At 73.9% G+C, this 42,237-nt stretch carries 29 protein-coding genes and 3 pseudogenes; 23 read left to right on the top strand and 9 right to left on the bottom strand.

Annotated elements, in window-relative coordinates:
* Positions 1-272 (bottom strand): annotated as a pseudogene (locus ABTZ17_RS18735) (hypothetical protein); the annotation flags it as partial.
* A gap of 163 nt (positions 273-435) precedes the next feature.
* Between ABTZ17_RS18735 and rimP the strand changes: the two are divergent.
* The 9 genes from rimP (at position 436) to ABTZ17_RS18685 (ending at position 14,155) form a co-directional block, all read left to right on the top strand.
* A complete protein-coding gene (rimP, locus tag ABTZ17_RS18730; RefSeq protein ID WP_352196747.1) occupies positions 436-936 on the top strand; it encodes a ribosome maturation factor RimP in 501 nt (166 codons plus the stop codon).
* Positions 937-938: 2 nt separating this feature from the next.
* A complete protein-coding gene (gene nusA, locus ABTZ17_RS18725) occupies positions 939-1,934 on the top strand; it encodes a transcription termination factor NusA (RefSeq protein WP_352196746.1) in 996 nt (331 codons plus the stop codon).
* 150 nt (positions 1,935-2,084) lie between these two features.
* Positions 2,085-2,360, top strand: a complete 276-nt coding sequence (locus ABTZ17_RS18720) for a YlxR family protein (protein WP_352196745.1) — start codon at positions 2,085-2,087, stop codon at positions 2,358-2,360.
* Positions 2,361-2,508: 148 nt separating this feature from the next.
* Positions 2,509-5,616: a translation initiation factor IF-2 gene (gene infB, locus ABTZ17_RS18715; protein WP_352196744.1), complete on the top strand. Its 3,108-nt coding sequence runs from the start codon at positions 2,509-2,511 to the stop codon at positions 5,614-5,616.
* Between the two features lie 150 nt (positions 5,617-5,766).
* Entirely contained in the window at positions 5,767-6,060 is a 294-nt protein-coding gene (locus tag ABTZ17_RS18710) for a DUF503 domain-containing protein (protein ID WP_030651158.1), read from the top strand.
* 27 nt (positions 6,061-6,087) lie between these two features.
* The gene (gene rbfA / locus ABTZ17_RS18705) at positions 6,088-6,528 is read left to right on the top strand and encodes a 30S ribosome-binding factor RbfA (protein WP_352196743.1); all 441 of its coding nucleotides are present in this window, start codon (positions 6,088-6,090) and stop codon (positions 6,526-6,528) included.
* On the top strand, positions 6,525-7,430 hold the full coding sequence (truB, locus tag ABTZ17_RS18700) for a tRNA pseudouridine(55) synthase TruB (RefSeq protein ID WP_352196742.1): 906 nt from the start codon (positions 6,525-6,527) through the stop codon (positions 7,428-7,430). Before rbfA ends, truB begins: the two co-directional genes overlap by 4 nt.
* A gap of 4,313 nt (positions 7,431-11,743) precedes the next feature.
* Positions 11,744-13,069, top strand: a complete 1,326-nt coding sequence (locus tag ABTZ17_RS18690; protein WP_352196752.1) for a hypothetical protein — start codon at positions 11,744-11,746, stop codon at positions 13,067-13,069.
* A 129-nt stretch (positions 13,070-13,198) separates the two neighbouring features.
* Entirely contained in the window at positions 13,199-14,155 is a 957-nt protein-coding gene (locus tag ABTZ17_RS18685) for a bifunctional riboflavin kinase/FAD synthetase (RefSeq protein WP_352196741.1), read from the top strand.
* Between the two features lie 132 nt (positions 14,156-14,287).
* Here the strand turns inward: ABTZ17_RS18685 and ABTZ17_RS18680 are convergent.
* A pseudogene (locus tag ABTZ17_RS18680) lies at positions 14,288-16,261 on the bottom strand (MinD/ParA family ATP-binding protein); the annotation flags it as partial.
* Between the two features lie 1,044 nt (positions 16,262-17,305).
* Positions 17,306-17,458, bottom strand: a pseudogene (locus ABTZ17_RS18675) (SCO5717 family growth-regulating ATPase); the annotation flags it as partial.
* A 229-nt stretch (positions 17,459-17,687) separates the two neighbouring features.
* Between ABTZ17_RS18675 and ABTZ17_RS18670 the strand changes: the two are divergent.
* Positions 17,688-18,257 (top strand): dihydrofolate reductase family protein, encoded by a 570-nt coding sequence (locus ABTZ17_RS18670; protein WP_352196740.1) that lies wholly within the window; start codon positions 17,688-17,690, stop codon positions 18,255-18,257.
* A 112-nt stretch (positions 18,258-18,369) separates the two neighbouring features.
* On the opposite strand, the gene ABTZ17_RS18665 is transcribed toward ABTZ17_RS18670, so the two are convergent.
* Together ABTZ17_RS18665 and eccE are read right to left on the bottom strand one after the other, a co-directional pair.
* Complete coding sequence (locus ABTZ17_RS18665) at positions 18,370-19,020, bottom strand: hypothetical protein (protein WP_502994732.1); 651 nt, start codon at positions 19,018-19,020, stop codon at positions 18,370-18,372.
* Positions 19,021-19,100: 80 nt separating this feature from the next.
* Complete coding sequence (gene eccE, locus ABTZ17_RS18660; protein WP_352196739.1) at positions 19,101-20,261, bottom strand: type VII secretion protein EccE; 1,161 nt, start codon at positions 20,259-20,261, stop codon at positions 19,101-19,103.
* 799 nt (positions 20,262-21,060) lie between these two features.
* On the opposite strand from eccE, the gene ABTZ17_RS18655 reads away from it, so the two are divergent.
* The 4 genes from ABTZ17_RS18655 to ABTZ17_RS18640 all read left to right on the top strand — a co-directional run bounded on the left by ABTZ17_RS18655 (position 21,061) and on the right by ABTZ17_RS18640 (position 24,961).
* On the top strand, positions 21,061-22,869 hold the full coding sequence (locus ABTZ17_RS18655) for a type VII secretion protein EccB (RefSeq protein WP_352196738.1): 1,809 nt from the start codon (positions 21,061-21,063) through the stop codon (positions 22,867-22,869).
* Positions 22,870-22,882: 13 nt separating this feature from the next.
* Positions 22,883-24,187, top strand: coding sequence for a type VII secretion-associated serine protease mycosin (gene mycP / locus ABTZ17_RS18650; protein ID WP_502994731.1), 1,305 nt, complete (start codon positions 22,883-22,885; stop codon positions 24,185-24,187).
* Positions 24,178-24,537, top strand: a complete 360-nt coding sequence (locus ABTZ17_RS18645) for a WXG100 family type VII secretion target (protein WP_352196737.1) — start codon at positions 24,178-24,180, stop codon at positions 24,535-24,537. The genes mycP and ABTZ17_RS18645 overlap by 10 nt, the downstream gene beginning before the upstream one ends.
* 136 nt (positions 24,538-24,673) lie before the next feature.
* Positions 24,674-24,961: a WXG100 family type VII secretion target gene (locus tag ABTZ17_RS18640; RefSeq protein ID WP_352196736.1), complete on the top strand. Its 288-nt coding sequence runs from the start codon at positions 24,674-24,676 to the stop codon at positions 24,959-24,961.
* 212 nt (positions 24,962-25,173) lie between these two features.
* Here the strand turns inward: ABTZ17_RS18640 and ABTZ17_RS18635 are convergent, their stop codons facing one another.
* A complete protein-coding gene (locus tag ABTZ17_RS18635) occupies positions 25,174-25,407 on the bottom strand; it encodes a DUF397 domain-containing protein (RefSeq protein ID WP_352196735.1) in 234 nt (77 codons plus the stop codon).
* A gap of 114 nt (positions 25,408-25,521) precedes the next feature.
* A complete protein-coding gene (gene eccCb / locus ABTZ17_RS18630; protein WP_352196734.1) occupies positions 25,522-29,763 on the bottom strand; it encodes a type VII secretion protein EccCb in 4,242 nt (1,413 codons plus the stop codon).
* A 322-nt stretch (positions 29,764-30,085) separates the two neighbouring features.
* On the opposite strand from eccCb, the gene eccD reads away from it, so the two are divergent.
* From eccD to ABTZ17_RS18600, 6 genes are all read left to right on the top strand, one after another.
* Entirely contained in the window at positions 30,086-31,480 is a 1,395-nt protein-coding gene (gene eccD / locus ABTZ17_RS18625; RefSeq protein WP_352196733.1) for a type VII secretion integral membrane protein EccD, read from the top strand.
* Positions 31,481-31,648: 168 nt separating this feature from the next.
* A complete protein-coding gene (rpsO, locus tag ABTZ17_RS18620; protein WP_150207049.1) occupies positions 31,649-31,936 on the top strand; it encodes a 30S ribosomal protein S15 in 288 nt (95 codons plus the stop codon).
* 301 nt (positions 31,937-32,237) lie between these two features.
* On the top strand, positions 32,238-34,460 hold the full coding sequence (locus ABTZ17_RS18615; protein ID WP_352196748.1) for a polyribonucleotide nucleotidyltransferase: 2,223 nt from the start codon (positions 32,238-32,240) through the stop codon (positions 34,458-34,460).
* On the top strand, positions 34,457-35,836 hold the full coding sequence (locus tag ABTZ17_RS18610; protein ID WP_352196732.1) for a M16 family metallopeptidase: 1,380 nt from the start codon (positions 34,457-34,459) through the stop codon (positions 35,834-35,836). Before ABTZ17_RS18615 ends, ABTZ17_RS18610 begins: the two co-directional genes overlap by 4 nt.
* A 35-nt stretch (positions 35,837-35,871) precedes the next feature.
* Positions 35,872-36,624, top strand: coding sequence for a 4-hydroxy-tetrahydrodipicolinate reductase (dapB, locus tag ABTZ17_RS18605; protein ID WP_352196731.1), 753 nt, complete (start codon positions 35,872-35,874; stop codon positions 36,622-36,624).
* Between the two features lie 17 nt (positions 36,625-36,641).
* Positions 36,642-37,100 carry a tetratricopeptide repeat protein gene (locus ABTZ17_RS18600; protein ID WP_352196730.1) on the top strand — a complete coding sequence of 153 codons (459 nt, stop codon included), beginning with the start codon at positions 36,642-36,644 and terminating at the stop codon, positions 37,098-37,100.
* A 43-nt stretch (positions 37,101-37,143) separates the two neighbouring features.
* On the opposite strand, the gene ABTZ17_RS18595 is transcribed toward ABTZ17_RS18600, so the two are convergent.
* Positions 37,144-37,716, bottom strand: coding sequence for an SCO5741 family PH domain-containing membrane protein (locus ABTZ17_RS18595; RefSeq protein ID WP_352196729.1), 573 nt, complete (start codon positions 37,714-37,716; stop codon positions 37,144-37,146).
* Between the two features lie 96 nt (positions 37,717-37,812).
* Positions 37,813-38,055 (bottom strand): hypothetical protein, encoded by a 243-nt coding sequence (locus ABTZ17_RS18590; protein ID WP_352196728.1) that lies wholly within the window; start codon positions 38,053-38,055, stop codon positions 37,813-37,815.
* Between the two features lie 201 nt (positions 38,056-38,256).
* Here ABTZ17_RS18590 and thyX point away from each other — a divergent pair, with 201 nt between their 5' ends.
* The 3 genes from thyX to ABTZ17_RS18575 all read left to right on the top strand — a co-directional run bounded on the left by thyX (position 38,257) and on the right by ABTZ17_RS18575 (position 41,889).
* Positions 38,257-38,997, top strand: a complete 741-nt coding sequence (thyX, locus tag ABTZ17_RS18585; protein WP_352196727.1) for an FAD-dependent thymidylate synthase — start codon at positions 38,257-38,259, stop codon at positions 38,995-38,997.
* Between the two features lie 182 nt (positions 38,998-39,179).
* On the top strand, positions 39,180-40,079 hold the full coding sequence (gene dapA / locus ABTZ17_RS18580) for a 4-hydroxy-tetrahydrodipicolinate synthase (protein ID WP_352196726.1): 900 nt from the start codon (positions 39,180-39,182) through the stop codon (positions 40,077-40,079).
* Positions 40,080-40,203: 124 nt separating this feature from the next.
* The gene (locus tag ABTZ17_RS18575; protein ID WP_352196725.1) at positions 40,204-41,889 is read left to right on the top strand and encodes a ribonuclease J; all 1,686 of its coding nucleotides are present in this window, start codon (positions 40,204-40,206) and stop codon (positions 41,887-41,889) included.
* Positions 41,890-42,237 lie beyond the last annotated feature (348 nt).

Here is a 42,237-nt window from a genome sequence, read left to right as displayed (position 1 = left end):
GGGGCGAGCGCCGCCGCGTGCGCCGCGACCGCCGCCCGCAGCGGGGCCAGCCGGGGGGCGAGGGCCGGGTGGGCCGCGAGGGTGGCCTCGTACCGGGCCAGGAGGGCGGAGCTGCGGGCGGCCGCCGCGAGGCGCATCCGTCGTTCGAGCGACTCGACCCGCCGTACGGCGGCGCTGTCGCCGTCCCCGGAGCACCCCGTGAGCAGGGCGGCGCCCGCCGCGCCCGCGGCGCCGGTGAGCAGGCTTCTTCGCGAGGGCAGGGCGAGCGGCACGGACGGTCCTCCGGGGCGGTGGGGCGGCGGGGGCGGGACAGGTGATCACCGTACCGGGGTCGACCGCCACGAGGGCGGACGGCAACACCCTCCGGGACCGGATACCCTTTGACCTGACACGCGACGAAACCACAACAGCACACGCGGCCGAGGAGTCACCCGGATGAGCACGACCCAGAGCGACAGGCTGCGCGAACTGCTGGAACCGCTGGCCGCCGCCAAGGGCCTGGACCTCGAAGAGATCGAGACGTCCCGGGCGGGCAAGCGCCGCATGCTGCGGATCATCGTGGACTCCGACGAGGGCGTGGAGCTGGACACCTGCGCCGAGCTGAGCCGTGAGATCTCCGACCTGCTCGACGAGACCGACGTGATGGGCGAGGACGAGTACGTCCTGGAGGTCGGTTCCCCCGGGGCCGACCGACCGCTCACCGAGCACCGCCACTACGTGCGCGCCACCGGCCGCCTGGTGAAGTTCCTGTCGAACGAGGGCGGCGAGCTGACGGCCCGCATCCTGGGCGTCGACGAGGAGGGCCTGGACCTGGAGGTCCCCGGCCTGAAGGGTCGCAAGCCCACGCAGCGCCGCATCGCCTTCTCGGAGATCGCCAAGGCGCGTGTCGAGATCGAGTTCAACCGCAAGAGCGACAAGAAGGAAGAGGAGGCGTAGCCGTGGACATCGACATGAGCGCCCTTCGGGGTCTGGTCCGGGAGAAGGAGATCTCCTTCGACCTGCTGGTCGAGGCGATCGAGTCGGCCCTCCTCATCGCGTACCACCGCACCGAGGGAAGCCGCCGCCGCGCCCGCGTGGAGCTGGACCGCACCAACGGCCACGTGACCGTGTGGGCGAAGGAGGACCCCCAGGACCTGGAGGAGGGGCAGGAGGCCAAGGAGTTCGACGACACGCCGTCGGGCTTCGGCCGGATCGCCGCCACCACCGCCAAGCAGGTCATCCTGCAGCGTCTGCGCGACGCCGAGGACGACCTGACCTTCGGCGAGTTCGCGGGCCGCGAGGGCGACGTCATCACGGGCGTCGTGCAGCAGGGCAAGGACCCCAAGAACGTCCTGGTCGACATCGGCAAGCTGGAGGCCATCCTGCCGGTGCAGGAGCAGGTCCCCGGCGAGGAGTACACGCACGGGCTGCGCCTGCGCACGTACGTGGTCCGCGTGGCCAAGGGCGTCCGGGGTCCCTCCGTGACCCTGTCCCGCACCCACCCGAACCTGGTCAAGAAGCTGTTCGCGCTGGAGGTCCCGGAGATCGCCGACGGCAGCGTCGAGATCGCCGCGATCGCCCGCGAGGCCGGTCACCGCACCAAGATCGCGGTCCGTTCCACCCGTTCGGGTCTGAACCCCAAGGGCGCCTGCATCGGCCCGATGGGCGGCCGGGTCCGCAACGTCATGGCGGAACTGCACGGCGAGAAGATCGACATCGTCGACTGGTCGGACGACCCGGCGGAGATGGTGGCCAACGCGCTGTCCCCCGCCCGGGTGAGCCGGGTCGAGATCGTGGACCTCGGTCAGCGGTCCGCCCGGGTGACCGTGCCCGACTACCAGCTGTCGCTGGCCATCGGCAAGGAGGGCCAGAACGCCCGCCTCGCCGCGCGGCTCACCGGCTGGCGCATCGACATCCGGCCCGACACCGAGCAGGCGGAGCCCGCCGGCGAGTGACCGGACGGCCCGGGCGGAGCACCGTCCCGCCCGGGCCCGGAATAATTCGCTACCGCCCGGAGGTTCCCGGGCGGTAGAGATGGATCGCGACGACATCCGTTCGATTTTTCGCCCGGAGGGGTGAGGTCGGTGCGGGGAGGTAGACTTAACGTGTCTGGCCGGACGCAAGCCCCGGTACGCCCTGAGCGCACCTGCGTGGGATGTCGGGAGCGATCGGCCAAGAGCGACCTGCTGCGCATCGTGGCGGCCGGAGACGCATGCGTCCCGGATCCGCGCGGTACGCTGCCCGGCCGGGGTGCCTACGTGCACCCCGCCTTGGTCTGCCTCGACCAGGCGGTCCGCCGCCGGGCGTTCCCCCGGGCCCTCCGGGTCCAGGGAACGCTCGACACCGCGGCTCTGCGCACGGTGATCGAGGCGACACCGTAAGAAGAAGTACGGCACGGGTCTCCCGTGCGGTCAGGTACCTCGCGAGTTGGAAGTAGGTCGAGATTGCGATGAGCACTCGATGAGTACGCGATGAGTACGCCCATGAAGTAGCGACGGTCCGGCGGTAACCGGACCTAAAAGGAGCGAAGTGGCTAAGGTCCGGGTATACGAACTCGCCAAGGAGTTCGGGGTTGAGAGCAAGGTCGTCATGGCCAAGCTCCAAGAACTCGGTGAATTCGTCCGTTCGGCGTCCTCGACGATCGAGGCGCCGGTCGTACGCAAGTTGACTGACGCGCTGCAGGGGCCCGGCACCGCCGGCAAGCCCGCAGCCAAGCCTGGCGCGCCCCGCAAGGCCGCCCCCGCGCCCGCCGCGCCCGCGGCAGGCGCCCCCAAGCCTTCTCCGGCCGGTCCGCGCCCCGGCGCGCCGAAGCCCGGTGCCCCGGCGCCGAAGCCGGCCGCCGCGGCTCCGTCCGCCGGTGCCCCGGTGACCCCGGCCGCCTCCGGCCCGCGTCCCGGCCCGAAGGCTCCCGCCCCGAAGCCCGCTCCGGCGGCTCCGGCTCCGGCGGTTCCCGAGTTCACCGCGCCGCCGTCGGCTCCGGCCGCCCCGGCGCGTCCGGCGGCCGCTGCCCCGGGTCCGCGTCCCGCGGCCCAGCAGCGTCCGGCCGCCCCGGGCCAGCAGGCCCCGCGTCCGGGTGCCCCGCGTCCGGCCGGCCAGCAGTCGGCCCGTCCGGGCCAGCCCGGTCAGCAGGCCCCGCGTCCGGGTGCCCGTCCGGCCGGTCCCCGTCCGGGCAACAACCCCTTCACCTCCGGCGGTTCCACCGGCATGGCGCGCCCGCAGGCGCCCCGTCCCGGCGGCGCGCCGCGCCCCGGCGCCCCCGGCGCCGGTCAGGGCGGCCCGCGTCCGCAGGGTGCCGGTCAGGGCGGTCCCCGTCCGCAGGGTCCCGGTCAGGGCGGTCCCCGTCCTTCGCCCGCGGGCATGCCCCGTCCGCAGGGCGGTGCCCCGCGTCCCGGCGGCGCCCCCGGCGGCAACCGTCCGAACCCGGGCATGATGCCGCAGCGTCCCGCTGCCGGCCCGCGTCCCGGTCCCGGTGGCGGCGGTCGTCCCGGCGGTGCTCCGGGTCGTCCCGGCGGCGGTGCCGGTCGTCCCGGCGGCGGCGGCTTCGCCGGCCGTCCGGCCGGTCCCGGTGGCGGCGGTCGTCCCGGTGGCGGCGGTGGCTTCGGCGGCCCGCGTCCCGGTGGTGGCGGCGGCTTCGGCGGCGGCCCCGGTGGTGGCGGCGGCGGTCGTCCCGGCTTCGGTGGTCGTCCCGGCGGTCCCGGTGCCCGTGGTGGCACGCAGGGTGCCTTCGGTCGCCCCGGCGGTCCGGCCCGTCGTGGTCGCAAGTCGAAGCGTCAGCGGCGCCAGGAGTACGAGGCCATGCAGGCCCCGTCCGTGGGCGGCGTGATGCTGCCCCGCGGTGGCGGCGAGACCGTTCGCCTGTCGCGCGGTGCCTCCCTGACCGACTTCGCGGAGAAGATCAACGCCAACCCGGCGTCGCTGGTCGCGGTCATGATGAACCTCGGCGAGATGGTCACTGCCACGCAGTCCGTCTCCGACGAGACCCTCCAGCTCCTCGCGGGCGAGATGAACTACCAGGTTCAGATCGTCAGCCCGGAGGAGGAGGACCGCGAGCTGCTCGAGTCCTTCGACATCGAGTTCGGCGAGGACGAGGGCGGCGAGGAGTTCCTCGTCGCGCGTCCGCCGGTCGTGACCGTCATGGGTCACGTCGACCACGGTAAGACCCGACTCCTCGACGCGATCCGCAAGACCAACGTGGTCGCGGGCGAGGCCGGTGGCATCACCCAGCACATCGGTGCCTACCAGGTCTCCACCCAGGTCAACGACGAAGACCGGAAGATCACCTTCATCGACACCCCGGGTCACGAGGCGTTCACCGCCATGCGTGCCCGTGGTGCCAAGTCGACCGACATCGCGATCCTCGTGGTGGCGGCCAACGACGGTGTCATGCCGCAGACGATCGAGGCGCTGAACCACGCCAAGGCGGCCGACGTGCCGATCGTGGTCGCGGTCAACAAGATCGACGTCGAGGGCGCCGACCCGGTCAAGGTGCGCGGTCAGCTGACCGAGTACGGCCTGGTGGCCGAGGAGTACGGCGGCGACACCATGTTCGTCGACATCTCCGCCAAGCAGGGTCTGCACATCGACTCCCTGCTGGAGGCCGTCGTCCTCACCGCCGACGCCTCGCTCGACCTGCGGGCCAACCCGGAGCAGGACGCGCAGGGCATCGCGATCGAGTCCCACCTCGACCGCGGCCGTGGTGCCGTCTCCACCGTCCTGGTCCAGCGCGGCACCCTGCGCATCGGCGACACCATGGTCGTCGGCGACGCGTACGGCCGTGTCCGGGCGATGCTCGACGACAAGGGCAACAACGTCGACGAGGCGGGTCCCTCGACCCCCGTCCTGGTCCTGGGTCTCACCAACGTCCCCGGCGCCGGCGACAACTTCCTCGTCGTCGACGAGGACCGCACGGCCCGCCAGATCGCCGAGAAGCGGGCGGCGCGCGAGCGCAACGCCAACTTCGCCAAGCGCACCCGCCGGGTGTCCCTCGAGGACCTCGACAAGGTGCTCAAGGCCGGTCTGGTCCAGGAACTCAACCTCATCATCAAGGGCGACGCGTCCGGTGCGGTCGAGGCCCTGGAGTCGTCCCTGCTCCAGCTGGACGTCGGCGAAGAGGTCGACATCCGCGTCCTGCACCGCGGCGTCGGTGCGGTCACGGAGTCCGACATCGACCTGGCGATGGGCTCCGACGCCATCGTCATCGGCTACAACGTCCGTGCGGCCGGTCGTGCCGCGCAGATGGCGGAGCGCGAGGGCGTCGACGTCCGGTACTACTCGGTGATCTACCAGGCCATCGAGGAGATCGAGGCGGCCCTGAAGGGCATGCTGAAGCCGGAGTACGAAGAGGTCGAGCTCGGTACGGCGGAGATCCGCGAGGTCTTCCGCTCGTCCAAGCTGGGCAACATCGCCGGTGTCCTCATCCGCTCGGGCGAGGTCAAGCGCAACACCAAGGCGCGCCTCATCCGCGACGGCAAGGTCATCGCCGAGAGCCTCAACATCGTGGGCCTGCGGCGCTTCAAGGACGACGTCACCGAGATCCGCGAAGGCTTCGAGGGTGGTATCAACCTCGGAAACTTCAACGACATCAAGATCGACGACGTCATCGCGACCTACGAGATGCGGGAGAAGCCCCGCGCCTGACGCGAGGCACACGCGACCGTGTCGTGACCGGGGCCGGTCGGCGGAATTTCCGTCGATCGGCCCCGGCCGTTGCGTGTACGGTTCTGGTGTCCCTGCCGAGCGACGGCCGGCAGGTCACCGAACCCGAACCGGCGGGACATCCGGATCTGCATGTACGTGGGGACTCTGTCCTTCGATCTGCTCCTCGGCGACGTCCACTCGCTGAAGGAGAAACGCTCCGTCGTCCGGCCCATCGTGGCCGAGCTCCAGCGCAAGTTCTCCGTGAGCGCGGCGGAGGTGGGCGACCAGGACCTCCACCGCAGGGCCCGCATCGGGGTGGCCCTGGTGTCGGGGGACGCGGGGTTCCTCTCGGACGTGCTCGACCGCTGTGAGCGGCTGGTCGCGGCCCGTCCGGAGGTGGAGCTGCTGTCGGTGCGACGCAGGCTCCACGGTGATGAAGACTGAAAGCAAGGAAAAGAAGGAGACGGACCAGTGGCCGACAACGCGCGGGCGAAGAAACTGGCGGACCTCATCCGGGAGGTGGTCGCCCAGAAGCTGCAGCGCGGTATCAAGGACCCGCGCCTCGGTACGCACGTGACGATCACCGACACCCGGGTCACCGGCGACCTGCGGGAGGCCACGGTCTTCTACACGGTCTACGGTGACGAGGAAGAGCGGGAAGCCGCGGCGAAGGGCCTGGAGAGCGCCAAGGGCATGCTGCGCTCGGCGGTCGGCCAGGCGGCGGGCATCAAGTTCACGCCGACGCTGACCTTCGTGGCGGACGCCCTCCCGGAGACCGCCAAGAACATCGAGGACCTCCTCGACCAGGTGCGCGCCTCCGACGAGCAGGTGCGCCAGTCCTCCTCCGGTGCCAGCTACGCGGGTGAAGCCGACCCGTACAAGAAGCAGGACGAGGACGACGCCGCGGAATGAGCACCAACCAGCAGAGGACCCCGGACGGCCTGGTCATCGTCGACAAGCCGGCCGGGTTCACCTCGCACGACGTCGTGGCCAAGATGCGGGGCATCGCCAAGACCCGCCGCGTCGGCCACGCCGGCACCCTCGACCCCATGGCGACCGGGGTCCTCGTCCTCGGCGTCGAGAAGGCCACCAAGCTCCTCGGCCACCTCGCGCTGACCGAGAAGGAGTACCTCGGCACCATCCGGCTCGGCCAGAACACGCTGACCGACGACGCCGAGGGCGACATCACCTCCGCCACCGACGCCTCCGCGGTCACCCGTGAGGCCGTGGACGCGGGGATCGCCGAGCTGACCGGCGCGATCATGCAGGTCCCGTCCAAGGTCAGCGCCATCAAGATCGACGGCGTCCGCTCGTACAAGCGGGCCCGCGACGGCGAGGAATTCGAGATCCCGGCCCGACCGGTCACGATCTCCTCGTTCCAGGTCTACGACATGCGCGAGGCGGAGGCCGAGGACGGCACCAAGGTCGTCGACCTCGTGGTCTCCGTGGTCTGCTCCAGCGGCACGTACATCCGCGCCCTGGCCCGCGACCTCGGTGCCGGTCTCGGCGTCGGCGGACACCTCACGGCGCTGCGACGCACCCGCGTCGGCCCGTACAAGATCGACCGCGCGCGGACCCTGGACCAGCTCCAGGAGGAGCTGACCGTCATGCCGATAGGCGAGGCGGCGGCCGCGGCCTACCCGCGCTGGGACCTCGACGAGAAGCGGGCCCGCCTGCTGGGCAACGGGGTCCGGCTGGAGATGCCGGAGGCGTACGGCTCGGGCACGGTCGCGGTCTTCGGTCCCGACGGCAAGCTGCTGGCCCTGGTCGAGAGCAAGGGCGGCAAGGCGAAGTCGCTCGCCGTGTTCGTCTGAGGGTCGAGGGCGGACGGTCGAGGGCTGCGGTCCGATGTCTGAGGTTTGAGGTCCGACGGCTGAGTTCTGAAAGCTGAGAGCTGAGGACTGACGGTCCTCGGGATGGCTCGTGCTCCGTGTGCGCTCCGGTTTCGGCCGGGGCGCACCGGCGTTTCCGGAGTGTCGCGGCCGAGGTGCCGGCTCCGTGCGCGGCCGGTGTTCCTCCCCGGGGCGATCGTGTTCCGCCCTCGTGTTCCGCCCGTGCGTCGACGTGTTCCGCCCGTGGAGCGGTGGGCGCTCCCCCTCCGACCGCCCACCGCTCCAGGACCCCCCTCGCACCCCCCCGGACGGTCTCTATCCATTCGACACCCGCTATTCACCCGTCCGAGCAGGCGCTCGGAGTGAAGAGAGGGAGCGCAAGGGGGCGCATTCGGCCATGGCGCCATATCGCTGATCCTTTCTGAGCAGCCTTCCGCTCTACGGGAGCGCGGGAGGTCGGGATGGCGGGGCTGGTCGGGCGGGGCGGTACGAACGGACCGGCCGGGCCGGACCGGCTCGGTGACGGGCGCGACCGCCCGGGGGAGGACGGCGTCCGGCCGGGGCAGGCGGAGCTCCCTCTGGTCCGGATCTGCGATTCCGCCGGACGGATCCGGGGCTCGGGGTTCCTCGTGGACCTGCTCGGCACGGTGCTGACCGCCCACGAAGCGGTGGACGGCCTCGGCGAGGTGGTCGTGCACGGGCCGCGGGGCCGGAGCTGGACGGCCGGGGAGGGTGCCCTGCTGCCCTTGCCGGAGTCCGGACTGGCCCTGATCCGCACGGAGGGCCTCGGACTGGGCCCCTTGCCGGTGAGCCCGCGGGACCCGGTGCCGCCCGGCACGTACGTGCGGGTCCCGGCCCGGGGCTGGCGGCAGGCCCGGATCCTCGGCCGCGTCCCGCTCGCGCACGTGGCGGGCGACGGCCGTACCCACCCGCTCGGCGCGGGCCTCGCCCTGGCCCTCGGCACGGACGGCAGCGACGCCCTCCGTGTCGGCGGCGAACCGGCCGGCGGACCGGTCCTCGACGCCGAGACGGGTGCGGTGCTCGCCGTCCTGGTGACGGCCGTGCGCTCGGAGCACCGCTCTGCCGGATTCGCCGTGCCGTTGCGGGCCCTCGCCGCCGGGAGCCCGTCCGGTCCGCTGGCCCGGCTCCTGGACCGCAACACCCGCACGGTCCCCGCCTACGGGCCCGACCTCAACCTTGCGGGGGCCCTGCGGCTGGCGGACGGGCGAGACGGGCGTCACGGACGTGGCGGGCGCGGTGCGGGGGAGGGTGATCCCGGAGGCGCGAGGCGGGGGGAGGCGTGGTCTCCCTTCACCGTCGAACGGCCCGAGGTGGTGCGGGAGTTCGGGCGGTTCGAGGAGGGGGAGGCGTCGGTCTGTGCCCTGGTGGGGGATCCGGGGACCGGCCGCACCACGGAGCTCCGCGCGCTGGCGGCCCGCCGTACCGGCGGGCACGCCCCGGCTCCCACGCTGTTCCTCACCGGATCGGCCCTCCGCTCCGCCGACGCCTCGCTCGCGGCGGCGGTGGACCGTGCCCTGAGGGCGACGGCCGGTGGGGCGGCCGGCGGCGAGGGTGACGGCGGTGTTGGCGCCGGTTTCGACGGGGCGGGGGGTGCCGGTGCCGGTGCCGGTGCCGGGGAGCGGGTGGCGGCGGTGGGGCGGGCGGCGGGCCGGCCGCTCCTGATTCTCCTCGACGGGCCCGAGGAGATGCCCGCCGCGCTCGCGGAGCGGCTGTCGGACTGGACGATGGGCACCGCGGCCTGGTTGCGGGACACGGGGACGCGCCTGGTGCTGGCCTGTCGCCCGGAACACTGGGAGACCGCGGGCCGCCACTGGCCCGGAGGGGCCCTGCACCGGCCGGTCGACCCGGCCCCCCGCATGCCGCCAGCCGTGGGCATCGCCGGGCTTCCGCCGGAGCAGGCCGCTGTGCTGCGGGCGAGGTACGCCGTCCCGGAGGGGGCTTCGGCCGCCGGAGACGCGGATCACCCCCTCACCCTGCGGCTGCTGGCCGAGGTCCGGGCGGCGGGGGTGACGGGCGGCCGCCCCGGTCGGGCCGAGGTGTACGGCGCGTACCTGGACCTGGCCTGCCTGCGGATCGCGGCCGCGGTGCTCGGACACCGGGTCGGAGTCGGGGGTGGGGGTGGGGTGCGGGGCGCGGCTGGTGTCGGGGCCGGGGCCGGGGCCGGGGCCGGGGTCGGGCCGGGCGGGCGGGCGACGGCGAGGCTCGCCGTCCGGGTGGCGGGGCGGGTGCACGAGGCCGCACGGCGCAGCCTGGCCTCGGACCGCGGCCTTCTCGACCGGGCCTCCTTCGACGCGCTCTTCCCCCGGGCCGGGGGCTGGGCGGCTGCGGTCCTCACCGAGAGGCTCCTGATCGAGGACCGTGCCGGAGGCGGCCGCAACGACGGGTACCGCTTCGGGCACGAGGGGCTCGGGGACTGGCTCCAGGGAGCCCATCTGGACCTGACGGCGGCCCTCCCGTCGCTCGTACCGCTGCCCGGGGAACTCCCCGTGGGGACGGCGCAGGGCGGGGGTGGCGGTGAGGAGTCGGGGTTCCGGGAGGTGCCCGGGGCGGTATCGGGATCGACCCTCGGGTCGGCGCCCGGATCGGTGCCTCGGCACCGCCTCGGTCCGGTCCGTGAGGCCCTGTTGCGTCCCGCCGACCCGGGCGTCGTGACGCCCCACCTGCTCCGTCTGATCAGGGCCCTGAACGCGCTTGCGGGGGAGGGAGACCCGGAAGGCCGCGGTGCCGGTGCCGGTGCCGGTGCCGGTGCCGGTGCCGGTGCTGGGGGTGCGGGCGGTGCGGGTGCGGAGGCGCGGTGGTGGGCGGGGCGGTTGCTCGCCGACACGCTGTTGCGGCGCGAGGACGCGGCGGAGCAGCTGAACGTTCTGCACGCCTTGGCGGAGCACGTGGCGCAGGCCGGCCCGGGGGAGTTCGGCGGTTGGTTCTGGGACCGGTTGCCCGTTCCCGAACCCCTCCGTCTCGACCTGCTCCGTCGCCTCCTCCCTTCGGACCCACCGCCGTCCGCCGCCCGCCGGCCCCCCTGGGCGGAGGCGACCGGTCACCGGGGGACGAGTACGGGCATCGCTGCGGGCGGGGGTGGAGGTGCGGAGGTGGGCCCGGGTGCGGCGGGGGCCGGCGAGGGCCGTGTCCCTTCGTGGACGGAGCCGGTTCGCAGTTCCGTGGCAGCGCTCCGAGGGGCCCCTGAGGCCGGGATCGTGTGCCAACGGAACGGATCAGGGCCCAGTGGGGGAGAGCGCCACGGGGGTACGCGCGACGGGGGTGCGCACGACGGAGCGAAGGGCGACGAGGTCGGGGCCGGTTTCCGTCCCGGTACCCCCTCCGGTACGGGCCCCGGCCTCCGGCCCGGCACTCGTCCCTCGGCGACCGACCCACGAGGCGTTCGGCCCGATCTCCTGTCCGCGCGGGCACCTGCGGTGGGCGCGTCGGGGGCATCCCCCCTCGCTCCCGAGGCGGTACCGGCGGTCCGCCCGCAGGGCGCCGCGCCCTCCCCCGGGCCCATCGTCGTATCCTCCGCGCCGGAAGGGAGCCCGTACCCTGCCGCCGAGGCCCGGATCGTCACGGCCACCCCACTCCCGCTGGACCTGGTTCCCGTCGCCGCGGCCGAGGCCGCGCGGCGAGCAGGTGCGCGTCCGGGTCGACCGGCAGGGGGCGCGACCGGGGCCGGTAGTGGCACGACGGGTTCGGTTCCCGTGCAGCGCCAGGCCCCGACCCCGACCCCGCCCCGGGACACCGGACCCGTCACCCCCGCGCCACCCCGCCACCCGGGAACGGGCGGCCCTGAAGCGGGCCCGGGGCTCCCTTCCGAGTCACCGGAACCGGACTCCGGGCCGCAGCACGAGCCACCCGTACCCGCATCCGCCCCCGCACCCATGCCTGCGCCAAGGCCCGCGCCTGTGCCCACATGGGCGCCCGAACCGGCCCCCGCGATTCGGGAAGGGTGCTCCGAGGCCGCCCCGGCGCGCGTTTCCGTGGACATGAGCGGACCCGGATCCGGAGCCGGAGTGGGACCCGGACCCGGACCCGGACCCAGATCCGGACCCGGACCCGGACCCGGACCCGGACCCGGACCCGGACCCGGAGCCCGGCGGACGCCCGCTCCCGTGACGCCTTCCGATACAAGTGGCGCACCCGCGCTCCCCGATGGTTCCGCTCCCGCTGCCGGGCGCACGCATCGGGCCGCGGTCACGGCGACGCCGCCACCGTCCGCCCTCGCGCTCGACCCCGCCCGGTTCATCGAGGTGGCGGCCGGGCGGCTCGTACGGGATCCGAGGGGCGTGCAGCGTCTGCTCTGCCTGTGGTTCGACGACGAGCGCGCCCTGCGCGGCAGGCCCGGGGCCACCGTGGCCACCGCGGCCCAGGCGTTGTTGTTCACGCACCGGCGGCTCGCCCCGGACGACCTCACCGAGAGCCTGGTGGCCCGCGCCCACCCGCGCGCCGACCAACTCCTCGCCGCCCTCGCGGAGGAGGAGCCCGCCGTACTGTGCCGGGCCGTGGACCGCTGGTCGCACGATCCGCGCCCGGAACGCCGGGTCGCGGCCGCCGTGTACGGACCGGCCGCCGCCCCGCACGTGACCGCCCCCGCCGACCGAGAACTGCTCCGCTACGCCGCACTCGCCCTGCTGGCCCGGCCCGAGGACGGAGTCCTGCACGGTGCCGCGCTGGGCCTCCTCGTCCGTGACCCCGACACCCGGACCCGCTACCTGCCCGCCGCCCTGCGACGGTTCGCCGCCCGTGACCCCCGGTTGCCCGCCGACGCCCTCACCCCGGCTCTGGCCAGCCATCCCGGACCGGTGGTCGAGGCGTTCCGGGGCCGCCTGCACGGCTGCCTCCCGCCCGATCGCGGCACGATCCCGCCACCCGCTTCCCCTTCCCCTTCCGCTCCCGTTCCGGTTCCCGTTCCTGTTTTCGAGCCGGACCTCGACCCCGAAGGGGAGGTCGTCCTGGCCCTGGCGGCGGTCACGGGTGACGAGCCGGTCCGGCGCGCCGAGGGCCTGCTCCTCGACTACCTCGCCCACCGCCCCGGACCCACCGCCCACGCCCACGCCGCCGCGTACGTCGCCCACCGTCTGGACCGGACACCCGCTCCCCGCGAGGACCCCGTTCCGTTCGTCCTCCGTGCGCTGCGGGAGCACCCGCCCGGCCTGCGCGCGGCCCTCGCGCCCGTGCTGGCCGCCCCCGGTCCCGCCCCGACGGCACCCGAGGCCGAGCCGACGGGAACGGTCAGGGGAACGGCCACCGGCGCGTGCACGGGACGGGCGTCGTCTGCCGGAGCGCGGGCCCTGCTCCTCGACGCGCTGCTGGAAGGGGAGACCGACCACGAGGTCCTGGCCGCGCTCCTCGGCGCGGCCGCCCGTCACCACGCGGCCCGAGGCCCCGAGGCGACCGCCGCACTGGTCCGGGCGACCGCGCGGGGCCTGCTGCGCACCGCGGCGGGTGCCGAGGTGCTGGACCGGGGGGTGGTCGGGGCGGCCCGGGAGTCGCCCGCTTTCGCCGCGCTGCTCGTGGACGGGCTCAGGGCGGAGCCCGAGGCGTGGTCGGCCCTGCTCGGGCCGAGCGCCCGCCGCACCCTGGAGTCGCTGGCCGCCGCGGCACGAACCTGATCCCAGCCCGATGCCGATGAGTGGGCGGAGGCACGGGCATGGCAGTCTTAGTCCTGCGTAATCGCGCCACGTGCGATGACGCGGACGGGTACAGGATTCACTACAGGGTTCGGGCGAGGAGCGGTCACAGTGCAGCGCTGGCGTGGCTTGGAGGACATCCCCCAGGACTGGGGACGCAGCGTCGTCACCATCGGCTCCTACGACGGAGTGCACCGCGGGCACCAGCTGATCATCGGCCGTGCCGTCGAGCGGGCCCGGGAACTGGGCTTGCCGTCCGTCGTGGTCACCTTCGACCCGCACCCCAGCGAGGTGGTCCGCCCCGGCAGCCACCCGCCGCTGCTCGCCCCGCACCACCGCCGCGCCGAGCTGATGGCCGAGCTGGGCGTGGACGCCGTCCTCGTGCTGCCCTTCACCTCGGAGTTCTCGCAGCTGTCCCCGGCCGACTTCATCGTGAAGGTGCTGGTCGAGGCCCTGCACGCGAAGACGGTCATCGAGGGCCCCAACTTCCGCTTCGGCCACCGGGCCGCGGGCAACACCGCCTACCTGGCCGAGCAGGGCGCCACCTACGACTACGAGGTCGAGGTCATCGATCTGTTCGTCAGCGGGACGGCGGGCGGCGGCGTGCCCTTCTCCTCCACGCTCACCCGCAAGCTGGTCGCCGAAGGGGACGTGGAGGGCGCGGCGGAGATCCTCGGTCGCCCCCACCGGGTCGAGGGCGTCGTGGTCCGCGGCGCGCAGCGCGGCCGCGAGCTGGGCTACCCGACGGCCAACGTCGAGACGCTCCCGCACACCGCCGTCCCCGCCGACGGCGTGTACGCGGGCTGGCTGACCGCGAACGGCGAGCGGATGCCCGCCGCCATCTCCGTCGGTACGAACCCGCAGTTCGACGGCACCGAGCGGACCGTCGAGGCCTACGCCATCGACCGGGTCGGACTGGACCTGTACGGGCTGCACGTGACCGTGGACTTCCTCGCCTACGTCCGAGGAATGGCCAAGTTCGAGTCGCTGGAGGGCCTGCTGGAGGCCATCGCGGACGACGTGAAGCGGTCCCGCGCCCTGACCGAGGCGTACGACGCGGCCCGCTGAGCCGCGCCCGGACGACGACACACGAGACCAGACGGCACACGAGACCACCCGAAGGGCCCGCGCCCGCCCGACCGGCGGAGCGCGGGCCCTTCGCCATGTCCGGGCGACCGCCCCGGCGCGGGCCAGGACCTCTCAGGTCCGCGCCTGACCCTGCCCTGGGTGCTCGGGCTCCGGCTCGGGCTCCGGCTCCGGCGCTCCGGGTGGCCCGGGCGGGACCACCGGTCCGGAAGGCGCGACAGGTCCGGAGGACCGGGGCGCCGGCAGGGGAGGCGCGGGCGAGGGGACGGGAGGCGCCGGTACGGGTGCGGAGGGCGGGCCCAGCCGGGGGTCCGGGACGGACGGTCCGGGACGCGCTGCCGGGCCCGGACCCGTCGATCCGCCCGGCCCGGCGTACGGGCTCCGGGCGGCCGGGATTCCGGGCGGCGGCGTCGCGGAGTGCGGCACTTCCCGGCCCGGCCACCCGTGGGCCGGGGCCCCGTACGTCGGACCTTGGTGGGCTGGTACCCCATAGGCCGGAGCCCCGTAGGCCGGAGTCGTGTGGGGCGCAGCCGTGTGGGGCGGCACCGCGGCGGGCGGTGCCGCCGGGACGGGATCGCCCGGGGGAGGTGCGCCGGGGGAGACGGCGGTCGGGGGAGCGGGGGTCGGGGCGGGAGCGGGCCCCGGAGGGCGGCCCCAGGGCGCGGGGCCGCGGGCCTGCTGGGCCCGGACGAAGTCCTCGGCCACGAGCGCGGCGAGCCGGAAGTACGCCTCGCGGGCCCGCGGCCGCAGGAGTTCGAGGTCCACTTCTGCCCCGGCGGCGAGGTGTTCGTCGAAGGGCACCACGACCACCCCGCGGCACCGGGTCTCGAAGTGCCGCACGATGTCGTCCACCTTGATCATCCGACCGGTCTCGCGCACCCCCGAGATCACCGTCAGGGATCGTGCGACGAGGTCCGCGTACCCGTTCGCCGTGAGCCAGTCCAGGGTGGTGCTGGCACTGCTGGCGCCGTCCACGGACGGAGTGGACACGATGATCAACTGGTCCGCGAGATCGAGCACCCCGCGCATGGCGGAGTACAGCAGCCCGGTCCCGGAGTCCGTGAGGATCACCGGGTACTGCCGACCCAGGGCTCCGATCACCCGCCGGTAGTCCTCGTCGTCGAAGGTGGTGGAGACCGCCGGGTCCACGTCGTTCGCGATGATCTCCAGCCCGGAGGGGGCCTGGGAGGTGAACTGCCGGATGTCCATGTACGACTGGAGGTACGGGATGGCCTGCACCAGGTCGCGGATGGTGGCCGTGGTCTCCCGCCGGACCCGACGGCCCAGGGTCCCGGCGTCCGGGTTGGCGTCGATCGCCAGGATCTTGTCCCTGCGGACGGTGGCCAGGGTGGCACCCAGGGCCGTGGTGGTCGTCGTCTTCCCGACGCCGCCCTTCAGGCTGATGACCGCGATGCGGTAGCAGGAGGTGACCGGCGTGCGGATCAGCTCCTCCCGCTGCCGGCGCTCCGCCTCCGCGGCCCTCCCGACGAACTTGAACAACCCTCCGCCGCGCCCGCCGCGTGTCTTCTGCCGGTTGCGCAACAGCCGGTCGGAGGACAGCTCCACCGCGGCCGTGTAACCGAGCGGCGCTCCCCCTCCCGCGGCCTGCCCGGCGACCCCGCCGCCGGCGGCGCCGTAGCCGGACGGGTACCCGTACTCCGGTCCGACCTCGGGACCGGCGGGGGGCGCGGCGTCGGGCACCGCTCCGGGACCGACGCCCGGGGGCGGTCCGAATCCGGGCGATGCGGGCATCGGCGGCGGAGCCGCAGGGGCCCTACCAGGGGCGGTGGCGGGAGGAACCGGCCACGACCCGCCCCCTGGGATGGGCGCGTTTGCCGACGCCGGGGAGGGCCCGGGGGCGGGAGAGAGGGACGGAGCCGGAGGGGGCGCGAGCGCGTCGTCGGCCACGCCGGCCGTGGCCTGCCCCGGCGCCGCCGAGGAACCGGCCGGAGCGGGAGCTGCTTGTACCGGCCGGGGGACGGCGTCCCGCAGCGGCGGCACGGACTCGGGCCCCGGCTCGGCTTCCGGGACCGGTCCGGAGGTGGATCCGGAGGCAGGTCCGGGGCCGGAGTCGAGGGGCACGGGGGCAGCGCGGTCGTCCTCGGCGCGCGGCCCGGAGGAGTACTCGTCCGCAGGCCCGTAGGCAGAGCGCGGAGCCTCGTGCGGAGACCCGTACGGGTGAACCGCCCGGACCGGGGCTCCCGCCCGGTCCTCCGGGGCAGGTTCCTCGCCCGCGTACCCGTGCGAGGCACCCCCGACCACCGACACGTCGGGCCCGACCACCGACACGTCGGGTCCGGCCGCTGCGTCCGGTGGGCCCACCTGGAGGTGCACGTCCCTCCGGGGTGCGCCCTCACGGGGTGCGTCTTCTCGCAGCGGTCGATCGGAGCCGAAGGGGGCGTCGGCCGGAGGAGGCGACGAGACCTCGTGCCGTGGCGGCCGAGCTTCCGCCTCGTGGTGCGCGGGCCACGGCGCCCCGCCGGCCGGGCCCACGTCCGTCGCGCCGAAGACCTCCGGGTGCCGGCCTGCGTCACCTGTACCGGTGGAGTCCGATCCGGCCCCCGGTTCACCCGATCCGGTGTCCGCGTCCGACCGAGCCGCGGGCCGCCGCACCGGCGGGATCCGCATGGTCCGCTCCGACCGCAACGTCCCGTCCGGCGACGCACCCCGGCCGTCCTCCGGCGCGGCAGGCCCCGCCGCGCCCGGCCCGGGCGCCGCTCCACGCGGTTCCCCGTACCCCGCGGCAGCGACGGTCCCCACCCTGAAGCCGTACTCGCCCGCCGCCTCGGCGGGGCGGGAACCATCGGCCCCGTGTGACAGGGCGTCGGCGGCCCCCGTCTGCCCCGTCCCAAGAGCCTTCTCCGAAGCCGGAGTCGGTGTCGAGTCCCGAATCGGTTCCGGAGGCGTACCGAACTCGGCCTCCGGTGCCCGTACGACCGCGGATTCACCCGCCGCGGCCTCTCCCGTCCCAGCCGCTCCGGCCGCAGTCTGTCCGTCCGCAGCGTCTTCGTCCGCCACCCGGGGCGGATCGTCCACGGGAGGCGGCGAGGAAGTCCAAGGTTCGAAGCCGCTGTTGGGCGGCAGACCGGGTACACCCGGGGGAGGGGAACCCGCCGGACCCTCCAGATACCAGGCGGGTGGCGTGTAGTCGATGGTGAACTCGCCCGTCCGTTCGGGCGCCGCGCCGGACTGATCGTCCGTCGGGCCCTCCCGGGCCCCCTCGCGGCCCTCGCTCCGATCGCGGTCCACTGGCCCTCCTGCTCTGTTCGCGTACCTGCCCCCCATGACACCCCGGAACGATCCCGGACACGGCGGGCACCCCCACCGTCAGACTAATCGCGCCCGCCCGCCCCCGAACGGGCTCCGGGATGAACTCCCCCCGGACGGAACCCGAAAGAGGCCGAACCGACCACCACCCTCCCCGCCCCCGCGCGTCGGTCGCCCCTCCCGGGACGCGACACCGGAAGCGGCCCTAGGGTCGGACCGTTCGCGAGGAGCACGGAGGAGGACACCGATGCGCAAAGTGACCTACTCGATGGGCCTGTCCCTGGACGGTTACATCATCGGCCCGGACGGCCGCTTCGACTGGAAGGATCCCGACGAGGAGGTCTTCCGCTTCATCATCGACGAGGTCCGCGGCGTGGACGTGCACCTCCTCGGCCGGCGCCTGTACGAGACGATGCTGTACTGGGAGACCGCCGACCAGGGGCCGGACCAGGACGAGGCGACGCGGGAGTGGACCGAGCTCTGGAACGGGCTCCCCAAGGTGGTCTTCTCCACCACCCTCACCAGCGTGCGCGGCAACGCCCGCCTGGCCTCCGGCGGCCTGGCCGAGGAGATCGCCCGGTTGCGCGCCCTGCCCGGCGAGGGCGACATCGCGATCGGTGGCGCGGCCCTCGCCACGCAGGCCGCCGCCCTGGACCTCATCGACGAGTACCGCCTGCGCCTCCTGCCGGTTCTCGTGGGCGGTGGCACCCCCTTCTTCGCCCACCGGGAACGCCACGTCGATCTGGAACTCACCGAATCCCGCACCTTCTCCTCCCAGGTCGTCTTCCTCCGATACCGCGTGCGGCGCGAGCAGTAGCGGGAGCAGTGATCGCCCCCTCTCCCGCCCGGCCGACGCCATCGGTGCGGACGTCTGAGCGGGCGCCGGTGCGGTGCCCGCGGCCGCTGTCCGTCCAGCCCTGGACCGCCGATCAGTCCACGCGTCGTGGTTCCCCCAGGAGGCCCCGCTCCTCTTCCGTCGGTTCGGTGACGGCGAACCGACGGTCCCGCGCCGCGCACCAGAGGGTCACTCCGGCGCCCAGGCCCGGCAGGGCCTCCACCAGGGGCCCGGGGAGCTCCAGCACGCGGCCCGCTTCGCCGGCCTCCTCGGGGGAGACCCGTTCCAGTCCGACCAGGTCGGCCCGCCGCAACAACCCGGGCGCCACCCGGCCGAGGTGGGGCAGCAGGGTCAGGACCGTCTGCCAGGGACGGGGCGGCACCGTGCCCCGAGGCGGACTCGCCCCGCAGTCCCGCAGCACCAGCACCGGCTGTGCGACGGACGAGCCCAGGGCCGGGACCCGCCCCACGGCGTGCACGGTGACGCACTGCTGGTCACCGCCCGCCGCCCGGGCCAGTGGGGCCCACGACGGTGACCGCCCGGTCTCGACGGCGACCCGCACACCGGTCGCGGCCGCGCGCAGGGCCAGGACCTGCGCCGCCCACAGCCCGCCGACGAGCGTGACCCCGTACGGCGTCGGACGAGCCACGCCCAGCACCGCCGGCAGACCGTCCTCGTCCACGCCGATCACCACCCCGTCATCCCCCACGGGCAGGGCCAGTGCGTCCAGTTCGGAGGCCGTCACCAGGTGTCGGTCGGACGCGGAACCGCGCGCACCCCGCCGGCTCCACCACGTGCCCGGCGCCCGCGCCGTCAGGGCCCGCATCAGCGGACACCGCCCAGCGGGAGCGAGGCCAACACACCGGGGAGCTGCTCGCCGTCGAAGGGGACGAGACCGGCCCGTACCCCGCGTGCCGTGCGTTCGAGCTCGGCCCGCGCCGCCGCGAGCTCTTCCTCGTTGCGGCCGGTGAGGCGCACATGACCGCTGAGGAGCACGTCGCCGCGCGGACCCGGGCGCAAGGTCACACTCAGGTGGGTGGCCAGGGCCGGGCCCGCGCTCAGCAACGCCGCGAACCGGGGGAGCGGAGCCGAAGCGCCGCCGAGGCGCGGCCAGCGCGCCACCCGGTAGGTGGCGTGCACGCGGTCGTCACACCGCCAACTACGGGACCGCTCCTCGGTGCGGCGGACCGGGGTGCCGGCCCGGCCCGCCCGGTCCGCCGCCAGCGGGTTCGCGCAGCAGGACACCGCCAGGGCCGCCACGAGCTCCGGCTCGGTCAGCACCGTCGCCCCGAACCCGGCGCCCGACAGGCGCCCGGCCAACTGATCGGCCACCCGCACCAGAGCCCGCTGTGCCCCGAGCGCACCCCCGCCGCGGGCGGTCACGGCCGCTTCGCACAGGGCGGGGTCCAGCTTCAACGCGATCCAGGTGAGACGGACCGCCGGGGTGCCGGTACGGGCCTGCAGCGGGGCGTAGTTGCGGACGGCCAGGGAGTGTTCCGGCAGGTGGGTCGCGGGTGCGGGTCGGGTGAACTGCACCACCTGGGCCGACTCCAGGAGGATCCCGTCGGTGTCCAGGGCCGCACGGACCAGGGACAGGGGCAGCGGGTGTCCGGACCGGTCCCGGCGCAGTGCGGTGCATTCGGGATCCACTCGTACGAGTGCCGTCAGAAAGGCTCCGTCGCCGATCATCCCCACCGGACGTCGGTCCCTGCCCCCGGTGAAGGCCCATGTGCGCAGGGCCGGTTCGCACTCCACCAGGAGCGCCGTTCCAGGTGGAGCGCCCGTCGCGGTCCTCGCCCCGCCGGCCCGGCGCCTCCGGGCCCGTAAGGCCGTCGCCGACACCAGCCGTGCGGGCAGCGCCCGCCCCTTCCGGCGGGTGAGGGCCACGCAGCAGAGACCACCCGCCACCGCGCAGGCAGTGGCACGCCACGGGCGGCCGCTCGTGGCCCCGACCAGGAGCAGTCCGAACGCGAGCTGCGCGAGCACGACTTGGTAGAGCCTCAGGACGCCGAGCCGAAGCCCGGCCGGAGCCGACCGCGGCACCACCTCCGCCACCGCTCCGCTCGACGGTGCCGTGGCGGCCCTGGGCGGCGGGCCGGTGGGCGGCCCGCCGCCCGTACGGAGGAGCGTCCCCGTCCGACCGGGGCGGTCCGTGCCCGTCGACGCCGCTCCCGTCGGGCCGCGGTCGGCGCCCCGGGGCGCCCCGGACCGCCGCCCCGGCCCCGTTCCCTCTGCCGATTCGGCGGTGCCAACGCCTGCACGGCCATCCGCCCCACCGCGACCGCCGATGTCACCGGCACTGCCACGGAACCTGATTCCTCGCACGTGATCCGCCCCTTTCCGTTCCCCGCCGATCCGGCCCGTCGATCGGTCCGCCGATGGACCGTTGATCGTTGTGTTCCGCCCGGACGGGTCCGGAAAACGAAGGGCCGACCCTGCCCGGACCCCGATTCGGACCCGGAGGGAAACCCTGACAAAATCCCTGATGCGAACCCTGATGCCTCCGCTCCGGAGCCGTTCTCGAGCCGTTTCCGGCTCGCTTCCGTCCGTCCACGGCGCCGCCGTCGGCTCGCCCCGTATTCCTCCGCGGCATGCGTCGAAAGGGCCCACCGAAACCCCGGACCCGAGCGGGCGGCCACCCTACCGCTCCCTCAACACCCCTGCTCACCAAGGGAACTCGGCGTCGTAGAAGACCCCTCCGGACCGGCATAGTGACCCCGGCCGGAAGCAGCGGTCCCGTCCCTGCCCCGGCATCGGGCGAGCCGTCAGGAAAGGGCGGGCGATCATGGCGGTACGGCGCGACGAACTGAGCGCGTACGCGTTCGCGAAGCGGCGGATGGTGGCCGCCTTCCTCCAGGCACCCGCAGGCGGGGACGAGGAGGCGGCGCCCCGGCCGTTCCGCGCGGTCGTCCCCGGACTGGTCACCTCCGCCCTGCTGGTCGCCGGATTCGGGGGATGGGGAATGTTCCGGCCCACCGCCCCCAAAGGCTGGGACGAGCCCGGCGCCCGGATCCTCGTGGGCAAGGAGTCCACCACCCGCTACGTGGTGCTGAGGACCGCGGGCCGACCCCACCTGCACCCCGTGCTCAACATGGCCTCCGCACGGCTCCTCGTGGGCGGTGCCGACGCCGGACCGGACCTCCTCCAGGTCCCCGACGCCGTCCTCGACGCGGGCCGCCCACCCCGCGGCCCGGTCCTCGGCATCCCGTACGCCCCCGATCGACTGCCCACCCCCGACGAGGCCGGCACCCCGAAGCACTGGGCCGTCTGCCAGGCCCCGGAAGCGGCCGCACCCGGCCATCCGGACCCAGGCACGGGCGACGCGGCCCCCACCCCGCCCACCCCCGCCGGTTCCGTCCCCGCGGACCCCCTCCGCACGCGCACGGCCGCCTTCGTCCTCGCCCCGCGCGAGGCCGGGCTCCTTGAGAACAGGCACCGGCTCAAAGACGCCGAAGTCCTCTACGTACAGGGCCCGGACGGAGTCCGTCACCTCATCGACAAGACGGGGACGAGCTACCCGCTCGGGGGCCCGGCCCGGGAGCACGGCCTCCTGCTCACGGCCCTCCTGGGCGCCTCCCCGAGCCTCCACCCGCAGCGGGTCAGCGCCGCCTGGCTGGCCACCCTGCGCCCCGGTGACCCGGTCGCCTTCCCTGCCTTGCCCGGCACCCCGGGCGCGCGGGCGGGCGTCGGGGGACTCGGGCCCGCCGAGGACCGGGTGGGCATGGTGCTGAGGACGGTCACGGGCGCGGGCGTCCAGCACTACGTGGTCATCCCCGGCGCCGTCCGCCCCGTCTCGGACTTCGAGGCGGGCCTCCTCGTGCACGCCCCGGCGGCCGATCGACTCGAACTGCACGGCCGGCCCCGTGACGTGGACCTCCAGTCCGTCACCCCGACGGCCCCGCCCGAAGCCGACCGGCGGTGGCCCGGGCGGCCCCGATGGCCCGAACACCGCCCCGTACTCGTCAACCCGACCGGCGAGGACGGACCCACCAGCGAGGACGCAGCCACCGGCGACGACGGAGCCACCGGCGAGGACGGAGCCACCGGACCCGGCTCCCGTACCGGCCCGGGCGGGGACCCCGGGGCGAGGACCACCCTGTGCGTCGTCCGGCAACCGCCCCACGCACCACCCGCCGAACCGATCTCCGTACCCGCCGCCGGCCGCCCGACCGATCCGGTGCTGTACACCTGGGCGGCCCCCACCTTCCCCGCGGACGCCACCGCCACGGGGAACCGGACCTACGTCACCCCCGGGTCCGGACTCCTCTTCACCCAGGTGCAGGGCAGCGGACCGGACGCGAACCCGACCGAGGCCGAGGACGGCACCACCCCCGACGGCCACCCCGACGCCCCGACCCCCGAAGGCACCGTCCCCCACGGGAGCCTCTTCCTCCTCACCGACACCGGACTGCGCCACGCCCTCCGCTCGGGCGGCGCCGGCCGCACCGGCCCCGGAAACGGCTACGGGGAGGCCCGCATCAGGCTCGGATACGGGCGGATCCCGCCGGTCTCCGTGCCCCGGGCCTGGTCGGAATTCCTCGCACTGGGCCCACGCCTCGACACCGAGGCCGCCCGCCGCCCACAGGGCTCCTGAACGGACCGCGCCCGTGCCCCTCCCCCTGGTCCGCCCGGCCCACCCGGTCCGCCTGGCCCTCACCGCCCTGTTCGTCCTGCTCCCGGCTCCCTCACTGCCCGCCTCCTCACCGGCCGCCCCGCCACCCCCGACCACGTTCTGTGCCGACGCTCCCGGCGAGCGAGTGGCCACCCGCCCCTGGCCCCTGCGGCGCGTCCTCCTCGACCGCCTCTGGCAGCACACGCGCGGCGCCGGGGTCCGCGTGGCCGTCCTCGACACCGGTGTGGACCGGGCACACCCCCAACTCCGGGACGCCGTGGACGCCGCCTCCGGCACCGATCTCGTGGAGCCCGGCGGCGACGGCACCCGGGACCGCAGCGGCCACGGCACGAAGGTCGCCGGATTGATCGCCGCCCGGCCCCGTCCGGGCAGCGGCTTCACCGGACTCGCCCCCGAGGCCGTGATCATCCCCGTGCGCTCCCACGACGGACTCCACCCCGCCGCCCCGGCCGCCCTCGCCCGGGCCGTCGACCACGCCGTCGCGCGCGGGGCCGACGTCATCAACATCTCCCAGCAGACCCCCGGCCCCCTGCCCCCGAACTCCGCACTCGCCCGCGCGGTGGCCCGCGCCCAGCAGGCCGGTGCCGTGGTCGTCGCCGCGGCCGGCAACGACGGCCGGGACGGGCGCCCCCGGCCCGCCTACCCGGCGGCACTTCCGGGCGTCCTCGCCGTCGCCGCCTCCGACCGGGACAACGAGCGGGCCGCCTTCTCCCAGACCGGCGCGTTCGTCTCCGTGGCCGCCCCCGGCGTGGACGTGGTCTCCACCGTGCCCGGCGGCGGGCACTGCACCGACAGCGGAACCAGCTTCGCCGCCCCCTACGCGGCGGCCGTCGCCGCGCTCCTGAAGGCCCGCCATCCCGACTGGAGCCCCCGCCGGATCGTCACCCGCATCCAACAGACCGCCGAGCGCACCCTGCCGGGCCCGGACCCGTCCGTGGGCTGGGGCGTGGTCGACCCCGTGCGTGCCCTGGCGGACGACGCACCCGCGGGCGAGACCCCCGTGCCCGACCCACCCGGACCCCCGGTCGCCCCGCCCGAACCCGCCCCGCTCCCGTCGGGCGAGAGCCCCCAGGACCGCGACGGGCGCCTGGCCGCCTACGCCCTCGGAGGGACGGCAGCGGCCCTGGCCGTCCTCACCGGCGTGGCCGGAGCCCTCCGCAGCCGCGACAGGAGCACCGCACGCCCCTCACCAGACCCGCGCTCCTCGCATTCCCCAACTCCCTCACGAGCCCCACACCCCCTCCCGTCACCCCAGGAAGAAGGACAGCCATGGCGATGAACCTCCAGGTGGACGAGGCCGAGAAGCAGCGCCTCGCGGGTGAGATCAGTACCTTCCACGCCGAACTGACCGGCCGCATCAGCGCCCTGAACGACGTCGTGGACCGGATCCAAGCGGGCTGGAAGGGAGCCGCCGGCCAGCAGTACGACGCTCTCCAACGCGGAGTGAACGACCACCTCACCAAGATCCGCGGCAAGCTCGTCGAACTGGAGGAGGCGATGCGCCTCAGCGCCCGCGGGTTCACCGCCGAGGAGCAGCAGCGGATCGCGGACATCCGCAGGCTCGCCACCGAGACGGGGACGACCGGCCCCGCTCCCGGCCCCCGCCCCAGCGCGGTCGATCAGCTCTGACCCGACGGATACCGGTCGCCCCCGCATCCGCCCCGCCCCCGTATCCGAACGCGCACGCACCCCGAACCCCCACCCCCGCCCCCACGCTCAGCCGCAGCCGCAGTCACCACCCCGACCTTCCGGAGGAGACCCGCCCATGCTCGCCGTCAACTACGACACCGTCGCCACCGCCGCCGGGGACGTACGCCGTACCGCGCACAAGCTCAGCCAGGACCTGGAACGCCTGATGGCCCAGGTCAGGGTGGTGACGGCGGCCTGGGAGGGAGAAGCGATGGTCGCCTACGCCGACATCCAGGGCACCGTCACCCGCGAGATGACCGGCATGAACGCCAAACTCGGCGCCATCGCCACGCTGCTCGACACGTCCCTCACCGGCTACCAGGACACCGACCGCGGCAACGCCGCCCGCTTCCGGATGCTCTGAGGTCGACAGCACCCCGACATCCCGACACCTCGGCGGACGGGGCGGAGAATACGGAGAAGCGGAGAAACGCGACGGCCCCCGTACGGGAGACGTACGGGGGCCGCATGAGGTCGGCCGCACGCCGCGCCGCTCACGACCCGGTCCACCTCCGGGCAGTCCCACTCTCGGGCAGGGTCCGCCTCAGGGCAGTCCCTCCGCCGGCCGGTGCCACCTCAGGTCAGGTCGAACTCCCCGTCGCGCGCACCCAGGACGAAGGCCGTCCACTCGGCCTCCGTGTAACGCAGCACCGTCTGCGGGTCCAGCGACGAGCGCATCGCGACCGCTCCGCCCGGCAGGTGGGCGATCTCCACCCGCTCCTCGTGCTCCTCCGTGCCGGGTGCGCTCAGCCACTCCACCCCCGAGATGTCCAGGGCGTACAGCTCGTCCTTCTCGCGTGCGTCAGCCATCAGAAAGTCCTTCCGGTGCCGTGGTGCGGGCGGTGCGGCCGTACGGCTCGGCGCGCGGCCGGGGCCGCGCGAACAGCCCCGGCCCGCATGCTACTTCTCCGTCTCCGACGCCACCTACGCTTCCGGGACCCAGCCCACCTGCACCAGTGAAGCCCCCCGCCCGCGCGGGACGAACACCCCCCGGCCCGGCGGCAACGGACGCGCCCGCACCCCGCCCAGCAACTCGCCCTCGGAGCGGTCCCCGGACAGCACCACCCCCTGCGCCCCGAGCTCTCGCACCCGCTGGAGGACGGGCTCGTACGAGGCCCTTCCGGCCCCCGCCGAACTCCGTGCCAACACCACCCGCACACCCAGGTCGCGGGCGAAGGGCAGCTGGTCCAGCAGCGGGGCCAACGGGTTCACCGGGCCCGAGGAGACGAGCTCGTAGTCGTCGACGACCACGAACAGCCGCGGCCCCGTCCACCACCCGCCCTCCCGCAACTGCCGTGCGGTCAGGCCCTCTTCCGGTGCCCGTCGCCCTATCAGCGAGGCCACCGCCGCGACGTGGCCCTCCAGGGCCGGACCGGTCGCCGCGTACTCCAACAGGTGCGATTCCGGTACCGCCCCGAGCAGGGACCGCCGGACGTCGCCCACCACGAACCGCGCCTCGGCGGGGGAGTACCGCTCGGTCAGCCTCCGCACCAACAACCTCAGCAGCGCCGTCTTGCCCGCCCCGCCCCCGCCGAACACGAGGAGGAAGGGGTCGGTGTCGAAGTCCACGAACACCGGCTCCAGATCCGCCTCCCCGGCCCCGATCGCGATCCCGCGCCCCGGGAACTCCGAGCCCTTCGGCAACCGTTCAGAGGGCAGCAGCCGCGGCAACAGCCGTACCTCCGGGGCCGAGGGCCGGCTCGCCGTCGCCGCCCGCACCGAGGCCACCAGCTCCGCCGTGGCCGCCGGCAGTCCGGCCGTGCCCGCCACGCCGTCCGCGCGCGGGACCGCCCCCATGAAGTGCAGCCCCTCCGGCACCTGACCCCGCCCCGGCAGGCCGCGCGGCACCGTCGCCGCGACCCGACGGTCGAACTCGGAGTCCACCGGGTCCCCGAGCCGCAGCTCCAACCGGCCCGCCAGCTGGTCCTTCAGCGCCGCCCGGACCTCCAGGTAGCGGGAGGCCGTCAGCACCAGGTGCACCCCGTACCCGAGGCCCCGGGCCGCCAGGTCCGCCACCACCGGCTCCAGCTCCTCGTACTCCGTGCGGAACGCCCCCCAGCCGTCCACCAGCAGGAACACGTCCCCGAATCGATCGCCGGGCACCTTCCCCGAGGCCCGCAGCTCCCGGTACGCGGCCATCGAGTCCACGCCGAGCGCCCGGAAGTCCGCCTCCCGGCGCGCCAGCACCGCCGCCACCTCCGCGACGGTCCGCCGCACCCGCTCCGGATCCAACCGCGAGGCCACCCCGCCCACGTGCGGCAGCCCCGCCACCGCCGCCAGCCCGCCCCCGCCGAAGTCCAGGGCGTAGAACTGCGCCTCCCCGGGGTCGTGCGTCAGCGCGAAGGCCGCCACGAGCGTCCGCAGCAGCAGCGACTTCCCCGACCGCGGGCCGCCCACGACCAGGAGGTGCCCCTCCGCCCCGGAGAAGTCCGCGGACAGCACCTCGCGGCGCTGCTCGAACGGCCGGTCCACCAGCCCCAGCGGCACCACCAGACCGCCCCGCCCCACCCCGTCCACCGGCAGCGCGTCCAGCGGGGAGGACTCCTCCAAGGGCGGCAGCCACACCTGGTGCGCGGGCGGCCCCGCGCCCTCCAGCCGCCCCACGAGCACCTCCAGCACGCTCTCCCCGGGCGCCGCCGCCCCCACGGCCCCGACACCCTCCTCGCCGGACCCGACGGGAACCACGAATGGCGCTTCCGAGGGCGCCTCCCCCTCCGCCACGACCCCCGGCAGCGGCACCTCCGCCGCCGTGAACAGCACCGGACGGGGCGCCGGACCGGACCTCCGCACCACCGGCCCCGCCCCCTGGGCCCGGTACGGCCCCGACACGTACGCCGCCTTGAACCGCACCGTCTCCTCCGTGCCGAACCGCAGCAGCCCCGCCCCCGGCACCCGCGGCAGCCGGAACGCGTCCGGAACCCCCAGCGCCGCCCTGGACTCCGCCTCCGAGAAGGTCCGCAGCCCGATCCGGTACGACAGGTACGTCTCCAGCCCCCGCAGCCTCCCCTCCTCCAGCCGCTGCGAGGCCAGCAGCAGGTGCACCCCCAGCGACCGACCGATCCGCCCGATCTGCAGGAACATGTCGATGAAATCGGGCCGCGCCGCCAACAGCTCGCTGAACTCGTCGATCACCAACACCAGCGAGGGCAACGGCGCCAACGGTGCCCCCGCCGCCCGCGCCCGCTCGTAGTCGAACGCGCTCGCATGACCCCCGGCCGCCCGCAACAGCTCCTGCCGGCGCCGCAGCTCCCCGCGGACGGCGTCCCCCATCCGGTCCACCAGCGCCAGGTCGTCCGCCAGGTTCGTGATCACCGCGGCCACGTGCGGCAGCCGCGCCATCCCCGCGAAGGTGGCACCGCCCTTGAAGTCCGCCAACACGAAGTTCAGGTCCTGCGAGCCGTGGGTCACCGCCAACCCCAGCACCAGCGTCCGCAGCAGCTCCGACTTCCCGGAGCCGGTCGCCCCCACGCACAGCCCGTGCGGCCCCATCCCCTCCTGCGCCGCCTCCTTGAGGTCCAACAGCACCGGCGCGCCGTCCGCGTCCACCCCGATCGGCACGCGGAGCCGCTCCGCCGCGGACCGGGGCCGCCAGGTTCGGGCCGGGTCCACCGAGGCCACGTCCCCCAACCCCAGCAGACCGGCGAAGCCGTGCTCCGCCGCGAGCGGATCCGTACCCTCCCCGACCCCGCCCGCGACCCGCAGCGGCGCCAGCCGCCGGGCCAACGCCTCCGCCTCCACCACCGACAGGCCGTCCGGCACGTCCCCGCCCCCGGACCCGGCCCCTTCGGTCCCGGCACTGTCATGCTCTCCAGCGTCCCCGGGCCCCGGCTCCACCTCCAGGCTCCCGGGCCCCATCCGGACCACCAGCCGTCCAGGCCCTCCCGCGTCCGTCCCCGACGCCTCCACGGGGCCCCGTCGCCTCGCGCCCGCGCCGCCGGTCAGCACCTCCACCACGGTCACCCCCGTCGGCCGCGCGGACCCCTCCCACGGATCACCCGCCACCGGCCCGTCCCCGTCCACGACCACCAGGAGGTGCGGCCGGCCCGGCCCCGCCGTGCCCCCCTCGACCCGCCCCGCCGTCCACGGCTCCAGCAACCCCGCCACCGCACCCGGCGTCCCGGCGAAGAGCCGCCCCGCCCCGGCACCGTCCACCCGGCCCGGCACCCGCGCGTGCGGCAGCCACTTCACCCAGTCCCAGCAGCCCACCGCCCCCGGCGCCGCCACCACGGCCACCACCAGGTCGGCGGGGGAGTGGGCCACCACCGCCTGCGCCAGCAACGCCCGCGCCACCCCGCGCACCGCCTCCGTCCGCGCCGCCCCGACAGCATGCGCCGGACCGTGACCACCGCCCGGGCCGTGCCCCTCTCCCCAGCCGTGACCACCCCCCGTGCCGTGGCCGCTCCCACGACCCCGGCCGTTCCCCGAGACCGGGTCCCCACCCCTCCCCGAGACCGGGACCTCGCTCCTCCCCGGGAGCTCACCCCATCCCGCGAGCGGGGCATCCTCCGGATCGCCCCCGGCCGCCACCACCACGCACCCGTACGCGCACAGCGGCACCGTCACCGGCAGCCCCGCCACCCGCCCGTGCACCGCCAGGAAGCGCCGTAACGCCCCCGCCGACAAGGGCTCCAGCCGCCGCTCCGGACCGCCCGCCGCCACCACCGGCACCAACGCCGGCGGCCGCACCCCCAGCCCCACCCGCACCACACCGAAATCGGCGTCCCCGGCGCGACGCTCCCACAGCCGCTCCCGCTCCGCCACCACCGCCCACAGCTGTCCCGGCTCCGGATGCAGCCGCAGCGCCCCGTCCCGCTGCACCCGCGCCGCCCGCACGGCCCGGGCCCGCACCGAGCCCAGGTGCTCCAGGTACTCCCGCCGCAGCTCGTCCACACCCCCCTGCGCACCCCGCCGGTACCGCACCGCCTGCACCACCGCCAGCGCCAGCGTGGACACCAGCATCAAGGCGCCCATCACCCGCATGAACGGCTGCGGCGACACGAAGAAGAACACCACCGACGAGCCCATCCCCAGCACCGGCAGCAACTGCACCAGCACCCCCTCGGGCCGCCCCCGCGGCAGCTCCGGCGGCGCCTGCACCGCCAGCTCCCCGGCGGGCACCCCGGGCGGCAGCACCCGCGGCGGACGCTTCACGACGATCTGGCTCACCCGACACCGTCCCCACGACTCCTGCGGATCCCGCCGGACACCCCGACGCCCGTCCCCCGAAAGGCGGACGTACGGCCCCGACCCGGCCACCCCGCACCGCCGGCCCCGCGCCGCGCGGAGCGCGAGCGTACCGGCGGCGCCGCACCGCCCCGGACCGCCCCGAACCGAACCCGCACCCCGATCCGACCACCCCCGCGAGCCCCCGCCGGCCCGCCCGCCGGCCCCGCGCCCCGCCACTAACCTGACGCCCCCGCACCCGGGCCCCACCGGCGCGCGCGACCCCGCAGCACCCCCGACCCGCCCACGAAAAGGACCAGCACGGGTGAACACCGCCACCGGAACCGGCTTCCGCCGGATCACCGTCGCCACCCCCGACCGGCGCGTGGACCTCGCCCTCCCGGAGGACGTCCCGCTCGCCGACCTCCACCCCGACCTGCTCCGCCTCACCGGAGCCGGCACGGCCCCCGGCGCCCCCGCCGGCCACCACCTCGCCCGCTGCGACGGCAGCCTCCTCGACCCCACCCGCGGCCTCGCCGCCCAAGCCGTCCACGACGGGGCCGTCCTCACCCTCGCCCCCTTCGCCGACTCCCTGCCCCCACCCGTCCACGACGACCCGTGCGAAGCCCTCGCCGCCACCACCCGCCTCCACGCCTCCCCGCCGCGCCCCGACCCGCGCCGCACCCCCCTCACCGCCGCCGCCGCACTCGTCGTCCTCCTGGCCGTGCTCCTCGGACACAGCGCCCTCACCCCGCAGCCCGGGATCCTCCCCGCCGCCGCGGCCGCCGCCACGGGCCTCCTCCTCACCGGCCACGCCCTGCTGCGCGCCCGCCTCCACCACGACCGCACCGCCGCCGTCGCCCTCGGCCTGCCCGCCCTGCCGCACCTCCTGATCGCCGGCACCGCCCTCGCCGCCCCCGACCCCGGGCACGGACCCGGACGCCTCCAGCTCCTCCTCGGCTGCCTGTGCGCCCTCACGGCCGCCACCGCCCTCACCCTCCTCACCCCCGGCGGCGCCGCCCCCTTCACCGCCGCGACCCTCCTCGCCGCCGGCGGAATCCTCGCGACGGCGCTCACGACCCTCACCGGCCTGTCCGCCACGGACACCGCCGCCCTCCTCGCCCCCGCCGCCCCCAGCCTCCTCGCCTTCCTCCCCGGCCTCGCCGCCCGCTCCGCCCGGCTGCCCCTCGGCCACACCCCCGGCGCCGGGGGTGTGGAGACCCCCGCACCCCCGGCCCCCGTGGACACGGCAGCCCTCGCCACCCGCACCCGGTGCGCCCACCGCACCCTGCTCGGCCTCACCGCCGGCTGCTGCGCGGTCGGCCTCGGCTGCGCCCTCCTCCTCGGCCCCGCCCCCGGCCCCTGGCCCCCGCTCCTCGCGCTCGCCACCGGCCTCGCCCTCCTCGGCCGCGCCCGACTGTTCCGCCCCGGCCCCGCCCGCCTGTGCTGCCTCGCCACCGGCCTGGCCGCCCTCGCCCCACCCGTCCTCGGCCTCGCCCGCGACCCCGCGCCCGCCCCCGCGACCCTCGCCGTCGGCGCCGCCCTCGCCCTCGCCGCGGCCCTGCTCTTCACCACCGCCACGGCCCGCCCGACCGAACACCCCGGACCCGCCCGCGCCCGCCTCCTCGACCTCGCCGAAGCGGCCGTCCTGCTGAGCTTGGCCCCCTTGGCCCTCGCCGTCCTCGACGCCTACGCCGCGGTCCGTTCGCTCACCGGCTGAGACCCGACGCGCCCGCGCCTGGTACGCTGTGTGACGGCCATCCGTGCAAGCACCCCGGTCCCACCGGGCTGTGCCACCGGACCTGGCCCGCCTCCCGAGTCACGGAAGTTCCCCGGAGAAGCAGACCCAGGGCGCTCGGCGGCAACCATCACCACACGAGGAGTCAGCGTGTCGCTCGACACTGCCACGAAGAAGCAGATCATCGCCGAGTTCGGTACCAAGGAGGGCGACACCGGTTCTCCCGAGGTCCAGGTCGCGATGCTCTCCCGCCGCATCTCGGACCTCACCGAGCACCTCAAGGCCCACAAGCACGACCACCACTCCCGTCGTGGCCTGCTCATCCTGGTCGGCCAGCGCCGCCGCCTGCTGCAGTACCTGGCCAAGAAGGACATCCAGCGCTTCCGTACCCTGGTGGAGCGCCTCGGTATCCGCCGCGGTGCCGCGGGCGCCAAGTAAGACGCCGTGAAGGGAGCGGTCCCACTCCGATGGGGCCGCTCCCTTTGCCGTACGTGCTGTACGTGCGGGACGCACCGGACGCTTTGTAGTCTGGTAGCGGCGCACGCGCGCGACGCACAACTGAAGAGGAGGAGCGCCCTCCCCCGCCGCCGGTCCTCGGTAGTGGCACCCGGAGAGCCCCACGGCTCCGCACCGGGTGCTTCGATCGAAGACCGGCCCGCACGCCAGGAGCGCTTCTCCGAAAACCGTCCGCCACCACACGGGTGACGCGACGGAGACGACGAAAATGGAGAAAGCACTAGTGGAGAACGAGACCCACTACACCGAAGCCGTCATCGACAACGGCTCCTTCGGTACCCGCACCATCCGCTTCGAGACGGGCCGCCTCGCCCGTCAGGCCGCCGGCTCCGCCGTGGCCTACCTGGACGACGACACCATGGTCCTCTCGGCGACCACCGCGTCCAAGAAGCCCAAGGACCAGCTCGACTTCTTCCCCCTGACGGTGGACGTCGAGGAGCGCATGTACGCCGCGGGCAAGATCCCCGGCTCCTTCTTCCGTCGCGAGGGCCGCCCCTCCGAGGACGCGATCCTCACCTGTCGCCTGATCGACCGCCCGCTGCGCCCCTCCTTCAAGAAGGGCCTGCGCAACGAGATCCAGGTCGTCGCCACCGTCATGGCGCTCAACCCGGACCACCTGTACGACGTCATCGCGATCAACGCCGCGTCCGCGTCCACCCAGCTGGCCGGCCTGCCCTTCTCCGGCCCGATCGGCGGCGTCCGCGTCGCGCTGATCCGCGGCCAGTGGGTCGCGTTCCCGACGCACACCGAGCTCGAGGACGCCGTCTTCGACATGGTCGTCGCGGGCCGCACCCTGGAGGACGGCGACGTCGCGATCATGATGGTCGAGGCCGAGGCCACCGAGAAGACCATCGCCCTCGTCAAGGACGGCGCCGAGGCGCCCACCGAGGAGATCGTCGCCGCCGGCCTCGACGCCGCGAAGCCCTTCATCAAGGTCCTCTGCAAGGCGCAGGCCGAGCTGGCCGCCAAGGCCGCCAAGCCCGAGGGCGAGTTCCCGGTCTTCCTGGACTACCAGGACGACGTGTACGAGGCCCTCGCGGCCGCCGTCAAGGGCGAGCTCTCCCAGGCGCTGACCATCGCGGGCAAGCAGGACCGCGAGGCCGAGCTGGACCGCGTCAAGGAGATCGCCGCCGAGAAGCTCCTCCCGGCCTTCGAGGGCCGCGAGAAGGAGATCTCCGCCGCGTACCGCTCCCTGACCAAGGCCCTCGTCCGTGAGCGCGTCATCAAGGACAAGGTCCGCATCGACGGCCGCGGGATCACGGACATCCGTACCCTCGCCGCCGAGGTCGAGGCCATCCCGCGGGTCCACGGCTCCGCCCTGTTCGAGCGTGGCGAGACCCAGATCCTGGGCGTCACCACCCTCAACATGCTCCGCATGGAGCAGCAGCTGGACACCCTCTCCCCGGTGACCCGCAAGCGCTACATGCACAACTACAACTTCCCGCCGTACTCCGTCGGCGAGACCGGCCGCGTGGGCTCCCCCAAGCGCCGCGAGATCGGCCACGGCGCGCTCGCCGAGCGCGCCATCGTGCCGGTCCTCCCGACCCGCGAGGAGTTCCCCTACGCGATCCGTCAGGTGTCCGAGGCCCTCGGCTCCAACGGCTCCACCTCCATGGGCTCCGTCTGCGCCTCCACCATGTCGCTGCTGAACGCCGGTGTGCCCCTCAAGGCCCCCGTCGCCGGCATCGCCATGGGCCTGATCTCCCAGGAGATCGACGGCCAGACGCACTACGTCGCCCTCACCGACATCCTCGGTGCGGAGGACGCCTTCGGCGACATGGACTTCAAGGTCGCCGGCACCAAGGAGTTCGTCACCGCCCTCCAGCTCGACACCAAGCTGGACGGCATCCCGGCCTCCGTCCTGGCCGCGGCCCTCAAGCAGGCCCGCGACGCCCGCCTCCACATCCTCGACGTGATGATGGAAGCGATCGACACCCCGGACGAGATGTCCCCCAACGCCCCGCGGATCATCACCGTCAAGATCCCCGTGGACAAGATCGGCGAGGTCATCGGCCCCAAGGGCAAGATGATCAACCAGATCCAGGAGGACACCGGCGCCGAGATCACGATCGAGGACGACGGCACCATCTACATCGGTGCCGCCGACGGCCCGGCCGCCGAGGCCGCCCGCGCCACGATCAACGGCATCGCCAACCCGACCATGCCGGAGGTCGGCGAGCGCTACCTGGGCACGGTCGTCAAGACCACCACCTTCGGTGCCTTCGTCTCCCTGCTCCCGGGCAAGGACGGCCTCCTGCACATCTCGCAGATCCGCAAGCTCGCCGGTGGCAAGCGCGTGGAGAACGTCGAGGACGTGCTCGCGGTCGGCTCGAAGGTCCAGGTCGAGATCGCCGAGATCGACCAGCGCGGCAAGCTCTCCCTGATCCCCGTGATCGAGGGCGAGAGCGACGCCTCCGACGAGAACAAGGACGACTCCGACAAGTGACGTCGCGCAGTTCCCGTGCCACGGCCCGCCCCTCTTCGGAGGGGCGGGCCGTCGCCCGTACCCAAACGCTCCTCAAGGGCCGTGACGGCATCGGCACCGTCCGCCGCACGACCCTCCCCGGCGGACTCCGCGTCGTCACCGAGACGCTGCCCTCCGTCCGCTCCGCCACCTTCGGCATCTGGGCGCACGTCGGATCCCGCGACGAGACCCCCACGCTGAACGGCGCCACGCACTACCTCGAGCACCTCCTGTTCAAGGGCACCAAGAAGCGGTCCGCCCTCGACATCTCCTCCGCCATCGACGCCGTCGGCGGCGAGATGAACGCCTTCACGGCGAAGGAGTACACCTGCTACTACGCGCGGGTGCTCGACACCGACCTGCCGCTGGCCATCGACGTGGTCTGCGACATGCTCACCGGCTCGCTCATCCTCGAATCCGACGTCGACGCCGAGCGCGGGGTCATCCTCGAAGAGATCGCGATGACCGAGGACGATCCCGGCGACATGGTCCACGACCTGTTCGCGCACACCATGCTCGGCGACACCCCGCTCGGCCGTCCGGTGCTCGGCTCCGTGGACACGATCAACGCGCTCAGCCGCGACCAGATCGCCCGCTTCTACAAGAAGCACTACGACCCGACCCACCTCGTGGTCGCCGCCGCCGGCAACGTCGACCACGCCAAGGTCGTCCGCCAGGTCCGCGCCGCCTTCGAGAGGGCCGGCGCCCTCGGCCGCACCGACGCCGTCCCCGTCGCCCCCCGCACCGGCACCCGCACCCTCCGCACCGCCGGACGCGTGGAACTCCTCGGCCGCAAGACCGAACAGGCCCACGTGGTCCTCGGCATGCCGGCCCTGGCCCGCACCGACGAGCGCCGCTGGGCTCTCGGCGTCCTCAACACCGCCCTCGGCGGCGGCATGTCCTCCCGGCTCTTCCAGGAGGTCCGGGAGAAGCGCGGCCTCGCCTACAGCGTGTACTCGTACACCTCGGGCTTCGCCGACTGCGGCCTCTTCGGCGTGTACGCGGGCTGCCGTCCCAGCCAGGTCCACGACGTCCTGCGGATCTGCCGCGACGAACTGGACAAGGTCGCCACCGAGGGCCTCTCGGACGAGGAGATCACCCGCGCCGTCGGCCAGCTCTCCGGCTCCACCGTCCTCGGCCTGGAGGACACCGGCGCCCTGATGAACCGCATCGGCAAGAGCGAACTGTGCTGGGGCACCCAGATGTCCGTGGACGACATGCTCACCAGCATCGCCGCGGTGACCCCGGACGACGTCCGCGAGGTGGCACGCGATGTACTGGCCCAGCGCCCGTCCCTCTCGGTGATCGGCCCGCTCAAGGAGAAGCAGGCCGCCCGCCTGGACGAAGCGGTCGCCTGATCCGTCGTACGTCCGTACCGAAGGAAGCGAAGAACATGAGCAAGCTGCGCGTGGCCGTCCTCGGCGCCAAGGGCCGCATCGGCTCCGAGGCCGTCAAGGCCGTGGAAGCCGCGGAGGACATGGAACTGGTCGCGGCCCTCGGCCGCGGCGACTCCCTGGAGACGCTGGCCGGGACCGGCGCCCAGGTGGCCGTCGAGCTGACCACCCCGGACTCCGTGATGGCCAACCTCGAGTACTGCCTCGGGCACGGCATCCACGCCGTCGTCGGGACCACCGGTTGGACCGAGGACCGCCTCGCGCAGCTCCGCACCTGGCTGGCCGCCACGCCCGCCACCGGTGTGCTCATCGCCCCGAACTTCTCCATCGGCGCCGTCCTCACCATGAAGTTCGCCGCGCAGGCCGCGCCGTACTTCGAATCCGTCGAGGTCGTCGAACTGCACCACCCCAAGAAGGTCGACGCCCCCAGCGGCACCGCCACCCGCACCGCCCAGCTCATCGCCGAGGCCCGGACGAAGGCAGGCTGCGCCCCGCAGCCCGACGCCACGGCCACCGCTCTCGACGGAGCCCGTGGCGCCGACGTCGACGGGGTGCCCGTGCACGCCATCCGCCTGCGCGGGCTCCTCGCCCACCAGGAGGTGCTGCTCGGCGGCGAGGGGGAGACCCTGACCATCCGCCACGACTCCCTGCACCACAGCAGCTTCATGCCGGGCATCCTGCTCGGCGCGCGCCGCGTGGTCACCACCCCGGGCCTCACCTTCGGCCTGGAAAACTTCCTCGACCTCGGCTGAACAGCAGGCAGCACCACATGCGCGCGAAGATCTCGTACTTCATCATGGCCGCCGTCCTGGCCGTCTACTTCGTCCTGGCCGGCGGCCGCGGCGTCGCCCTGATCCAGCAGGGCACCTGGCTCACCGTCACCTTCGGCGTGGCGGTGTTCATCCTGCCCGTCATCGGCGGCTGGTTCCTCTGGCAGAACACCCGGTTCGTGACCCGCGCGAACCGGCTCGCCACCGAACTGGAGGCCGAGGGCGGGCTCCCCGTCGACGAACTCGCCCGGGACGAGCACGGCCGGATCCTCCGCGACTCCGCCGACGAGGTCTTCGCCCGCCGCAAGGAGGAGACGGAAGACGCGCCCAACGACTGGCGCAACTGGTTCCGTCTCGCCGTGGCCTACCACGACGCCCGGGACACCCCCCGGGCCAGGAAGGCCATGCAGCGGGCCATCGCCCTCCACCAGCACGAGAAGAAGCCCGTACGGACCTGATCCGTACGGGCTCCTCGGGGCCACCCGGCGACCGGGCGGCGCGTCAGCCGACCGGCGCCGGCTCCCGCTCCGTCGTCCACCCGGCCAGCCGGGCCGCGGCCCGGTCGAAGGCTTCGGTGCGGGACAGGAAGTCGGCGTTGTGGTCGGTCATCAGGGGCAGGTCCGGGCCGCCCCCACCGCGCAGCACCAGCGTCATCGCCTGACCCTGCACCGTCCGCGGCAGACCCAGCCAACGCACCGGCTGCTGGCTGGTGCGGATCCGGTCCACCTGCTCCCAGGACACGGTCCGGGTGCGGAAGAAGGAGACCCGGCGCAGACCGTGGGGGTTCACCCACACGCCCATGCGCAGCAGCCGCAGGGCCCCCGCGACCACCAGGCAGGCCGCGGCCAGGCAGAGCCCGGCCCCCGCCCAGGCCCCGGCGAAGGCCACGATCATCGTGGCCAGGAGCATGAACGAGGCCAGGAGCAGCAGCAGCGCCCCCGCGGCGACCCGCCAGGGGCCGGGCCGGTACGGGCGGCGCCACCGCTCGTGGTCCTCGTAGGGCAGGGCGGTGTCCGCCGGGTCCGCGTCTTGCGCTTCGTATGCGCGGTCCGCCGTCAGGAAGGGCAGGGGCACGGCTGATCCTCACTCACATGCACATTCGGTCGGGCTGTGTGCCTGGTGAGGCTATCCAGCCCGGGGTCGGCCTTCCACCCCAGGGGCCCGGACGGGTCAGCGGTTCTGTGCCGCCTCGGACTGCTGTGCCTTCTCCGGTGCCTGGTGCGGCTGGAGGGCGGGCATGCCGAAGAGCAGGGCGCCGACCAGACCGGACACCACGGTGAGTCCGACCAGACTACGGGCGGCGATCTGAGTCTTGCTCAGACTCTCGCGCGGCGGGGGAGTGACGTTACTGCGGAATCGGTCCGCCTCGGCGACGAAGGCGAAGGGCACGGGCTCGCGGCGCCGGCGAAACATGGTGGGACGCTCCTCACGACGGGTGGTGCTGACGGGCAGGGATTTCTCCTGTTACCCAGTCAGACGCACGGGAAGCGTCCGTGGTGCCGGTTTGCGGCACATTATCCAAACTTTATGGGCGAGCGGCGAGTGTGCGGTGGCCGGTCGGAGCCGCCTAGAGTAAGCGCCGCCCTGAGCGATGCGACTGGAAGGACCCCGCCGGTGAGCGACACCCCCGCACCCGATCTGAAGCCGAGCTTCCGCAGCGACGTCACCGTGGAGCTGGTGAAGCACGCGGCCGGCGACTCCGACGTCCTGTGGGCCGCCCGGGTGTCGACGGCGGGCGAGCAGTCCCTGGACGAGCTGCAGAAGGACCCCGAGCGCTCCAAGGGGCTCATCAACTACCTGATGCGCGACCGCCACGGCAGCCCCTTCGAGCACAACTCGATGACCTTCTTCATCAGCGCCCCGATCTTCGTGTTCCGCGAGTTCATGCGGCACCGGGTCGGCTGGTCCTACAACGAGGAATCGGGCCGCTACAGGGAGCTGGAGCCGGTCTTCTACGTCCCGGACGCCGACCGCAAGCTGGTCCAGGAGGGCCGCCCGGGCAAGTACGTCTTCGTCGAGGGCACCGCCGCGCAGCAGGAGCTGACCGGCCGGGTCATGGAGGACTCCTACCGGCAGGCGTACGAGGCGTACCAGGAGATGCTGGCGGCGGGCGTGGCCCGCGAGGTGGCCCGCTCGGTGCTGCCCGTCGGCCTGTTCTCCTCGATGTACGCCACCTGCAACGCTCGCTCGCTCATGCACTTCCTCGGTCTGCGCACCCAGCACGAGCTGGCGAAGGTGCCCTCCTTCCCGCAGCGGGAGATCGAGATGGTGGGCCAGAAGATGGAGGAGCACTGGGCCCGGCTGATGCCGCTGACCCACGCCGCCTTCAACGCGAACGGCCGGGTCGCGCCCTAGCGCACACACGTACGGTCCACGGAACGAAGTGTCCGTATTGCGGCGTTTCGTGAAGTTCATCTAGGCTGATCAAACGGACCCGGCACTGCTTGAACCCCCGAGCAGGCAGTGCCGGGCTCCAATACCGTCTTCACGTCCCCCGAGGGGACACCGCGGGCAGAGCAGCGAGTAGCGTGTGACCCATGGCTCCGATCTCCACTCCGCAGACCCCCTTCGGGCGGGTCCTCACCGCCATGATCACGCCGTTCACGGCGACTGGCGGCCTCGACCTCGACGGCGCGCAGCGACTGGCCGTCCACCTGGTGGACGCAGGCAACGACGGCCTGATCGTCAACGGGACCACCGGTGAGTCCCCGACCACCACGGACGCGGAGAAAACCGACCTCGTACGAGCCGTACTGGAGGCCGTCGGAGACCGGGCCCACGTGGTCGCGGGCATCGGCACCAACGACACCCACCACACCCTGGAGCTGGTCCGCGGCGCGGAGCGGGTCGGCGCGCACGGCCTGCTGGCCGTGACCCCCTACTACAACAAGCCGCCGCAGGAGGGCCTCTACCGGCACTTCTCGGCCATCGCCGACGCCACCGAGCTGCCGGTCATGCTGTACGACATCCCCGGCCGCAGCGGGGTCCCGATCGAGACCGAGACCCTGGTCCGGCTGGCCGAGCACCCCCGGATCGTCGCCAACAAGGACGCCAAGGGCGACCTCGGCCGGGCGAGCTGGGCCATCGCCCGTAGCGGCCTGGCCTGGTACTCCGGTGACGACATGCTCAACCTGCCGCTGCTCTCCGTGGGCGCGGTCGGCTTCGTCTCGGTGGTCGGCCACGTGGTCGCCCCCGAGCTGCGCGCCATGGCGGACGCCTTCCAGTCCGGCGACGTGCAGAAGGCCGCCGAGATCCACCAGAAGCTGCTGCCGGTGTTCACGGGCATGTTCCGCACCCAGGGCGTCATGACCACGAAGGCCGCCCTGGCCCTGCAGGGACTGCCCGCGGGCCCGCTCCGGCTCCCGCTGGTCGGCCTCTCCGACGAGGAGACCGCCCAGCTCAAGCTCGATCTCGCCGCCGGCGGGGTAGAGCTCTGACAACGGACTTCACAACTGAACAAGCAGAACAACTGAACAGAACGACACCGACCCAGCACGTGCACGAATGACACGCGCGCCACGTGCCCCGAGGCACGTGGCGCGCGTGGTTGAGGAGAGTCTTTTGAGCCATCCGCACCCTGAACTCGGCCCCCCGCCGAAGCTGCCCAAGGGCGGCCTGCGCGTGACCCCCCTGGGGGGTCTCGGCGAGATCGGCCGCAACATGACCGTCTTCGAGTTCGACGGCAGGCTGCTGATCGTCGACTGCGGCGTGCTCTTCCCCGAGGAGGAGCAGCCGGGCATCGACCTGATCCTGCCGGACTTCTCGTCCATCCGGGACCGCCTCGACCAGATCGAGGGCATCGTCCTGACTCACGGACACGAGGACCACATCGGTGCCGTCCCGTACCTCCTCCGGGAGAAGCCGGACATCCCGCTGATCGGCTCCAAGCTGACGCTCGCCCTCATCGAGGCGAAGCTTCAGGAGCACCGGATCCGCCCCTACACCCTGGAGGTGCGGGAGGGCGACCGCGAGCAGCTCGGTCCCTTCGACTGCGAGTTCATCGCGGTCAACCACTCCATCCCGGACGCCCTGGCCGTCGCCATCCGCACCCCCGCGGGCCTGGTGGTCGCCACCGGCGACTTCAAGATGGACCAGCTCCCGATGGACAACCGCCTCACCGACCTGCACGCCTTCGCGCGGCTCAGTGAGGAGGGCATCGACCTGCTGCTCTCCGACTCGACGAACGCCGAGGTCCCGGGCTTCGTCCCGCCGGAGCGCGACATCTCCAACGTCATCCGCGGAGTCTTCGCGGGTGCCCAGAAGCGGATCATCGTGGCGAGCTTCGCGAGCCACGTGCACCGCATCCAGCAGGTCCTGGACGCCGCCCACGAGTACGGCCGCAGGGTCGCCTTCGTCGGCCGCTCCATGGTCCGGAACATGGGCATCGCCCGTGACCTGGGCTACCTGCGGGTCCCGGCCGGTCTGATCGTGGACGTCAAGACCCTCGACGACCTGCCGGACCACGAGGTCGTCCTGGTCTGCACGGGCTCCCAGGGCGAGCCGATGGCCGCACTGTCCCGGATGGCGAACCGCGACCACCAGATCCGGATCGTTCCGGGCGACACGGTGATCCTGGCGTCCTCGCTGATCCCGGGCAACGAGAACGCGGTCTACCGCGTGATCAACGGTCTGACCCGCTGGGGTGCCAACGTCGTCCACAAGGGCAACGCCAAGGTCCACGTCTCGGGCCACGCCTCGGCCGGCGAGCTGTTGTACTTCTACAACATCTGCCGACCGAAGAACCTGATGCCGGTCCACGGCGAATGGCGCCACCTGCGCGCCAACGCCGAGCTCGGCGTGATGACAGGCGTCCCCGCGGACCGCATCGTCATCGCCGAGGACGGGGTCGTCGTCGACCTGGTCGACGGCAAGGCCCGCATCACGGGCAAGGTCCAGGCGGGCTACGTGTACGTGGACGGCCTCTCGGTCGGCGACGTCACGGAGGCCTCGCTGAAGGACCGCCGCATCCTGGGCGACGAGGGCATCATCTCGGTGTTCGTGGTCGTGGACAGCACCACCGGCAAGGTGGTCGGCGGCCCGAACATCAACGCCCGGGGCTCCGGCATCGAGGACTCGGCCTTCGTGGGCGTGGTCCCGAAGATCGAGGAGGCCATCGCCAAGGCGGCCGCCGACGGCGTGGCCGAGCCGCACCAGCTGCAGCAGCTCATCCGCCGCACGCTGGGCAAGTGGGTCTCGGACGGCTACCGCCGGCGTCCGATGATCCTCCCCGTCGTGGTCGAGGTCTGACCTCGCCCGTACGGCCTTCACGGGAGCGGGGCAACCGGATTTGCATCCGGGGCCCCGCTCCAGTACGTTGACGTCTCCACCTCGCACCGACCCGGGCACACACATGTGCCTGGACGGCCCGAGATCGGGTGGGATCAACCAGTCGGGAAACCTGATACGGTCTGATCCGCCCGAAAGGGAAAGGCCCCCAACGGCCACCGAATTCGAATCCCAGCCGGAAACGGCAAGGAAATGAGTCTGGTAAGGTTGGAATCGCCGGAAAGGAAACGGACGCGAAAGCGGTCGGGACCGGAAAGGCGCCGAGGAAATCGGAACGGAAACGGTCTGATAGAGTCGGAAACGCAAGAA

It is taken from the genome of Streptomyces sp. NPDC097619 (genome assembly GCF_040302735.1).
Taxonomy (GTDB): domain Bacteria; phylum Actinomycetota; class Actinomycetes; order Streptomycetales; family Streptomycetaceae; genus Streptomyces.
The sequence above is the reverse complement of the archived record's forward strand: the minus strand, read 5'-3'. Positions and strand labels throughout refer to the sequence as shown.

Bases quoted from the DNA above. Each gene is read 5' to 3' on its own strand.
- ABTZ17_RS18635 (WP_352196735.1), bottom strand. From the start codon at position 25,407: ATGGCTGACGCACGCGAGAAGGACGAGCTGTACGCCCTGGACATCTCG.
- truB (WP_352196742.1), top strand. From the start codon at position 6,525: ATGAGCACCAACCAGCAGAGGACCCCGGACGGCCTGGTCATCGTCGAC.
- ABTZ17_RS18670 (WP_352196740.1), top strand. From the start codon at position 17,688: ATGCGCAAAGTGACCTACTCGATGGGCCTGTCCCTGGACGGTTACATC.
- ABTZ17_RS18590 (WP_352196728.1), bottom strand. From the start codon at position 38,055: ATGTTTCGCCGGCGCCGCGAGCCCGTGCCCTTCGCCTTCGTCGCCGAG.
- rimP (WP_352196747.1), top strand. From the start codon at position 436: ATGAGCACGACCCAGAGCGACAGGCTGCGCGAACTGCTGGAACCGCTG.
- ABTZ17_RS18655 (WP_352196738.1), top strand. From the start codon at position 21,061: ATGGCGGTACGGCGCGACGAACTGAGCGCGTACGCGTTCGCGAAGCGG.
- ABTZ17_RS18600 (WP_352196730.1), top strand. From the start codon at position 36,642: ATGCGCGCGAAGATCTCGTACTTCATCATGGCCGCCGTCCTGGCCGTC.
- ABTZ17_RS18640 (WP_352196736.1), top strand. From the start codon at position 24,674: ATGCTCGCCGTCAACTACGACACCGTCGCCACCGCCGCCGGGGACGTA.
- ABTZ17_RS18645 (WP_352196737.1), top strand. From the start codon at position 24,178: ATGGCGATGAACCTCCAGGTGGACGAGGCCGAGAAGCAGCGCCTCGCG.
- dapB (WP_352196731.1), top strand. From the start codon at position 35,872: ATGAGCAAGCTGCGCGTGGCCGTCCTCGGCGCCAAGGGCCGCATCGGC.
- dapA (WP_352196726.1), top strand. From the start codon at position 39,180: ATGGCTCCGATCTCCACTCCGCAGACCCCCTTCGGGCGGGTCCTCACC.
- ABTZ17_RS18710 (WP_030651158.1), top strand. From the start codon at position 5,767: ATGTACGTGGGGACTCTGTCCTTCGATCTGCTCCTCGGCGACGTCCAC.